Source organism: Ruminococcus flavefaciens 007c, from assembly GCF_000571935.1.
Lineage (GTDB): Bacteria > Bacillota > Clostridia > Oscillospirales > Ruminococcaceae > Ruminococcus > Ruminococcus flavefaciens_F.
In genome coordinates this window covers 57672-112566 of record NZ_ATAX01000007.1, presented here as the reverse complement: position 1 = coordinate 112566, position 54895 = coordinate 57672, and the positions used below count along the sequence as shown (strand labels likewise).

Sequence of the window (54895 nt, the reverse complement as noted above, 5' to 3'; positions counted from 1 at the left end):
AGCAAGGCGGTCAGGGCGGTTTTGATTTCAGTCAGTTTGGAGGCGGCCAGCAGGGCGGTCAGCAAGGCGGCCAGAGCGGTAATCCGGGTGTTACTGACATCAGCACAGCTTTAAAGATCATGCCCGTAGGCGACTCCATCACTTTTGGTATGGGAGATACAGGCGGATACAGAAAGTTCCTCTACTATTTCCTCAAGGAAAAGGGCTATAACAATATCGACTTTGTTGGTCCCGAAGGTCCTGATACTGCTTCATTCAATTATAACGGACAGAGTGTTACCTACGATAACAATCACGCAGGATACAGCGGTTATACGATCAAGCAGAACAATGGATGGGGCAGCTTGTACGAGGTGCTAAATGAGAAAGATTCCATCAAGCAGGCACAGCCTGATATAGTTCTCCTCATCATCGGAACAAATGATATGAACGCTAACCGTTCGACAAGCGAGTGCGAGAAGGATCTCCGTGCACTTGTTGATTATATACTCGGAAATATGCCCTCAGACAGTATGCTCTTCCTCTCCACTATCCCTGAGCTGGGAGGCGGAATGTTTGGCGGCGGCGGAGATAAATCCGCTCAGATCGCAAGCTACAACAGCGCCGTAAAGAAGGTCGCAGAGGAATACAAGAGCAGCGGCAAGCGAGTTACCTTTGCCGATGTTCACGGCTGCCTCAACGGCACAGCAGATCTTGGAGACGGTGTTCACCCCAACGCTAAGGGCTATGAGAAGATAGGCAAGCTCTTTGCAGGAATGATAGATGAATATGTATCCTCATCAAAGCCGGCTGTAACAACGACTACCACAACCTCCGCAACAACGACGACCACTACCACTACCACAACTACAACAACAACTTCTTCTGCCACAACTTCTGCAACCACAACAACAGTACAGAAACTTACAGTTCTCAAGGCAGGAGATGCCAACAATGACGGCGTTCTTGATCTTGCAGACGCTATACTCATCATGCAGGCACTTGCAAATCCGAATAAATACGGATTGAACGGTACTGCCGAGAAGCATCTTACCGAACAGGGCAAGGTCAATGCCGATATGGACGGCGATGGTCTTACAGTCGATGATGCACAGGCTATACAGCAGATCCTCCTCGGCCTTAATAAATAATGTATAAAAAAAGCAGTCTGTATCTGTTACAGACTGCTTTCCCTTTATTGATATGATGTATTGCTGTATCCGGCTGCTCAGAATGACTTTATCTCACCGAGAACGAATTTCCTTAGGAGAGAAAGATCATCGCCGTTTATTGCATCGTCACCGTTTATATCAGCAGCACCGAAGTACTCCGCACCGCCGTTGAGAACAGCTTTTTTCATCTGGCAGAGGTCGTAAATATCTATTACGCCATCGCCGTTGAGATCGCCGGTGACCAGCTCGGAAAGCGGGCTGTCGGCTCTCCACCAGTTGATATTGTAGAGGTATCCCTCTCCACCTGTGAATCTGAAGTAAACATCGTGCTTTCCGCTGACTTCTTCGATATTGCAGGTCTGGGTGTTCCAGGTCTGCCAGCCGCCTGAGCCCTTGATGTCCATTCTGCCTATTACTCTGCCGTCGGGAGCGTCAATGCATACCTCGAGGACAGCCTTGGCACCGTTGGAGCCGATACGGAAATCTATCTTCTTGGCGCCTGTAAGCTCCACGTTCTTAAAGCCTATGTATTCGTTGTTTTCGATGTAAGCAACGTCGATTCCGCCTTCGGAGCAATTCTCGTTGTCTGTACCCGAGTTGAAATCAAAGTCCTCTGCCTGGATTACCTTGGCGCATCTCTTGATGCCGGGCAAAGGTCTTGTTGTTACAGCAGGCTTTGTGGTAGTTGTTGCGGGCTTTGTAGTAGTAACAGTTGTAGTCGTAGTTACGATCGTTGTCGTCGCTGCGGGAGCAGGGGAGGAACCGTCGCTGTAAACTGCTTCTACCGTTGCATCTCCCTCAAGTCTTACCTTGATCGAAGCTGTGCTCGTATCACCGTTTGTAAGTCTTGCTCCGTTTATCTTCCAGTGTGAGAAGGTACGTCCCTCAACGGGAAGAGCCTTGATGTAGATATCGTAGTCCGAGTGATAATTGCCGCTCCATCTGTCGATCTGACCGAGGCTGAGAGTGTTGAGCTTTATACTGCCGTTGTCGGCGGAATTGACCACAGTGAGTCTGTGGGGCTCGGAAGAAAGCCTTGCAGCCGATCTTGTGGTGCGCTCAGCGTACTGGTAACGCTGAGAGTAGAATTCGGTAACTGTGTTCATATCACCGTCAAAGCGCCTTTCAGCGTTGGCGCCGGATAAGCTGCCCGAATGGAAACGTCTGAAAGTATCGATGACCTGCTGTCTGAAACTGTTTCTGTAATTGCCGATTATTCTGTTGGTTCTTTCTGTTGTGAAGTTCTTGTTTGCCAGATCCATCATGGTTCTTGCAAATTTCAGCCTGAACTGCTCGTTATTCATGAGGCTGTTGAATACTCTTGCGAGCTGGCTGTTGTTTTCACGTATACGTCTGTAACAGTCGGCAGAGAACGACTTATCTTCTGTACCGTAGAGTCCCTGACCTGATTCGGTATCGAAGAGTATCATTCTCCATTTGCCGTCGGCATAGGGGTTGCTCTCGTCAATGGCATTTGAACGCCATGCACTGAAGTTGTTCTGCGGCCAGTCTGCATTAGCCCAGTAGATCTGAGCTGCGAAGTACTCCATAAAGCTCTGTATATCCATCTTCTGACAGAATTCATCATAGGATATACCGTTATTTGCCATGGCATTGCAGAGGTCGTGCCAGTCTCTTATGTCCTTGTCGCTGCCTTCTTCAAGGGCGCCGTTCTCGATCATAGCGACGTCGTTCTTTTTAACGCCGTAATGGTCGCTTATAAAGGTAGTATTGATCTTCTCCATAATCTGGTAGATGCCCCAGAATTCGCCGTCCAGGAAGAGTATACATTCCGAAGTAGCCTGATGGGCGAAGGTCTTGTCGGAAACCAGTGACTGATTGATGCTGTCACGGAAGAAAGCGCCTGTATTATCGTTTCCGCCGTTTCTGAGGACAACGCCGTTGAATTTCTTGATAGCCTTGCCGTTCTTGGCCTTGACAGCTTTTCCGGAGAAGAAATCATAATCAAATTCCGAAGTGCCGTAATCCTTTCGGGTATAAACATTGAAGCTCTTCTGTGCCAGGCATCTTGAGAAGGCTCCCTTTATACGTATGCCTACATTCTGATCTATGACCTTTTCGCCGTTGTCGAACATGGTAAAGATTGCAGGACGTTCCCATTCCCTGCCGCTCTGGGTATAGTTTGCGGGGACGGACCATGCATTTCTGTCCTCGCCGTTCCTGTTCTGCTCATAGACTCTTCCCAGGCAGTAGATGCCCTTTTTTTCGTCAAAGAGATTGGCAGGATCTGTAACGAGAGAGACTACCTTCATGTTCTTGTAGTATCCTGAATTGGTCTTGCCCACGAAAAATGTCTTGGTGACGTATTCGCTGGCACGGCCCTGACCGTCTACGGCAACGGCACGGATTATAGCTGCCTTGTCGACATTGTCGCGGGGAGCCTCGGCTCCATCGGGAACAATATCTGTGCGGGCGCTGAGACGGTTTCTGGTATCAGACATATCCTGTATACTGAGAGGCTTGGTATACTTTTCCGATCCGTATACGGGATCGCTTCCGTCAGTTGTATAGTATATATCGCAGCCCTCGTCTGCTGTGAGGGTAAGGGTGAAATTGCTGTCGTAAAAGCCGCTTTCATGTGAGAAAACAGGCTTATGTACAGCTGCGCTTCCTTCTGGAGCTCTGTTATTCTCTGCGGGCGTACAGCTGAGTTCGTAGTACTGGCCGCTGCCGTCGGGGTACTGTCCGTAGGACTTGTCCGAGGCAAGTGCCTCAACGTTAAGAGTCTGTACTGTCTGTCCCGACAGGTCTGTAAGTATAAGAGTCTCGCCTGAAGCTGATAGTCCGAAAGGAGCAATGCTGTTATTGTTTGCTGCTGCGTCGCTGTCGCAGAATACAATGAGCTTTCCGTCTGATGGTATACGAGTTCCCGATGGAAAAACGTATTTGAAAGGCGAATCCTCTTTGTCCGAAAGTCCCCAGCCGGAAATATCCGCTTCATCTTTTCCGCTGTTGAAGAGTTCGATCCAGTCATAGCAGTTCCCGTCACCTGCATGATAAGTTGTATTCTTGGAGCAGACTTCATTAAGTGTCACTTTGATATTGTCATCAGCGTGTACCGGCAGGTACGAGGCAGACTGCAAAAGCAGACCGAAACTAAGTACCCCTGCGGCAACACGTTTCCTTGATGAGTTTTCCATAAATTCCCTCCGATTAATAGATAAGTATACTTGAACGCTGATGTCATCCGAACTTTATTTTTTTCTTTTGTTCAGTAAAATAAATACTATTGTGCACAACGAAAATATTATAGCACACATAGGCAATGTATTTCAATAGGTTTGTTGCAATTTTTTACATCGATTTTGAAAAGAATTATAAAAACAACGCATCTGCGTTGAAAAGTCTTTGTCGGCGCAAAAATTTTTTTTATATGCCGATGTTAAGCCTGTTAATAATGACGAAAGTTATGATAAATAAAAATATCATTTTAACACAATTGTAATATTGCCATAATCTTTATATAACATTTTGTGGTGAGGACAAAAAACTGTTCCAAACAAATGGCCGGATAAAAAATAGCAGCCCGGGGGCTGCTATTTTTTTATTCCATATTTTTAAGTGCGAGGACCTTGGGTATCCTGCGGATACGAATAAAGTCAAGGACGGTAATGAGAAGATATGCTGCGAATACCAGCAGGAATTCCTTTACGAATCCCGATACGGGCATAATGAATGCGAACCAGCCACTCATCTTCATCATTATAAGCTTCCAGAAGAAGTTCATCAGCTTGTAGCCGATATAAATTGCAAGGAACTCCGAGAAGAATACAACGACAGCCGTTGGTATGAGGTAAATTGAGGCTATCTCTCCGTTTTCATAGCCGAGTATCTTAGTCATGGCTATGGAGCGTTCATTCTTCTCAATGATGATCTTTGTGAGAAGGTAGAGTATGATAGCAGCAACAATAAAGCAGACATACTGGAAATAGGTCATATATGAGCCCATGGAGTGATCGAGCTGCTCAGAGACCTTCATCATATCCTTTATGGTTATCTCCTTTGCTATATACTTATCACTTATGTCGCTGATCTTGGTATCGGACATATAACCGCTGAAGTAGTCTTCGTCCTTTTCAAAGAAATCGTTGAATTGTCCGCTGTTCATAAAGACTGCGATCCCTGCGGTATAATCGTATATGCCGCACACGTTCCAATTGTATTCCTTATGCTCGTATTTCTCGGAAAGTGTAATGGTATCGCCCTCATGAACGTTGTACTTGTCGGCGTAAGCCTTTGATACATATACGGAGCTGTCATCGCTGTTGTCCAGCTTTACGTAACGGCTGCCGTTGAATATGCCGTATACCGAAACTTCCTCGTTGTAGCTCTCGGACTTTCTATCGAGTGAGATTACGGAGAAGCGTTCAGCGTCTTTGTTTGCGGTAGTTATGGTATTGCCCTCATCGTCTTCCGTGCTGCTGAGAATTACATTGTAATCCGCAAAGGTCATATCGCTGAGGCTATCCTGATAATAGGACAGTGTCTCGGGCATTCCCACGGCCATGGAGATAAGCAGCATAACAAAGGTTATACCTGTGAAAAGCATGATATAGTTGGGGATATTCTGTAAGAATACACGCATACGGAAACGACGGAAGAACTTCCATCCAGGCAGCCTTATGGCTTTTTTCCTCTTTTTCTGCTTCAGGTCGTGTCTTAAAAATCTCAGCGGTGAGAGCTTCAGCGTCTTGGTTATGATGAACACGTTTATGATGAGCATGAGTATTATGGGGATCATGGTAGTGCGTATAAAGGCTTCGGGAGTCCATATCGTCTCAAATCGGGGCAGACTGTAGCTGCCGTAGTACATATCCGCAACGATGTTCTTGAATACCGTATATCCCAGTATATTGCCGATAACGGCAGCGATAACCACTATGAGCATGGGAGCGCTCATGTAGTAGCGCAGAAGCTCTCCTCTTGTATAGCCCGACGCCCTGAGAGTGCCTATCACAGAGGCTTCCTGTTCGAGAGTAGTGCTGATGGTCACCGCAAAGATGAAGGCCAGAACAGCAGTGAGGATATACAGAAGTATCTCACCCATAGCCTTGTCCTTGCCGATATCGTTTTCCGCAAAGCTCATTGCCTGATTAGCATAGGCGGGGACATAGTCCTTTATTTCGAGGTCTTCGGTATCAGATACAGCAGTCTGCGTGATGAGAGCTTTAAGGACGCTCTCGGACATTTCCTTTTCCTCGAACTTATCGGCAGGCTTATTGTTATAAGTGAAGGCGTAATTGGCACAGGTGTTTGCCTGGATACGCTGAAAGCCTTCATCTGTGGTCATTCCTATGTCGAAGGTGAGAGCGTCGAACATTGTATCGGTATTATTTTCGAACAGAGAGCTGTAATCCGTAAAAGCCGCAAGTCCCACAACTTCAAAATCCGCATTTTCCACGGATATGGTATCGCCGACCTTGATTTTCGCATTGTCTGCGTGCATACGGTCGATAATTATCTCGTTTCCGTTTTCGGGGGAGCGTCCCTTGAGAAGGTCATACAGGTCAATATCACTGCGCTGACCGTAGACACGTATTGTACCCGAATAGTTGCTGCGTGCTGGCAGCTGTTCCTTTGCGTTCTTGTAATGGAGAGGATATACCCTGACAGGCACTGCTTCGGACTTTTTGTCAAGGCCGTAGCGTCTGGAAAGCTCGTCGTATTTTTCGTCTATCTCCTTGTCTATCTCTTTTTTTGCTTCGTCCATAGCCTCGGAGATGGCATTTTTGTAGTCCTCGGAGTCTCTGGCAGCTTTCAGGGCTTCATCGTAAGCCTTATCGTAATTCTCGGCCGCTGCAGTCTCAAAGGCAGAGTTTATCATGCTCTCGCGCTCTGACTCGGGGATATCTGCCCCCATAGCCTTTGCAGCTGCTGTTTTCTCGTCAACAGCGGCGGTTACCTGTGCTTTTATGGCTTCCTTTACCTGCTCTGAGACATTTTTTTCTACGGCTTCGTTTACTGATTTTTCCACCTCGGCGGCGGCTTCCTTGTAGGCCTTTTCGCGGTAAAAAGCGGGAACATCGGCAGTTTCACCTTTTTCGACTGCCTTTATTACAGCCTCGTCAGCTTCTTTTGACAGGCGGAAGTGACCGTCCTCGCGTCTGAGATCTTCAATTCCCTTATTGATGGAATTGAGCATACTGTTATTTGCAACATACATACCCGACACAAAAGCGATAGTCACGATAAGCATAAGGCTTATCATAAGATAGCGCTTCCAGTCGCGGAGCATATCCTTCAGCACCCGCCTGCGAAGAGGATTTTTCGGGCGATTTCCGAAAGAGATGTTTTTCTTCTTCATAGCTGCACCTCCTTACCATTCAATTTCGGCGGCGGTGAGCTTATCCTTGTTGATATTGTCGTGTCTGATATTTCCGTCGCGGAGCTTGATGATATGGTCGGCCATCTGCTTTATGGCTTCGTTATGAGTTACCATGATGATGGTATTGCCGTATTTTTGGTTGACGTCCTCTATAAGCTGCAATATTTCCTTTGAGGTCTTGTAATCAAGAGCACCTGTAGGCTCATCACATAGGAGTATATCGGGATTTTTAACAATAGCGCGTCCTATGGAGACTCTCTGCTGCTGACCGCCGGAGAGCTGATTGGGCAGCTTGTGACGATGCTCGTAAAGTCCCAGTATTTTTAGAAGCTCATCTATATCCAGAGGCTTATCTGACAGGTAAGCTCCGGTTTCGATATTTTCCTTTACGTTGAGGTTGGGGATAAGGTTATACATCTGGAAAACGTAGCCCAGGTGCTTGCGTCTGTATCGGGTCAGGCTCTTTTCGTCCATTTCTGCGAGCTTGTCGCCGTTTATTGAGATCTCTCCCTCGTCGGCGCTGTCGATACCGCCGAGAATATTCAGCAGTGTCGATTTGCCCGAGCCCGAAGGACCGAGAAGCACACAGAATTCACCCTTTCCTACTGTGAAGTCCAGTCCCTTCAGTACCTCCTGTCTGGTCTCTCCGCTGCCGAAGCTCTTTTTCAGTCCGTTTACTGAAAGAAATTTTTTCTCTTCATTACTCATTTCAATATCCTCCCTATTTCATTATGTCATTAGCTTGAAAGAAGGCATGTTCTTTACATGAACATATGAATATCCGTTCATATGTTATCACGAACTCAGCGAATTGTCAAGTGTTTTTCCTCATTTCGGCAGTTTCAATATTATAGTCTGTGAGGGCGACTTTTATTTTAGTTAGCTTATGCAAATAAAAGTGTAAACAACGATATATCCCTGTGAGGCAGGGGAAACATTACCGCCTTACAGTATACCCCCAGGTATACTGTACAGGTGATTTTGTCGGAAAAAGGCGAAAAACAGGTAAGATAACTGCCTCTTTCACTAAAAAACCATTGCCTGTGATCATTTGTATTATTAAAAACTTACATTGACATAAAAAGAAGTATACTGTAAAATATAATAAGTATTTGTTTTGAAAACAGTCGGTTCAGCAGACTCGGAAATTGATATGTAAGAGATCGTTTCCGTTCTCAGATCTAACTATAAAATACGGAACTCTGCATTTGTTCAGCGGAGGGCAGGCACTATTGAGAGGTAAAAAATATGTTATTATTGATCGCAGTTATTATCGCAGCAGGTATTTTTGCTGCATTTTGTTCAGGCAAGCAGGAGAAAAAGCATGGAGCAGGCTTCATACCGAAAATGCTCTGCGCATTTGCTATGGTCTTTCCACTCGCTCTTTCGGGGGCGGTTTCGTGCGGCAGGACCGAAAACCATAATCAGAAGCCGGTCCCCACATCAGAAAAAACCTCCGAACCTGCTTCAACAGCTGCAACTACCGCAGCAAATACAGGCACTGCTGCAACAACTGCCGCAGCTGCAGTCACAGGCACATCAAAAACCACAGCCGTCAGGGGCAGCACTTCGACTTCAACAACGGCGTCTTCTTCCGATGATGTCAAGATTTTTGAGGAGCCCGAGGATTATGATTTTGAAAAGAGAGTTGCACCTGAAGTCAAGGACGATTTTTTTGGCAATGATCAGGGAAACAACCAGAGGAACAATGACGTGCCCGAGTCGCCTTACACATACAGGAACGGCGAATATGAAGCCGACGCGGACGGATATTCGGGATTTGTCCACGTAAGGCTTACCATAGAGGACGATGTTATCACCAGCATAACCGCCTGGTCTGACGGTGATGATCCTGAGTTCTTTGAAAAAGCCATGAATGAGATATTGCCTAAGATAGAAGCCAGTGCAAGCGCAGACGATATAGATGCCTGCTCGGGAGCTACCTACAGCTCCGGCGGTATAATCGAAGCTGCAAGAAAGGCTCTCATGCAGGCAATGAACTGATAAAAGAGTAAGCCCCGCAGTTAACTGCGGGGCTTTTTGTATATATCGACCGTATGAGTTTTTGAAGCGGATCAGTCGTCAGTGAGCTCAAGAAGCTCTCTCCTCATGCAGATGAGATCGAAAATATCTATTACCTCATCTTCACAGAGGTCAGCGTTCTTCCAGCATGAAAGCTCTGTGTTCTTGTTGGCAGTCAGCCACTTCTGGAGCACGATAAGATCTCCTACATTGAAGTCTCCGTCGGCATTTACGTCGCCGCGGATACCTGTATCGAAAACAGCTTCTACCGTAGCGTCTGACTGAAGTCTGAGGCTTATCGAAGCAGAAGAAGCATCGCCCTCGGTGATCTCCGCACCGTTGATCTTCCAGTGCGAGAAGGTCTGTCCCTCGTCAGGAGTTATCGAGAGTGTAATATCGTAATCGGAGTGATAATTGCCGCTCCACTCCCTGGTCTTGTCAAGATCCAGAGTATTGAGCTTTATGCTGCCCAGTGCGCCTCTGTTGTTTACAGTGAGCTTGACGGGAGCAGAAGAAAGCTTTGCAGCCGATCTTGTAGTGCGCTCTGCATAGGAATATCGCTGGGCATAGAAGTTCAGGACAGTTGATATAGAGCTGTCAAATCGGTTTGAGCCGTTTCCGCCCGAAAGGCTATTTGACTGGAAGCGTGCAAAGGTATCGAGAACCTGCTGCCTGAAATTGTTCTTGTAGCTGTTTATGACTTCCTTTGTTCTTTCGGGTGTGAAGTTGAAGTTTGCCAGATCCATCATGGTTCTTGCAAATTCCGTTCTGAACTCCTCGTTTTCGAGAAGCTTGATGAACATTTTTCCGATATCGCTGTCAGTGCTGCTTATACGTCTGTAGCAGTCGGCAGAGAAGGACTTGTCGCTGCTGCCGTAGAGTCCCTGTCCCGATTCGGTATCGAAGAGTATCATTCTCCACTTACCGTCGGCGTAGGGATTATTCTCGTCGGGAGCGTCCGAGCGCCATGCAGAGTAATTTCTCTGCGGCCAGTCCGCATTAGCCCAGTAGATCTGAGCTGCAAAATAATCCATAAATCCCTGCTTGTCAACCTTTTCGCAGAATTCTTCATAGGAAATGCTGCCGTTTGTGACGCCCTTGCAGAGCTCGCTCCAGTCGTTGAGGTCAGACTCTGAGCCCTCTTCAAGTTCGCCGTTCTTTATCATGGCTATGTCGCTCTTTTTTACACTGTAATGTTCGCTGAGATAACCCTTGCCTATTTTTTCCATCATCTGGTATATGCCCCAGAATTCACCGTCAATGAATACGATGCACTCCGTGGTGGCCTGATGAGCGAAGGCTCTGTCCTCGATGAGCTTCTGGTTTATGCTGTCGCGGAAGAAAGCGAAGGTATTGTCATTTCCGCCGTTTCTGAGGACAAGGCCGTCGTATTTCTTGATTGCCTTTCCGTTCTTGGCCTTTACAGCAGAACCCGAGAAGAAATCATAGTCGAATTCCGAAGCGCCGTAGTCCGAGCGGGTATAGATATTGAAGCTCTTCTGGGGAAGTGATCTTGAGTAGTTGCCCTTGATGCGGATACCAACGTTCTGTTCGAGCACCTTTTCGCCGCTGTCAAACAGAGTGAAGTTTGCAGGACGCTCCCATTCTCTACCTCTCATGGCATAGTTTGCGGGGAGCTCCCATACATTCGGGGCTCTTTTGGGAGTTTCTCTGCCGCCCGGTTCTCTGTGTTCCTCAGGCCTGCCTTCCTCGGGCTTACCGCCCTCTTCGGGTTTCTCTTCCTCCTTGGGTTTTTCCTCTTCTTTGGGCTTTTCTTCTTCCTTGCCGCCGAAGTTCTGGCCGAGGCAGTAAATGCCTTTTTCATAATCGAAGAGATTATCGGGATCGGTAACGAGTGAAACGACCTTCATTTGAGTATAGTATCCCGAATTTGTTCTGCCTATGAAATATGTCTTTGTAACAGGCTCGCTGAAGCGGCCTTCACTGTCTACGGATACAGCACGTATGATAGCTGCCTTGTCAACAGTTTCGCGGGGCTGTTCAGATTTGTTGGGAGTGATGTCGGTGCGTGCGCTGAGACGGTTCTGAGTCTCGGACATATCCTCAATGGTAATGGGGCCGGTATACTCCTCTGAGGAGGTATCGGGATCGCTTCCGTCGAGGGTATAGTAGATCCTGCACCCCTCTTCGGACGTCAGTGAAAGAGAGAAGCTGCTGTCATAGAAGCCGCTGTCCTGTGAGAATACAGGCTGACGTACCGCAGCGCTGCCCTCGGGAGCGCAGTTAGCGGCGTCGGGAGTACAGCTGAGATTGTAGAATTCTCCGCTTCCGTCGGGGTACTGACCGTATGAGGTATCGGCAGCAAGAGTGCCGAAGGTGATAGTGTGAGCAGTATTGCCCTGTGTGTCTGTAAGTATGAGTGTCTCACCCGATGCGGAAAGTCCGAAGGGAGCTATCTTATCATTGGCAAGAGCAGCGTCGCTGTCACAGAAGACCAGAAGTCTTCCTTCTGCGGGGATATGGGTACCCTCGGGAAAAGTATACTTATAAGGTGTCTTTTCCTTGTCGGAAAGTCCCCAGCCCGAGATGTCGGCTTCTTTTCCGCTGCTGTTGTACAGCTCGATCCAGTCGAAGCAGTTTCCGTCCGATGTCTTGAATTCAGTATTTTTCGAGCAGACCTCGTTAATGGTTATACCGCCGTCTTTTTCGGCATTTGCAGGAAGATATGCGGCAGTCTGCATTATCAGACCGAGGCATACGATACCCGCAGCAGCTCTGCGATTGAAATGATTTTTCATGTTTTCCTCCTTATATTTTTCGTTATTCTGCGGCACGGTCTTCTCCGTGCATAAGGTCATTTGCTTTTGATCGCCCGTCCTTTCCTTGTCCGTCCGTGAGCGAGGGAATGCTCACACGGACAGGGAAAGTGCTTCAGTGTTGCCTCATCGAAAAATATAAAAATAAGCAGTCAGATCATCCTCAGAGTATTTGTGATTTTCTTTATTTATATACGGTAACTGAATTACCGCGGCGGTATCCGTGCGGAGCAATGCTCCGTACTTTATATTATAGCACATTAGTACAGATTTTTCAATCATAAAATAAGATTTGTTGCAGTTTTTCGGCTTGTAAAGCTTATGGGCATAAAAATATTGTCATATAGTTATACGCAGGTATCACCGGTAAAACCGGGGCATTTCACGCAGAATAAGGAAAAAGTATTGAAAAAGCAGCTTTCCTGTGGTATAATTAAGTTACGCGGATAGCATTTTTATGTCACAAGGGAGAAAAAGAAATGTCAGTATACAGCAATGAAAAGGAATATGACAGCGCCGTAAAGCGCATAAAGAAGATGGAAAAGCATTTTGTCAGAGCACTTTCGGCACAGGCTGAGCTGAAAAAAGCAGTGGTAGCTTACATAAAGGCAAAGGAAGATGTCAGTGCGCTGAAGGAATACTACGGCAGCGAACAGTGGAAGCTTGATTTCAGTGCTGACGAGGCAGGAGAGTTCCCGGCGGAGCTGAAAAGGGGAGTGCTGTCCGAGGACGGTATCTGGGATCTGCTGGAGGAGCATAGTGAGATAGCCGGGACAGTCGCGGAGCTTGCGGAAAACATAGAGTGAAATTGGGTCACTCCCGTGATGTAAGATCATTACGGTTTCGGCGTAAAAAGTCGGCGCCGGCTGTCCGAAAACGCCTGTACTCCTTGACATAAGGGGCTTTCTGTGCTATAATGGCATTGCTTTTGATACCTGTTTAACAGGGAAATGACATAAGGAGAGATGGTATGAAAAACAATGATGTGAAGAAAAGGAAAAAGTGGCCAGTTGTGCTGATGGTCATTTTCTTTATTATCGGCTTTCTGGCAGGCTTTACCACAGTGAATGCCTCAAAGAACATGAAGGTGATGAACCGCACTCTTGATTCGGGCATGAAAACTATGTCGGAATATGCGTCGTTTACTCCCGTTGATCCGGGAGAGTACAGGCAGATTAAAATGTACGGCGTCATGAAGTTCGATGTTTCCCAGTATGATATTGAAGATACAGGCAATCTTTCGGTGATGAAGGTGAATATGGGCTTCATGCAGATGGTGTCCTTTATCATCACTCCCTATAAGAAGAATATGCCCTTGCTTTCAATGGATTTCATGTACATTATGGGCAAAAGAAAGGCTTATGTCGAGTTCTATGATCTGGTCGGGGATACCTCATCACCCGAGTACAAGGGTGTCATAGAAAAGCTGAAGAAGTTCAGCGGCAGTTACAGCGACCTTGAAGAGCTGGAGACAAAGCCTGCATGGTATGACAAGCTTATGACAGTGGTGCTTCACAAGGCAGGCAAGCGTCAGGACGACGACAGGATAGAGCAGATGTTCTGCGACACTATACGCTGCTATATGGAAACTGCACGGGAGCTTGAGCCGCTTTCCGAGGAGGAAAAGGCTGCAAAGCTTGAGATAACCCAGAAATACTGCGACGATCTGGTGGAGCAGGGCGGAGTTTCAACAGATGTGTTCAAGAAGCAGCTGGGCGAGGAAAAGACCAAGGACTTCTTTGATAAGGTGCTCTTCGGTCCCGAGTGTTACAGATAAGACAGAAAATATGCCATAGCGCTGCATCACGGCGCTGTGGCTTTTTTCATATGCAGGGGGGCTTACTGGAAGATCAGCCTTTCCGCAGTATGCCTGCGAAAGAATCTTTCCGCAATATATTGACAAAAATGACTTTTGAGTATATAATATTTCTATCATATTGATATAGGGGGAATTGGTATGCCACATTCATCAGGAGGAGGCTCCCACGGCGGAGGTTCACACGGAGGCTCCCACGGCGGAGGTTCACACGGAAGCTCCGGACCGAGGATAAGCAGAAATTATTTTCACGGGGCAAGGAGATATGTCTATTACCGCCATAACGAGCCAAGATATTTCTATGCGGACAAGAACTTCAAGCCGGGATTCCATCCGCTAAGGCTGTTGGTCCTGCTGATTTATCTGCCCTTCGTTATCGGACTGCTTCCGTCACTGAAATCGGCTTTCCGCGTTTTGCCAAAGAATTACGATCATACTATTATAATTAAAGACGAGGGTAATGTTATCAACAATGAAAGCGAGCTGGATGCTACCCTTCACAGATTTATGGAAAAGACAGGCGTTGCTCCTTCAGTCATTACTGTAAAGAATTACCAGTGGCAGAAGGAGAGCAGTTCTCTTCAGAGCTATGCCTATGACAGGTACATTTCAGAGTTCAACGACGAGATGCACTGGCTCATAGTCTACTCTCAGCCCGACAAGCCCGATCCGGCCTTCAATGACTGGTACTGGGAGGGTATGCAGGGTGATGATACCGATCCTGTGCTGACTGAAGATGTGACAGCTGAATTCAACAGCAGGTTCCATAATGCGCTCCTTCAGGATGACACCGATATAGGTGCGGCTCTGAACAAGGCTTTCTCGGAGTTTACGGATAACTACAAAAAGCCTTCCATATTCAGGTCGATCCCTTTTCCTGTGGTGTTTGCAGTGCTGTTCTTGATACTCCATGCTTCGGTAATGGTAGGTCTGCCTGATCTGAAGTACCGCAATGCAGTGCCTGCACCTACGGACAGCGAAAAGGATATGCAGTACGGCGGCGGGTATATGCAGCCAAAGACGGATAATTACACGGTGCCTCCTGCAAGTCAGAAGCCCGCTTATCCCGGTATGGAGAGCTCTCGGCCTCAGGGAACCATGACAGACCTTTATGGCAGCGTTCCCCAGAGCTATGGCAGCAATACATCCTCAGCGCGTACAGTATGTCAGTACTGCGGTACTACCTTTGCTTCAAAGTATAAACGCTGTCCCAACTGCAATGCTGATAATCCCGATAAGCTCTGAACATGCATATCAGACGGTGAGTTCGGCCACAGCATTTCCGATGCATTTCGGAGATGCTGTGGCTTTTTTATATGGAGCAGCGTCTTGATGAAGTCCTTCTGTATACAGGCGGATTTCAGATGAAATTCAACGGAAAAACATTGAATTTCAGAGCGAAAATAATTATTTTCTCTGTGTTGCACAAAATGATGACAACGAATTTGTACAACGCTTACAATGGTGCCTTAGGTAACTATTGCTGTTTACTCTTGACAATTACAGTGCTTTATAGTATAATGTACCTATGTTTTTTGCGAAAGCCTTACGCGAAAATGCAATAACGAAATTATTACCAAAGGAGAAATAATATGAAGATCGGATGCGTAAAAGAGATCAAAAACAATGAATTCAGAGTCGGACTTACCCCTGATAACGTAAAGGCTTATATCGCCGCAGGACACCATGTGTATATTGAAAAGAGCGCGGGCATAGGCTCGGGTTTTGCAGATTCAGAGTACGTTGAGGCAGGTGCTTCCGTCCTCGATAATGCTGCCGATATATGGAATATGGTGGATATGATGGTCAAGGTCAAGGAGCCTCTTGAGTCTGAATATCCTCTTTTCCATGACGGACTTATACTTTATACCTACCTTCATCTTGCTGCCGACAAGGAGCAGATGGACGCCCTCCTCAAGGGCAAGGTAAAGGCTGTTGCCTATGAGACACTTCAGGAGACTGACCGCTCACTTCCTCTGCTTGCTCCCATGAGCCAGATCGCAGGACGTCTTTCCATACAGGAGGGCGCCAAGTACCTTGAAAAGAAGTTCGGCGGCGCAGGTATACTCCTGGCAGGTGTTCCCGGTACTCCCAAGGCTAACGTTGTTATCCTCGGCGGCGGTACTGTCGGTATGAATGCCTGCAAGATCGCTGTCGGTATGGGTGCAAACGTTACCATACTCGATGTGAACCTCAGAAGACTCGAGCAGCTCGATAATATGTTCGGTGCTCATGTACAGACTCTCTATTCCACAGACAGCAACGTGGAGAGAGCTGTAAAGGACGCAGATCTGGTTATCGGTTCTGTTCTTATCCCCGGCGGTTCTACTCCCAAGCTCTTCAAGGCTAAGTACCTCCCCGAAATGAAGGACGGCGCTGTATTCGTTGACGTTGCCATAGATCAGGGCGGATGCGGTGAGACTTCACACGTTACCACACATGACGATCCTGTATATATCAAGGACGGCGTTGTTCATTACTGTGTAGGCAATATGCCCGGCGCGGTTCCGCGTACAAGTACCATCGCCCTCACAAATGCTACTCTCAGATACGGCCTTCAGATCGCTGAGAAGGGACTCGAGGAGGCTTGCAGAAACAGCGAGGTTATTAGCAGCGGCGTCAATACCTACGGCGGAAAGCTCACCAACAAGAACGTAGCAGCTGCTCACGGATATGATTATACCGAGCTTTGTAGTCTCATCGGCTGATAGCTTATTACCTTTCAGATATGATAAAAAGCCCGAAAACGGTCGTAAAGACCGCTTTCGGGCTGCTTTTTTTGTGCTCTTAAAGAGAGCTTTTTATTTGTTAAGGTAAACGGGAAGTGAAGGTATCTTGCCTATGAGATATTCCTGTATAGCAAGTGCATCGTCACCTGTGATTCCCGAACCGGGATCGTATACGTCTCCGTTAAGGCCGCCTTTGGAGTCCAGACCCTTCTTTTCCGAGTTTCCGAAACGGCTGTCGTACTTGTTGGGGTTTGCAAGAGCCTGCATGATAAGTATTGCATCTGCAAGATCCACCATGCCGTCGCCATTGGAGTCACCGAACATAGTTACCTCAGGATCTTCGCCGTACCACCATGTGGTGCTCTCCTTTCCGTCGGGAGTTATTACGGTCTTGTATATCCTTGAATGGTTTACCTGCTCGATGAATATATAGGTCCAGTCTGTAAGTGCCTTGGGGATGAAGAAGAAGGATACAACGCCCTCTTCGTCTGACTTCTGCTGGTCGAAGAAGCCGACATTTTCAGCGGCAAGAAGCTTGTCTGCTTCTGCGTTGGCTGTCTCGGCATCCTCAACTGCAATGAATACGCACTCGTTGTTTCTTCTTATCTTAGCGGATACAACTGTTGTTGCGGCTGTTGTTGTGGTTGTTGTGGTTGTTGTGGTTGTAGTCTGAGTTGTTACTGTGGTTGTGGGCTTCTTGTCAAGGGAAACGAAGGTGTTGTTGTTTTCCTTTGCAAATGCCTCGGCTGTTGAGCCGTCGTGGCCGTAGACAGTGACCTCGGGGCCGCTCTTGACAATGCTTTTTTCTATAACACAATCGGGATTGTTTATTCTTATGCTTTTAAGGCAATTTGGCTTGCTGTCGCCATTAAATGCGTAATAGCCGATGAATGTTACGCTTTCAGGAATATTGACATTTGTAAGATTTGTTGCCGCAAAAGCGTTTACACTAATTGTTTCAAGGCCTTCTGGCAGTTTTATATCCGATATATTTGTGCCTTGAAAAGCCATTTCCTCAATAGTTTTCAGAGTGCTTGGCAGACTGACATAAGACAGTTTAGGACTACATACGAACGTTTGATAATTGATCCTTGTAACTCCTTCGTTGAAGATAGCTTTCTTGATGTTGGTGCAACTGGAGAAAATAGTTGCTCCTCTTGTTCCAGTTGAATTGAATGTGTCATAATCATTATTGATTATAACAGAATTCAGATCATAACAACTTCCAAAAGCGCTGCCGTCAATCCTAGTGACAGAAGCAGGTATATTAATGCTTTGTAAACCTGTTCCTGCAAAAGCGTCTGCTCCAATGTATTCCAGGTTAGGATTGAATTTGACTTCCTTTAAATTTCGACAGCTCATAAAAGCACCATACTGGATAGTTTTCAGGTTAGGCGGGCAAGTAAATTCTTCAAATCCACAGTTATCAAAAGCGTTAGCTCCTATATTTGTTAACGGAGCAGGTAGGTTGATGTGCTTGAGATTTGTGCACCCATTAAATGCTGCTTTCTCAATTGAACTTAGCATAGGCGGGAAGATAACTTCTGAAAGGTTTGGGCAATTATTTAAGTAATTAGCTGGTATATAATCATTGGGATATTTTAAATACATACCGCTTAAATCGATGATCTCAAATGTGTTGTGCCCAATAGCTCCACCTGAAAATTCTAAATCACGAGAAATAAAAACGACCTTTTTTATCCATTGAGGTATTGCTTTATAAGCAGTAAATGCACCTTTGCCTACAATATAACACACATCTTCATATGAGCCGGGATTGTTTTCGTCAGGATAAATTACATAGAAGACGGTTGGAGTTGTTATTCCGTTTTCAGTAGTCCATCCGCACGGGCCTGTTTTTATGCAGAGGTCTTTGGATTCATCATCATCTTCTCCTTCTTTGTCCTTGTCTTTATCCTTGTCTTTATCCTCGCTATCTTTTAATGCAGTCTCTTTACGTACAACATAAACAGTATATACAGGCATTGTTTTGGGTTCAGGATCCCATTGCCACTTGTAACCTATATTGACTATACCGATATCTCCCGAATCTGTACATACAGAAATATAAAATGTTTTTTTCGTCAGAAGTGTTTCAGGTACATAGAATGATGTTTGACCTGTTGAGTCGGTAGTATACTGTATGTTTTTTTCTGTAACGAGAGGTTCATATGTTAAACCTGTAAAATAATTAATACCAGCTCCTGATATAGGTTCTTTCGTTACAGAATCAACGGCTTTTATACCTATCATTCTGCTGTAATTATTACATTTTCCCGAAGCAAAACCATTTTCGTTGAAATGGAACGAGCCAAGCTTTTTATCAATTCTTAAAATATCCCATTTAACTTTTTTTAACTTGAATATATCAACTGTTATACTTATTCCAAAATAAATTGAAATATCACATGTGTAGCAATAATCACAGTTATGTTTTCTTGCATCTTCTGTTTTATATGGGACAAAAGTAATTCCTGATTTCAAATCATAATTAAGACTTTGCGCTGGATATTCATATGTAAAATCAAAAAGTGGATCAGTCCTATGAATGTCAAATTTAATCCCTATATATGGAGAAAACTTAACAATATTAAAACACAGAAGGCACGCAGTTACATTTGCAGTAATTTTAAAATCTACCAAAACTTTTCCGTCTATTTTAGTCATTACTGGATCTGTTTCGGAGTGTGTAATTCCAATACCAGGTATGAAGCTGAAGTTACGTGTTTTATAAAAAGTTGCATATAGCTTTCCTGTTGCCGAAATTGTAATTGAAGGTTGAAGACAAATCGATACTACTCCAATGGAAAAAACAGGAATACAACCGAATTTAAATGTATGTGAAACTGCAAGGCTGAAGTTACACTCAAATTGTTCTTTAGCTGTACAGTCTATGCTGAGAAACGGTGAAGGAAAAACTTCATAATATAATGTAAGATCAATAGATAAGCCCAGTATTACCGATCCAGTCAGTTTGACATTACCATCTGATTGAACATCAGGTTTATAAAGATTATATTTAAACTGGTCGATGAGTGTAGGCGATTTTAATTCCTTTGGCTTAGCCTTGGGAGCAGGTATATTTAATGCATCTTCAGTTTTACTATCTTGTGATAACTCGGCAGACGCATTTTTACGTCCTTCATATGTCACATTTTCGTTCTCAAATTCATATTCATCTAAAAGAGATTCGCCGCTGTAATCGTTGGAGTCGATTTTTATAAAAGCGATAAAATCTTCTATTCCAGATTCACCATGATAAATAACAACTCTGTTATTATCGTCAATTTCGATCTTGTCAACGATAAAAGCGACCATATCAGGCTTTGATCTTACAAATACTTTGTCGCCTTTTTTGAGCTTGGCGATCTCAACGGCGTTCTCAAAAATATAATTTCCGTTTTCATCTTCGCCTTTGTAGATATCAGATGTTTCTGTTGGTGTAATATCTATAACATCATCCTGAAGAACAACGAAGTTATTTTCATCATTGTTGTCAAGGTTTACAACATTTTCTTCTTCAAAGTCCTCTGTTGTCTTTGCAAGTATTTCCTGCATCTGTTTTGTATACTTGTCATATGTACATGGCTTTGAAAGGGGATTAAGTATTTCTTTGTTTACAATAAATGCTTTGATGAGGTAATGGTCGGGCAGAGCCTCTGTGGCATACATTTCGACGTAGCCTTTATCGGTTGCTGTCAGATCATTTGTTATGGATGTAATAAGCTCAGTGCCTTCGTCGTTATAGAAGCCGACAAAAAGCATACAATCGGTTTTAGCTTTATAATCCACACCGACACAAGCAGCTTCGGGATCATGATATATCTTATAGACTGTATAATCCATATTTGCTGCTTCTTGGTTGTTCTGCACAGAATCGTTTATTTCGTCCGAGATCATTGAGCCGAATAAACCACCATACTTGATATCAGAGTCCTGATTACCAATTGTTTGTTCTGTGCTGCTGTCTGTTTCTGCAAATGAGCTGAAATTTGCCAGGGAAAGTGCTGATATTGTCATTACTGCAGACATTAATAACGATATGGCTTTGGTGAGTGTTTTTTTCATGACAACCTCCTGTAAAATAATTGTACTATTTTAAAATAATAGGACGAGTATATTTTATTACAAAATGTGCTGTTTGTCAAGCAACTGCCTATTTCGTACGGATTATGACAGGTTCATATGAGCTGTTCGTGTTGAACTTTGTGGACATCGGGGGTTTGTTTTGTGAAAACTGACACAAAAGTGATAATATTTGAATAGTCAATTGGCATTTTACACATATTTGTGCAGAGCTGATTATACATTCCACCAAAGTTGTTTCATAACATATTGACACATGAACATAAAGTGAGTAAAATACTAATAACGGCATAAGTTATATATTAAAGTAAGGCAACAATTTTTTCACAAAATAAATTTAACATAAGGAGGAAATCTCATGAAAAAGTTTATTGCAATGATCTCTTCTCTGGTGATGTTAGGCGCAATCACCTCATGCTCAAAGAGCGAACCCACAAATGAGGGCAATGGGCAGGAAGAAACCAAAACAACCACACAGGCTGACAATTCAGGCGAAGAAGTTACTGATCCCGCTCCCGATTCAAATTCGGGCGGTTCAAAGACTGTAGGTATCGCTATGCCTACAAAGTCTCTTGAGCGTTGGAACCGTGACGGTGAGTACCTCAAGTCTCAGTTTGAGTCAGCAGGCTATTCTGTTGAGCTGAAGTATTCCGATAACGATACAAACCAGCAGAACAATGATATCCAGAGCATGATCGCTGATAAGGTAGATCTTCTTCTTATCGCTGCTATCGACGGCAATACTCTTTCTCAGACGCTTGCTGATGCTAAGGATGCAGGAATCGCTGTAATTGCTTACGATCGTCTTATCATGAATACAGACGCAGTTTCTTACTACGTTTCATTCGATAACTACACAGTTGGTAAGCTCCAGGGCGAGTACGTAGTTGATGCTCTTAAACTCAAGGATGGCGAAGGTCCCTTCAATATCGAGTTCACAGCCGGTGATCCTGCCGACAATAACGCCGGTTTCTTCTTCAAGGGCGCTTATGACGCTGTTAAGGAGTATATCGATGGCGGCAAGCTCGTTATCCCTTCAGGAAAGAAGACATTTGAGCAGGTAGCTACAGACCAGTGGTCAACAGACAAGGCTCTTGAGAATATGCAGAATACTCTCGCTTCCTACTATTCAGACGGTACACAGCTTGACGTTGCTCTCTGCTCCAACGACTCAACAGCACTCGGTGTAGCTCAGGCTATCGGCTCAGACTACAACGGCAAGAACGTTCCGATCGTAACAGGTCAGGATGGCGATATTGCCAACCTTAAGAATATCGTTGACGGCAAGCAGTCAATGACAGTTTACAAGAACGTAAACGACGAAGCAGGCGTTACTCTTGAAGTATCCAAGGCTATTCTTTCAGGCCAGACACCCGATGGCTCTCTTATTTCTTCACTCTCAGCTGAGGCAACATACGATACAGAGTCTTACGACAACGGTGTAAAGAATGTTCCTTCATATCTTCTCGTTCCTTACGTTATCACTAAGGATAACCTCCAGAAGCTTGTTGATACAGGTCTCTACAAGTGGGACAGCGATGAAAAGTATCTCGAGTCAACAGCCGCTACGACCTGATAGGCGTTACAACGTTTATGCAGCATGATGCTGCTGATGATGCAGTGCACTGCGTAATATCATAATTGTCCGTAAAGGGCGGGCTCAGCCCGCCCTTTTCCGAATATTAGGCAGATTCGGCGACAGCCTGCAAGCTGTGGGGCTTGGGGCTGCAGGACAAACAGGAGGGATATAATTGGCAGAATATATTCTTGAAATGAAACATATCACAAAAGAGTTTCCCGGCGTCAAGGCGCTGGATAATGTTAATCTTCAGGTAAAGCCCGGAGAGATACACGCTCTTGTAGGTGAAAACGGCGCAGGCAAATCCACTCTTATGAACGTGCTCAGCGGTACCTATCCTTTTGGTACATATACAGGCGATATCGTGTACAACGGCGAGGAATGTCAGTTCAAGACACTCCACGACAGCGAAGAAAAAGGCATAGTTATCATACATCAGGAGCTGGCACTCATACCTGAGCTGTCCATCGGTGAGAATATGTTCCTGGGCAATGAACGCAAGGGACATTTCGGCATCGACTGGGACAAGACCTACCATGAGGCAGGTGAGCATATGCGCCAGGTAGGCCTCAAGGAAGAGGCTACCACACTTATAAAGGACATCGGTACAGGCAAGCAGCAGCTGGTTGAGATCGCAAAGGCACTCAGCAAGAACGTTAAGCTGCTCATACTTGACGAACCTACCTCCTCCCTTAATGAGGAGGATTCAAAGATGCTCCTTGACCTTCTTCTCGATTTCAAGAAGAAGGGAATGACTTCGATCATTATTTCTCATAAGCTTAATGAGATCTCATATGTTGCCGATAAGATAACAGTGCTGCGTGACGGCGCTACCATCGAGACTATCGACAATGAACAGCACAACATCGACGAGGCCCGTATCATACGCGGAATGGTAGGTCGTGAATTAAGCGACCGTTATCCCGCGCGTGAACACAATATCAGCGACAAGATCGGCATGGAGGTAAGCGGCTGGACCGTATACCATCCCATATATTCCGAAAAGAAAGTCGTTGACAATGTATCCTTCAATGTCCGCCGCGGTGAGATCGTAGGATTCTCGGGACTCCAGGGCGCAGGCCGTACAGAGCTTGCAATGTCCATTTTCGGCAGATCCTACGGTGCTAACATAAGCGGTGAGCTCAAGATAGACGGCGAAAAGAAGGAACTGAAAAACGTTCGTACAGCTATCGAGTCAGGTCTTGCCTACGTTACTGAGGACAGAAAGGGCAACGGTCTTATCCTTGAGGAGAGCATTGCAAGGAATACCACCATGGCACGACTGGAAAAGGTTTGCAGCAAGGGTATTATCAATGTGGACAAGGAAAACGCCGTAGCGGAGGAGTACAAGGAAAAGCTCCGCACAAAAACACCTTCCGTACAGCAGGAGGTGGGCAATCTTTCGGGAGGAAATCAGCAGAAGGTCCTTCTTGCTAAATGGATGTTTGCCGATCCCGAGGTACTTATCCTTGATGAGCCCACAAGAGGTATCGATGTAGGTGCAAAATACGAGATTTACTGCATAATGAACGACCTTGTGGCACAGGGCAAGTCTGTTATAATGATCTCATCTGAAATGCCCGAGCTGCTTGGTATGTGCGATCGTATATACGTTATGAACGAGGGCAGAATGGTCGCGGAGATGCCTGCTTCGGAAGCAACGCAGGAAAAGATCATGTCCGCAATCCTTCAGTCCGATAAAAAATGATCGAAGGAGAATAATATGGACGCAAAAACAACAACAAATAATAAAGCGGCTAATTTGAATGTCGGTGCATTCATTAAGAAATACACCATGGTCATAGCCTTAGTCGTGGTATTTATATTTTTCGCCTGGTGGACGGAGAAGAGACTTCTTTATCCTCAGAACCTTTCAAATCTTCTGATACAGAACGCATATGTTCTGGTACTTGCCTGCGGTATGCTTTTATGTATACTCACAGGCGGTAACATTGATCTTTCGGTTGGCTCAACGGTGTGCTTTATAGGTGCTATAGCCGCTCAGATGCTGACCAAATATAATCTGAATCCGATAATCGTTATTTTACTCAGTCTTGTATTCTCATGCCTTATCGGTATGTGGCAGGGCTTCTGGATCGGATATGTACATATCCCGCCCTTTATCTGTACTCTCGCAGGAATGTTTCTGTTCAGAGGCTTCGGACGTGCTATCCTTGAGTCAAAGACCATCGCTATACCTCAGTCAGAGGGCAGCGTAGGAAAGAGATTCCTTGATATCTTCACTTCTTATATCGAAGTGCCGGGACTTGACAATGACGTAAAGTGGTCGGCGTTTGCGGCAGGTATAATCATTGCGTGCGTGCTCGTTGTGATCACAGTGTTTAACCGCATAAAGAAGGCAAAGAAGGGCTACAAACAGGCTTCTGCTGTATCGCAGTTCGCTAAGATAGCTATCATCGACCTGCTGATCATCGCTTATACATGGAAGCTTGCACACTACAAGGGTATCCCTGTAATGGCTCTGTGGGTACTTGCAATAGTATTCATCTATGCATTCATCACTTCAAAGACTGCTTTCGGACGCTACTTCTACGCAGTCGGCGGAAATGAGAAGGCTACAAAGCTTTCCGGTATAGATACAAAGAAGGTATACTTCCTCGCTTATACATCCATGTCGCTCCTTGCAGGTCTTTCGGGACTTCTCGTTGCAGCGCGTGTCGGCTCTGTAAACGGCGATACAGGTAACTCCTATGAAATGGACGCTATCGGCTCATGCTTCATCGGCGGAGCTTCTGCATACGGCGGAAGCGGTACTGTCGGAGGCGTTGTAGTCGGAGCTATCCTCCTCGGCGTTATCAATCAGGGTATGTCCATCAAGGGACTTGACAGCAACTGGCAGTACGTCGTAAAGGGTTCAGTACTTCTTGCTGCCGTTATCTTTGACGTTGTTTCCAACAAGAAGACAGGCAAGGCAGGTTAATAAGCTTATATACGGCTCGCAGCAGCGGCTCTGCCCTGCTTCGGGCCGTAAAAGATATTGAAAGGAAGTTCATTTATGAACGGTACAAAATATGACTCGGAAATGCGCTCAAAGGCGCTGAAGGCGGCTGCTCTCAGAGGTGTGGTCATTTTATATCTGGCATTTCTTTCATTCAAGATGTGGTCTGTTGACAGCAGCGAAAAGAATGTATGGATATTCCGCATATTCGGAACAGTATTCCTGGCTGGAGCCGTTGGCTTCGGGATATACGCATGGAAGAGCTTCCGCGCAGCCGATGAGGAGTCAAAGAAGATCACTGCGGAAGAAGAGGCTCCCGACGCTGATGATGAGCTCGCGGAAGCACAGGAGCAGTGACGATGTGGCTTGAAGAGTTAAAGGCTCTGTACACCGGATATATTGAAAAGGTCTCAAGGCTTGAAATGGCAAAGAAGCCTGCGGACGGACTTCTGGGCTTCGGTAAAAAGGTTTCCGATGATCCCTGCCATGAAGCCTTTGCGGAAGAGCTTGAAGCGCTTCTGGAAAGATTTGCTCAGGCCGGGCCTTCCTCTGAGGAAGTTCGCAGGGTGCTGAGTTTTGTCTATCATGCGCCTGCCGCGTACAGTGAGCCTGCAAGCGCATACTGGATGCTGAACGCAGTTCAGGGGCTTACGCAGGAGCTCGTGAAAGTACTGTCACGTGAGGACGCTTTGAAGCTGCTCAGGCAGTATGAAGAGGATATTCCCCGCAGTCAGAGGCTGCCTGTACAGAAAAAAGTCGGAAAAGCTCTGAAGGCTGCGGCAAAAAAATGAGAAAATATCGGCTTTGCTGTAAAGCGGCTCCTTCGCAGAAGGGGCCGCTTTTGTCTGCTATGGCAGGGAACAAAGACGGAAACTTGTACGTCCTTTCCGTTGAACTTTTCATTTATTAAGATAAATATTAAGAAAATCATAAGATTTATATCAGCATTAAAATAAGATTTGGCTTTTATAATATTGACATGGGAACGGTACAGCGGTAAAATAAATAGGAATAAACCCGCGTCAGCCGTTGAAAGGAATTTATCATGATAAATATTGAAAACTCTTCCATACTCGTGGTCGATGACGACCATGACATAGTTAACGCCATTGCCGCACTGCTCTCGCGCGAGGGTTATACCATCTACAAAGCCTATAACGGCCTTGAGGCCATGGACGTCCTCGTACAGAATGATGTCCAGCTCATACTCATCGACGTTATGATGCCTAAGCTGGACGGCCTTTCGGCAATGATGAAGATACGTGCCACAAAAAACATACCTATTATAGTTCTTTCCGCAAAGTCCGAGGACAGCGACAAGATACTGGGGCTTTCCATGGGTGCTGATGATTATATAACCAAGCCCTATAATCCTATGGAGCTTGTGGCACGTGTGCAGTCAAATCTGCGCCGTTACCTTACTCTCGGCGCCGCAGAAGGTCTGAGAAAGGAAAATACTATCCGCCTTGGAGGTCTTGTGCTGGATAAGGAAGGAAAACAGCTTTCTGTGGACGGTTCGCCTGTAAAGCTTACCGCTACCGAGTACAGGATCACGGAGCTTCTTATGGAGAACGCAGGACGTATCTTTTCGGCAGAGGAGATATATTCCCGTGTATGGAACGAGGATTCATTTTCCGTGGAGAACACCGTTATGGTGCATATCCGTCATATAAGAGAAAAAATAGAGATAAATCCCGGTGATCCGCGCTATCTGAAGGTGGTCTGGGGGATCGGATACAAAATGGAGAAACAATAGGAGGGATCGCAATGATCTTGAAAAAGCGGCTGTCGCGTATAATAACATTCATAATATCCTGTGTACTGGTGGGAGCGGCTGTTTTTCAGAGCTTATATATCGTAAACAGAGGGTATTCACGGGAAAAGAAGTATTACGCGTCTGTGGACGGCATGGAAAGCGCCGATTACAGCGGCGACCTGAGAAGTTTATATGACAGGCTATACGCATTGAGCAATATCTACCTGAGATATACAGATAAAAACGGAAAATTCACCTGCTCAAAGCCTATGGAAAAATCTGTCCGCAAGGCTCTTTCCGACCTGGAGCTCATGGACGAAAAAGGAAAGATAATCATTGATAATCCCAGAGATTTTGAGTACTACGCAAGTTTCGGAGAGAATGTGCTCACCAATACCGGGAAGTCAGAAAAGGAACTTGCAGGTGAATATTCCGCAGAATTAACGGACGGAAAGGGAAAGAGCGATCCCGTAAGTCCCGATGGCTGGCATAACGGCAATACCAACTGGTATACCACCAATTACGGTATGACTTACTTTTATCTGGGCTATTCGTTCCAGGAGGGATTGACTTACCCGCGGAGAGCTGTTGCAGTATTCGATTTTGACACCGACGGACTTGATTACTATACCGATGAGGACGGTGCCAGAATATATTATAAGCTGGACGGAACTACTCCTCTTCCCGAGAGAAAATACATGGAAAATGCCGAATACTCCGACAGGGAGGCCTTTGAACAGTTCGAGCATGACCGCAGTAAAAACTACTTCATCGCAGGTGACAGAAACGATGAGCAGAAAGGCTTCGACAATGATACCGAAACAGTCTTTGTAGACGACATTTCTCAGTATACCGACACTGATTTGTATATGATATACGATGAGAACAGCAGGACCTGGACCAAGATAAAGAAGAGCGCTTTCACAAAGACACAGGGCGATAGCAGGGAAATAAGCATATATATAAAGCCTTCCGATGCTCTTGTGACGGAGTATGAAGCCTTATGTGCAGAGCGGGAAAAGCAGGAGAAGGAGTCCGTCAACAGCATAACATACCTTATCCCGCTGGGAATAGCAGGTATCATTGTGGGGATCGTGCTCCTTTTCTGCTGCGGATACAGTGCAAAGCAGAAGAAGTTCGTTCTTTCGCTGCCTGACCGTTTATACGGCGAGCTGATCCTCGGCTTGCTGATCGGTGCGATAGTTTCGGTATGCGTATTTATAGGTGAAGGAATATTCAGAAACTACAATGATCTGTCAGAGTATTACACAACGGGTACGCTGAGCATCCTCGAGGGAAGTATTATCATAGGCCTTTATGCCCTCGGACTCGCCTGCCTTATAACTCTTGTAACTCGTCTCAAATGCCGCAGCTTCTGGAAGACTACGCTTACGGGCAGTATCGTGAGCTTCCTGTGGAAGAAGTTCAAAAAGACCGCAGCATATATACGTGAAAAGCACCGTCAGCGCAGCATCAGACATATCGAGAGAAATGCAATGAAAGAAGACATTTTCATGCGCAGGTTCATCAGACGTACCGTTATAGCTGTTGCTGCTGAGTTTATGATATGTATAATTACTATACCCGGGGATTTATGGGGCGGATTTGTATTCCTCTCGCTTGCTGCACTTGCTGCATATATATTCTTCAGTATGCGCGACCATGCAGAGATAGCAGGCGTGTCACAGCAGATAGCAGAGATGAGCGGAGGAGACTATGCTCCGCGTACTGTGTCTGAGATGTCTCCTGCCTACGGTATGACAAATAACCTCAATAATATCTCGGACGGCATACGCAGTGCAGTTGACCGACAGGTGCAGTCCGAACGCATGAAGGTGGAGCTGGTCACCAATGTATCACATGATCTGAAAACTCCGCTCACATCTATCATAAGCTATATCGACCTGCTATGGGCTGAGGATATGAGCCCTGCCGCCAAGGACTATGTAAAGGTGATAAGTGAGAAATCAGAGCGCCTGAAGCTCATGGTAGCCGATCTCTTCGATCTTGCAAAGGCTGCCAGCCGCACCGACCTTAACAACGAGAATTTAGACGCCGTTATCCTCACTAAGCAGGTGATCGGAGATATGGCCGACAGGATCGAGAGCTCGGGAAGAGAGCTGAGAACAGATATACAGGCTCAGACAGCTCCTGTTATGGCAGAGGGAAAGAAGCTTTACCGTGTTTTCCAGAACCTCATAGACAATGCGCTGAAGTACTCCATGGAGGGAACGAGAATATACGTCACACTCAGGAACAGCGGCGGATATACTGATATATCCGTAAAAAACATCTCGGCAGAGGAGATGAACTTTACTCCCGAGGAGATAACCGAGCGCTTCACAAGAGGTGACAAGGCACGTTCAACAGAAGGGAACGGTCTCGGACTGGCGATAGCAAAGAGCTTCACCGAGGCCTGCGGCGGAACATTCGATATAATAATAGACGGAGATATGTTCACCGCCAATGTGAGACTTCCCATTACAGTTCAGAAAACAGTGTGAATTAAAGAAGGATAATATAAAAAGGACGGCACCCGTACAGAAGTTTGCCCCGAAGCATTTCAAAGAGCTTCGGGGCATTGTATTTATTCGGTTACGAAGATAAATCAGATTTAAAGATTAGAAAGTACTGTATAAATAGCATGGTTAATTCTTTCTATTTTAGTTATACTATGTTTTTGCTGCAAAAATTCTAAAAAATCGTTTTTACTTATCAACACCCGGAATGTTTCTGATAAAGACATATCATAGTCTTTAAAAACAAATCTGACACTGCTATCCTTTACATCAAGTCTGAAATGTCTGATTGCTTCCATTGTAACAGGCGACTCTGAAAAATCGATCAGAAAGAAATTATGAAAGCATATTTCTTCGTATGGCAATATTCCTTCTGACAGTAAATAAATATATCCGGGTAATGATGTCTGAAAGCAGGGTGTGCTGATAAAATAAGACATAATATTGAATATTACTTCTTCAAAATATCTTAATTCGGGATACTTGCTGTTTTCAAAATCAAACCAGGAAATATCCATGAGATAGTCCCACACAAAAGCCCGCATTGTAGGATTGAAATGAGATCTGCTCAATTCAAATTGGATATTGTAGTTGTAAATATTGTCTAAAGGAAGCTTTTTATCAGGATCTATCTCCTTCACATATTGAGAAAGCTTATGAATATTATTTTCTTCTGAAATAAAAAGCACCTTTTTTGATAGTTTGGGAATATCTATGCCGAATACAGGCATACTCGCTTTTTGTGCATGATAAATCAGATTAGAAATTGTTATTTTGATTTTTAACACCACCTGTAAGTTGGATTCGGATTTATATCAAAAACAATTATAGCGTAACATTGCTGTACTGTCAACAGAAACGCCATAGTACTTTTATATGAGTACTGACCTTATGCTCCGTCCTTTTTGTGATAGATTTATGAGATATTTGATAAAAATATTGAAAAATTCTTCCGAATGTGCTATATTATATATAAAGGAATGAAGATGCGAAGCATTATGGTCGTGATAAGGAGAGATTCATATGATAAGAAGACTTATTGCTTTGATAGGGGCTGCACTTATGTCCGTGTGCCTTTTTTCATGTACGATGACGGAGATACCCGAGGAAGAAGTGGTGTGCAAGGTAAAAGTGCCGCCGAAGATGATGTTTTTAGGAGACTCGATAGCGGCAGGCTACGGCCTTGACGGGTATACCGACAGCGACAACAGCAAGTGCCGTTCCTACCCGAATATACTTAAGGAAAGATATGAGGAGGAGCTCGGCGGAGAGTGCGGGCATACCATGATAAATAATGCCGTTTCGGGATATACCTCGGACGATCTTATAGCTCAGCTGCGCAGCGGAGCACTGGACGATCAGCTCGGAGACTGCGACGCGGTAGTGGTGTCTATCGGCGGAAACGATCTCCTTGATATAATGCTTCAGCTGATGAAGAACATGGGCATAACCGAAAAGGGTGCCTTTGATAAGGGAGAGATCGACATTTTCAGTGCGGCTTCCGCATTTATGAGCATGAGCGGAGACATTGAGGATGCCCTTGAGCACTTCAACGACAATATAAAGGTGATCTCTGATGAGCTTTCTTCAAGGACCGACGGCGCGATCTTTATCCAGACACTTTATGATCCGCTGGAATATTTCAGCCAGTTCACCATGGTGACGGATTATTCAAAAGAGAAGATAGGCAAGCTCAATACAATTATTTACGAAAATGCTTCGGGAAGATACAATGTTATCGGTGTGGCTGAGGACTTCAGGGGCAAAGCAGGGGAACTCACACGCATCGGCGACTTTGATATCCACCCCAATGCGGCAGGCCATGAGGCAATAGCCGAAGATGTGGACAGAGCCCTGCGTGCCGAAGGATTTACATATACGACCACGGTCAGGGGAGAAAAACGGCTCACAGCCGATGGCAAAAAAGTCATAGCAGGCGGTATAACAGGCGGTGCCGTATTTATTGCAGCTGTTATATCGGCAGTAATAGTCTCGGCAAAGAAGAAAAAAAGTAAAAAGCAGTGAATAGACAAGCCCGAAAGCAGTTTTTGTACCGCTTTCGGGCTTACATCTTTATGAGCGCCTGCTGCTGCGGGCGTTTTCAGCTCAGATTCCCTTGAAGGTTATCTTCTTGTATTTTTCTGCTCTTTCTGCAACGATCCTCTGCTTTTCGGGATCCATGAAGAAGCCTCCCTGTACATCGGCGATCTCATCACAATGAACGCCTCTGCCTTCTTCAGTGGTTCGGTCACGCTCCAGACCGTTTTCGGCGATGACGAACTTCCACTTGCCGTCGTCGGTCTTTACCAGGTCTCCGCCTGCGCCGCATACGGCACATTCGATAGGATACTGAAGTCCGCCCCACTGCGGTTCACCCAGACACAGACAGTTGCTGTGGCAGTTCGGGCACCAGCCCGCATCGGGATCGCCCAGCCACTTGCGCTCTGCCGGCGGAGTATTGAGCGCCTTCATTACGTTCTGTCCTATCTCCCTTGCACGTGCCAGTTTTTCTTCGTAAAGAAGGACCTGTGCAGGTGCAGGTACCTGTGTGGCCATATACATGTCAACTACCTTGAAGCTGTTGGTTACGGTGGTTACCTGCATACATTCCATTGCCATGGACTGCCATGAACGTGTGGAACCGCCTACGGCTATGAGAGCGCCGACTCTGTCGCGGGGCTCGATAGCTCCGATCTTGGTGAGGAATGCCGACTCGTAAGCCAGATTGCGGTGCATGAACTTCAGAAACAGAGACGAAGGCATGAGAGCATAGGTAGGAGCGGAGAATATTACCGCATCCTGATTGAGCATAACATCCATTATCTTCTGTTTATCGTCCTGATTCTTCAGGGCACAGCCTGTGTTCTTGCCCATTGACATACCCATGGTACAAGAGGTGCAGCCTGTGCAGTCCAGCAGGTTGTAATCCTTGAGGTTTATCATAGTGATCTCTGCGCCAAGCTCCTGACAGGCAAGCAGAGCCTCCTTTGTAAGTATTTCGCAGTTGCTGTTTTTGCGTCCTGCGGTCACGCCCATTACTTTGAATCCCATAAACAAAACTCCTTTTCTTATATGTTTTAATGTTTAGATCTCAAGAGGTTTATTGTCGAGGTCCTTTGATTTGCTGTACTGATATGACGGGTGATAAGAGAGGGACGCCCGTACATTTATTTATAGTATAATTATACGTGATAATTTATAAAAAATCAATGTATATGTTATGAATAAATGTCACAATTATTTGTAATAAATATTGGTGGACTTTTTACTTGAAAAAAATATAATTATATGATAAAATAAAATTTAGGAGTTTGTGTGCATAAAAACTCAGTGCGTCGGTAAGCATCTGCTTGCAGGCGCTGTTTTTATTGTGCCGTGTTTCACCGGCGCCGCGAGAGACAGCCTGATGTGTGTATTTTATCCATTCTATACCATTTGTTTTATCGGCAGTAACTCAGAGCGCTTCTGAAGGCTTCGAAAATACATAATATAGTCAAAAAAACGTGAAAGCCCATGGCAAATTGCACCAATTCACCAAAACACCGAATGGTGTATTGACAACCCGGTGTTTAGGTGATATAATTATTAAGTGTGAAAATGCAGGCCTATACATAGTGATTATGTAGTTTTTCGCGTATTTATGCGGTTTATGTGGCGCTATGACGAGGCCTACGGCAAATATAACATTCTGTATATGAGCCGTTTGGTTTTTCATATGTCTACGCGGTACATTTAATATTTATCAGCAGTCAGACCGTGTATGGCTCTTTATAATAATTGTGTATCCGTCAGCGACGGAGCACAGGGCATCTGCCGCCGACGAAAACTCCGGAAGGCGGACGGATGAAGATCTTTTGATTTTTTGCTGAAGGTGGAATAATCATGAAACGTCGTAAAAAAGCTTATAACAGCTATTACAACCGCGTTATTAAAAGATTGATAGATGTTTTTATATCAGGTACTGCTGTGATAATATTATTACCTGTATATGTGATCATCGGTATTATGATAGCACTTGAAGATGGTTTTCCTGTATTGTACAGAGCCGACAGAGGCGGCTATATGGGAAGACCGTTTCGTATTGCTAAATTCCGTTCGATGGTAAAGAATGCGGACAAGATCGGCGGCGGTACTACCGCTCTCCATGACAGCCGCATAACCAGAACAGGAAATTTCCTGCGCAAGACCAAGCTTGACGAGCTCCCACAGCTGGTACAGGTGCTCAAGGGCGATATGAGCCTGATAGGCCCGCGTCCAGAGCTGCTGAAGTATGTGGATCAGTATGAAGGCGAAGAAAAGGACATCCTCAAGGTACGTCCCGGCATCACGGATTACAGTTCTGTCGAGTTCATCAACCTCGATGAGATCGTAGGCTCGGGAAATGCCGATGAAATGTATGAGAAGTACGTGCTCAAGAAAAAGAACAAGCTCAGAATAAAATATGCTCACACAGTCTCGTTCAGAACAGATGCGTATATATTGTTCAAGACTCTTTCCGCTGTTTTTAACAAGGCAACGGGATTTGTCTTTCGAAATGAACATAGATAAAATCAAGGGGGATATTAAATGGAATATCTAACACTAATGAACTCTGACCTGAAAGTATCCAGATTGTGCATGGGAGGCTGTCCCATGGGAGGCTATGGTTGGGGCGACGTTCAGGAGCAGGAATTGATAGATACAGTTCATGCGGCTCTTGACAACGGAGTCAATATGTTCGATACCGCTGATACCTACGGTCTCGGACAGAGCGAGATTACCCTCGCAAAGGCTCTTGGCAGCAAAAGAAAAGACGTTATCATCGCAGATAAATTCGGCGTGAGAGTCGGAGGCGGCAAGACTGTCTACGATAACAGCCCCGAATATATCGACATGGCGCTGGATGCAAGCCTGAAGCGTCTTGGTACGGATTATATAGATCTGTATCAGGTGCATTACAGGGACGGCGTTACTCCGCTTCCCGTTGTTATCGAGAAGCTGGAACAGCTCAAACAGGCAGGAAAGATCAGGTATTACGGCTTGTCCAATATCCATCAGGAGGACTATGAGGAGATCAGACCTTTTACTGGCAAGATCGTCAGTGTTCAGGACGAGTACAGCCTTGCCTGCAGAAAGAATGAGAATGATCTCAATACCCTGAGGGATGAATTCAGCATTTCTCCTTTCACATGGGGAAGTCTGGGACAGGGAATCCTGACAGGAAAGTACGACAAGTCCGTTGCTTTCGGCTCGGACGACAGAAGAAGCAGGGATATTTATGTGAACTTCCACGGGGAGAAGCTGCTGAAAAATCTGGAGATCGTCGATGTTATGCGCGGTATAGCCGAAGCCCACGATAAGCCCGTCAGTGCCGTTGCCATCAGGTTCATACTTGACTGGCTGAAGGGCTCTGTGGTGCTCGTCGGAGCAAAGAGACCTTCGCAGATACTCGGAAATATCCAGGGAGTAGACTGGAAGCTTACAGAGGATGAGATAAAGAAACTTGACGAAATATCAAAAGATTGAGGTGTAAAGGGATGAAGTATTCAAGCGAGCAGCTTGCGTGGCTGATACGCCGCCACGGTATAGAGATGACACATCTTTCCGGCGGAAGCCATATCGGCGCTATCCTTTCGGTAGCCGATATTGTAGCTGTTTTGTATGCTGATGTAATGAAGTACGACTGCAAGGTCCCCGAATGGAGCGAGAGGGACCGTTTCATACTCAGTAAAGGTCATGCAGGTGCATCTATATATGCCGCACTTGCAGAAAACGGCTTTTTTGAGGTCGAAGAGCTTAAGACTCACTACCAGAACGGAAGCAGACTTTCGGGACACGTTTCCCATCATCTTCCCGGCGTGGACTTTTCCACGGGTTCTCTGGGACATGGTCTCTCGGCAGGTACAGGCATGGCTTATGCCGCTAAAAAGGACGGCAAGTCCCATAAGGTGTATGTAGTTGTCGGCGACGGTGAGTGCGATGAGGGCTCAGTATGGGAGGCAGCTCTTTTTGCAAACCACTTCAGACTGAACAATCTCGTTGCAATAGTAGACCATAATCATATGCAGAGCCTCGATTTCCAGGAGAATACCCTCGAAATAGAGGATTTCGGCACAAAGTGGAAGGCATTCGGCTGGAATGTCATAGAGATCAACGGCAATGATCATGCTGAGCTCAAGGCTGCTTTTGCAAAGGCAGACGAGCTTTCACACAACTCGGATCATAAGCCCACAGTTATAATCGCAAATACCATCAAGGGCTGCGGAGTATCCTTCATGCAGAATGATATACTCTGGCATTACAGATTCCCCCATGACGGCTGGGAGTACGACAGTGCAGTCAGCGAGCTCTTCGCAAACAAGCCCGAGGGAGTTGCCGATCCTTACACACCTGACGGTATCAAGGATCCTGTTCTGCCCGGTGCAGACGATGATATCGGCAACGACCATACATTCTCTTATACGTGGAATACAGCCTACCCGGAAAAGATGCGCCGTGTTGAGGCAAAGTCGGGTTCCGCTGAACGTGAGCATAAGATATGAGGTGATTTGCTGTGAGAGATACTTTTGTAAAAACCCTGGTTGAACTTGCCAAAAAGGATAAAAAAATCGAGCTGATCACCGGAGATCTGGGATTCGGCGTATTGAAACCGTTCTGGGAGCAGGTGCCCGATCAGTTCACAAATGCGGGCATTGCTGAACAGAATATGACCTCTGTAGCCGCAGGTATGGCTCTGGAGGGAAAGACTGTATTCACTTACTCTATCGGTAATTTTCCCACCCTTCGCTGCCTTGAGCAGATCAGAAACGACTGCGCATATCATAATGCAAATGTCAAGATCGTCTGCATCGGCGGTGGATTCGTATACGGTTCTCTCGGCATGAGTCATCATGCTACGGAGGATCTGGCTGTAATGAGAGCTCTTCCCGGCGTTGTGGTAATGGCTCCCGCAGACCTTGTTGAAGCGGAGGAGTGTACAAAGGCTCTGGCTTCATATAAAGGTACAGCCTATCTCAGGCTCGGACGCGGCGGTGAAAAGCGTATCCATGAGAAGATCGACAATTTCAGGATCGGAAAGGCTATAAAGGTACATGACGGCAAGAGGATAGCTCTGTTCTCCACAGGTGCTATTTTTGAAGAGGTGACAGCTGCCTATGACGAGCTCAGAAGCAAGGGCTTCGAGCCTGCCGTATATACCTTCCCGACTGTAAAGCCCATCGACAGTGAGACCATTGAAGCTGTATCGGACAGCTTCGAGCTCATCGTGACCTGTGAGGAGCATAATATAGTCGGCGGCTTCGGTTCTGCCGTTGCAGAGGTAATGGCAGAGAACAGGAGCAACAAGGCTGCGCTGCTCAGGATCGGCATAAATGATGAATACAGCGTCAGAGTCGGCAATCAGAAGTATCTGCGTCAGCAGTACGGCATCGACAGCAGCAGCATAGTTAAGAAAGTCATGCAGCAGTTAGAGGGTTGAGAGAGGTAGCATATGGCCTATATGACTTCAGATTCTTTAAAGGAATTACAGGGCAGACTCAGCAGGGCTCTTTCAGAGTTCGACAGGATCTGTACCGAGGCGGGATGTGAATATTCACTTATGTGCGGAACTCTTCTGGGAGCTGTCCGCCATAAGGGCTTTATCCCCTGGGACGACGATGTTGACATCGTAATGTTCAGGGAGGAGTTTGACAGATTCCGCGAATACTGCGCTCATTCCGATAAAATGGGTGACGCTTATCTTGACGAGACGGACACATGGGTGCCCAGAATAAGGATAGACAGAAGCAAAGAGGTCTTTGTGGATATATTTATCCTCGATAAGGCTGCTCCCACGAAATCGGTGCAGAAGAAAACTCTGTTCAAGCTGAAAATACTCCAGGGCATGATGAAAAAGGATATAGTTTACAAGAGGTATTCTCTGCCCAATAAGATGCTCGTCCTTGCCACACATATCATGGGACTTCCTTTCTCCTTTGACTGGAAGTACAGAAAGTACCATGAGCTGGCACAGAAGTTCAATAATACGGATTCCAACAGATATTATATCGCAGACGGCGCCTTCAGCGTAATGTCTATGATATGGAAGAAAGCGGAGTTCTCTTCCTTCGCCAGATGCCCCTTCGGAGATGAGAAGTTCCTTATAACCAAGGCATATAAGCCTGTGCTCACAAAATTATACGGTCCCACATATATGCAGCTTCCGCCCGAAAAGGATCGGATACCAAAACATAACAGTTGAGGAGAAAAAGATATGTCTAATCTGCTTGAACCTATCTGGAAATCAGAATTGGAAACAATGGATGTGGTTTTTGACATCTGTAAGAAGCTTGATCTCAGATGCTATCTTGCCTATGGTACTCTTATAGGTGCTGTAAGACATCACGGCTTTATCCCGTGGGATGACGATGTGGATCTTGTAATGCCGAGACTCGATTACGAGCGCTTTCTGAAGGAGGCGGGAAAGTACCTCCCTTCTCATATGGTGCTCAATCATTATAAGCTTTCAAACTCAAAGTTTGCTTCCTCCACTCTCAAGGTGGAAAACACACAGTGCAAGATACTCCGTACATACGGATCTGTGGAGAAGTGGGCAAACGCATGGGTGGATATATGGCCGTCTGACGGTGTTCCTGACGGAAAGCTGCCGTACATGATGTTCAAGATCGGTACACTCTACCGTCTTTGTCTCTGCCGCCTCTGCGATATTGAGGTAAAGGGCGTTAACGCCGAGGAAAAGACTTTCATTGAGAACCTTATCATCAACGTGAACAAGGTGCTTCGTCTGGGCAAGCTCATGAGCAGAAAGAAGAGATATGAAAAGCTTGAGAAGTATTTCGCAAGACATCCCTATGATAAGTGCAGACGCACGGTAATGATAATGGGTGATGAGCGCTTTGAATCGACTATGCCCGTAAGCTATTACGGAAAGGCCGTATACCTTGACTTTGAAGGTAAGAAGTATCCCGCACCTGCCAAGTACGACAAGGTGCTTAGAAAGATATTCGGCGATTATATGCAGCTCCCGCCCGAAGACAAGCAGGTATGCAAGCACGTAGTAAACGTTAAGAGAGTAGGTGCGGAGAATGAGTGAGAAATACATCAGCCGTGAAAAGCTGAGAGAGGTTCAGCTCACGGAGCTGGAGATATTCAAGGCCATCAAGGACGTATGCGAGAGTAACGGCATACGCTATTTCCTTTCAAGCGGTACTCTTCTGGGGGCGGTGCGTCACAAGGGCTTTATCCCCTGGGACGACGATATGGACGTTTGTATGCCGAGACCTGACTACAATCGTTTCCGTGAGATAGTCAAGTCAAAGCTCCCCGAGGATTATTTCTGCATAGATTTCCGTGACAGGGATACAGATGATTTCACTGTGGGAACTATGATAAAGATAGCAAGCAAAAAGGTAAAGGTGCGCCGGCTCAGAGGCGACGGACGTACTCAGACGGTGGATAATGCCTGGGTAGACGTGTTCCCTCTTGACGGTATGCCCAACGGCGACCTGCACAGAAAGCTGTACGGATACAGACTGAAGCTCACAAAGCGTCTGCTTTCCCTTGCAAAGTGGAAGCAGGAGGGCGTGGCTCCTCAGAATTCCACTGCAAAGAAGATAATGAGGAAGTTCATCACAGTTCTTCATATACCTCAGCTTCTCAATCTTGACAGAAAGAAGCAGAGATACCGTATAGACAATCTGCTCCAGAAGTACGATTACTACAAGTCGGATTACTGTATAAATATGCTGGGCGATTACGAGCTCAGGGAGATCGTTCCCACAGCTATGTACGGAAAGCCGAAGGATATCCCTTTTGAGGGCGTTTCCGCGGCAGGTCCCAAGGATCCTGACGGCGTACTTAAGATAATCTACGGGAACTACATGAAGCTCCCGCCGAAGGATAAGCAGGTCTGCAAGCACTGTATAGATGTGATAAAAGGAGACTGATTGATGATCAGTGTTATCATAGCAGCATATAATGCTGAAAAATACCTGCCCGAGTGTCTGGATTCAGTCCTCGGACAGACTTACAAGGATCTTGAAGTGCTTGTGGTGGATGACGGCTCCTCCGATAATACCCTTGAGATAATCAATGAGTACAGCAGGAGGGATCCGAGAATTGTCCCTATACATCAGGAGAATATGGGCGTGGCAGGTGCAAGAAATACTGCCTTTGACCGCATGAAGGGTGAATACTTCACAATTATAGATGCAGATGATAAAATAGACACCAACGCCTATGCCGAGGCGCTGGAGGCTGCCGAAAGCACAGGAGCCGATATGGTCATATGGGGTCTGGACAGGTTCTCGGAAAAGGGGATCGTCCCTCAGCCTGATCCTATGCTGAAGCAGGGACTTTATGAAGGAAAAGAGTGCAAAAAGCTCTGGCTGGACTTCATTTACCGCGAAAAGCGCAGAGTAGTGCCCTTCCTTCACTGCCGTATGTTCAGGACGTCGATCCTGAGGGAGCATGGACTCAGACTCAACGACAAGCTGAAAAGATCAGAGGACTATATGCTCCTGAGCGAGTTCCATTTCTTCTGCGGCAGGGTCTATTCCATGACGGACAGAAAATTCCTGCATTACCGCCAGAACGAGGAGTCCATAACACATAAGTATGTGGAGGATTACTTCGGCATGGTAAAGCTCATATACGCTGAGATCAAGGCCTTTGCCAAGGAAAACAAGGCTTATTCCGAGGAATTTGCCAGAAGGGCAGACCGTATGTGTCTTTACAGGACATTCATGTCCATTGAGAACGAGAATCTCCATATGGTCTCACAGAAGGAGAAGCTGAAGAATGTCCGCAGTTTCCTTTGTGATCCTCTCGTAAAAGGAGCCGCAAAAAGGATAGGCTTCAGGGACGGAAAACGCCTTTACGGAAAAAAATACTACGCCATGAGGCTTGGACTTGCATCAATGCTTCTGAAGTTTTGCAAAGGATAGACCGGTATGAAACTGAGATTTAAAAACCTTGATGCTTTATTTGAGTATGTCCTGTTTTTTGGAACAATTCTTGTATTATGGACGCCAAACAGCTATTCGTATATACTTCCTCAGGGATTTTATGGCCTTTTCAGATGGTTTCAATATCTGGTGGCAATCTGTCCCGCAGCTCTCGTCATCGTAAAGAAAAAGGTCAATCTGATGTATGTACTGAACTGTGTGTTCTGTATTATACTGATGTTTTCAACGGTGATATATCATGGACACATACACAAATGCTTGAACTATGTTGCTCCACTGATCGGTACCGTTTCTCTTATCGTGCTGTGTATAGGTTCGGGCAGAGAAAAAGAGTTGCTTTTGGTGTTCAGGTACGTGCTGACGGCGTATATTCTTATAAATATAGCCACTTACTTCTTGTTTCCTAATGGACTGTATACGACTCCGAAGGTAATTAGACTTGATGATAAGCCCAACACCTTCCTCGGAAACAGAAACGCCTATAAGTTCTATGGACTTATGCTTATTCTTTTCTCATATTTGGAGGAGTCACTCAAGAAGAAACAAAAACGTGTAAACTATAATATGATTGCGGCTCTGGGGCTTTCGCTGCTTATGGAGGTACTGGGCGAATCTCTTACGGGTTCGATAATAATAACAGCTATCGCTCTTTATTACTTCTTTGGAGATAGGATAAAGACAATAAGAAAAATAGATCCGAGGATACTTTATTTTGCAGCATCGGGAATAGTTGCTTTTTCACTTATTTTCCTTGCAGTCGGACAGTATACTGGGCTTCTTGCAATGGCTTTCGGAGAGAATATCACTTTCTCGCACAGAACCTTTATTTGGGTCGCTGCTGAGGAAGTCATAATGAAACACCCTGTACTCGGAATAGGAAGTCAGGCGACGGATGTAACTTTTGTTTTTCTTCAGAACGTCAATTGTCATGATCAGTATCTTGAGGTAGCATTGCGTGGAGGTTTCGTAGCTCTCGGTATGTTCATGTTTATCGTATGGACGGGGATGAACAAACTCTCGGAATACAAGAAAAGTCCCATAGTTCCTTTCTTTGCAGTATGTATTTTTGCTGCAATGGTAATAGATATGGTAGAATGTGAGACTTATTCCTATGCATTCCTTTCATATTTTACGGCAATGGCTTACAGCTGGCGGTATTCGTCGTTATATGCCGAGAAGAGAGTCGGCAGAAAGAAAAAGCTGGTTTTAAGGCTTACATAAGCCTGTGATTTTTTGATAAATATAAAGAGGAGGATATGGTATAATGCTGAATTTTACAGTCGGTCCTGTAATGTCGAGTGATGAAGTGATCGAGGTCGCAAATCATTCAACACCTTATTTCAGGACACCTGAATTTTCACAGATCATGCTTGAGAACGAGAAAATGATCCTTGATATGCTCCATGCTCCCGAAAAGAGCAGATGTGTATTCCTGACTACATCGGGTACAGGTGCAATGGAATCCTGCGTCATGAATATTCTCAGCGACAAGGATAGGGTCATCGTTATCAACGGCGGAAGTTTCGGACATAGGTTTGTAGAATTATGCGAGGTCCATGGCAGGAATTTTACTGAGGTCAAGTGCGAATTCGGCAGACAGCTCAGAAAAGAGCAGCTGGAAGGTCTTGAGGATCATACGGCTCTGCTGATAAATATGCACGAGACTTCTTCAGGTGTTCTGTATGATATGGACCTTGTTTCTGATTTCTGCAAAAAGAATAATATCATGCTCATAGTTGACGCCATAAGCGCGTTTATCGCAGATGAGCTGGATATGGAGAAGATGGGGGCTGCCGCTGTACTGACAGGCTCACAGAAGGCTCTGGCTGTTCAGCCGGGCATCTCTCTTATCGCGCTGTCACCTGCCGCTCTGGAAAGAGTTGAGGAGAATAAAGAGGTATGTATGTACCTCAGTATGAAGCAGGCTCTCAAAAACGGAGAAAGAGGACAGACTCCCTTTACACCTGCTGTTACCACTCTTCTTCAGATACACAAGCGCCTTGAGCTTATAGTAAATAACGGCGGAATCGCTGCCGAAAGAAAAAGGATAGCATCCGTAGCAAAGACATTCAGGGACGGCATCAGCGATCTGCCTTTTGAATTTGTTTCGGAATCGCCTTCAAATACAGTTACCTCTCTTCATCCCACAGGCGTTTCCGCAAAGGAGATCATCCGTATACTCAAGGACGAGTACCACATCTGGGTATGCCCCAACGGCGGAGAACTGGCTGATACAGTATTCAGAGTGGGACATATAGGCAATATTACAGATGAAAACAATCAGGAGCTCCTTGACGCGCTCCATGATATGTCAAAACGCGGTCTTCTGTAAGCTTTGACATGAAGTACGGAATATGATACGGAGAATTATCCTATGGTCAAGGTTATAACTTACGGAACTTACGATCTGCTCCACTACGGACATATCCGACTGCTGGAACGTGCCAAGGCTCTCGGTGATTACCTTATAGTCGGCGTGACCAGTGACGACTTCGACAAGACCCGCGGAAAGATCAATAATCAGCAGTCCCTGACCGACCGTCTTGAGGCGGTTCGTGCAACAGGAATTGCCGACGAGGTCATAGTCGAAGAGTACGAAGGTCAGAAAATAGATGACATACGAAAGTATAACATAGATATTTTCACTGTCGGCTCGGACTGGCAGGGGCATTTCGATTACCTCAGCAATTACTGCAAGGTGGTATACCTCTCACGAACCGAAGGCGTGTCAAGTACAGAGCTCAGAGCGGACAAGAACCACGTCCGCATCGGTATCATAGGTGAGACCGATACGACTCTGACGAGCATAGACAAGTTCATGAGAGAGGTCAGATATGTCAACGGAGTCGAGCCCGCTGCGATCCTCGGAGACCACAGCTGGAACGGTCTGGAGAATATCGAGGACTATGACGAGTTCCTGGACAGGGTCGATGCAGTGTATGTGGCTTCACATCCCTCTGCACATTTCAGGCAGGTCTCTGCCGCTCTCGAACACGGCAAGCACGTGTTATGTGAGTCGCCCTTCGCTCTGACGGCAGCCGAATGTGAAAAGCTCTTTGAGCTTGCAAAAGCAAATAAATGTATCCTTATGGAAGGAATAAAGACTGCATATGCCACTGCCTATGAAAGACTGCTTCTCCTGATAAAATCAGGAAAGATAGGCGAAGTCGTTTCTGTGGACAGCGTATGCACCAGTATGAAGGACTTCGGAGCCTGCAGCCCCGAAATACTTTCAAAGAACTGGAATACCATAACGGAATGGGGCCCTCCGGGACTTCTGCCTGTATTCCAGATACTGGGAAGCGATTTCATAGGTATGAATATCGCTTCAAAAATGATCGAAGGCACAAAGGATTTCGATATATTCTCAAAGATAGACCTCACTTATCCCTCGGCAGTTGCCTCTGTACGCATAGGCAAGGGCATGAAGTCGGAAGGGGAGCTTGTGGTCTCAGGTACAAAGGGGTATATCATAGTTCCTGCGCCGTGGTGGAAAACAGACTATTTTGAGGTTCGTTTTGAAGATCCCTCAAATAACAAAAGGTATTTCTATCAGCTGGACGGCGAAGGCATACGCTACGAGATAGCGGCATTTGTCAGAGCCATAACAGCAGGCAGGCAGGACGCATACGTTGATCCTGCGGTATCAAAGGCAATCTGTACGGTAATGGAGAAATTCTACTCGGGAAATATCCATTGCCTGAAGTAATTATTAAAATCAAGGAGAAATGGAAAATGAAAGCACTTATTCTGAACTCCGGTCTCGGCACCCGCATGGGAGTATTGACCTCGGAACACCCCAAATGTATGACAGAGATAAGTACAAACGAGACTATCCTGTCACATCAGCTGAAGCAGATCGCAGACGCAGGTATAACTGAAGTCGTAATGACAACAGGCTTTTTTGACAGCGTTCTTGTCAATTACTGCCAGAGTCTCGGACTGCCGCTGCATTTTACATTTGTAAAAAACCCTGTTTACGACAAGACAAACTATATCTATTCTATCTACTGTGCAAGAGAGTCCCTCGATGATGACATCATTCTCATGCACGGCGACCTCGTATTTGAGAATGAGGTATTCGATAAGGTAGTTGACTCAGAGACCTCCTGCATGACAGTATCTTCTACACTTGAGCTCCCCGAGAAGGACTTCAAGGCTGTTATCAAGGACGGTTATGTACAGAAGGTGGGCATTGATTTCTTCAATGACGCTATGGCTGCTCAGCCCCTTTACAAGCTGAAGAAGGACGACTGGAAGAAGTGGCTGGATAAGATGGTTGAGTTCTGCGAGTCGGACAACACAAAGGTATATGCCGAGAATGCACTCAACGAGCTTGACGGTCAGTGCAATATCGCAGCTCTCGACGTACAGAATATGCTTTGCTCGGAGATAGACAATCCCGAGGATCTTGCAGTTGTAAGTGCAAGACTCAAGGAGGTCGAGAACAGAACAGTATATATGACCTTCTCTACTGATATAATCCACGGTGGACACATCGCCATTATCAAGAAGGCACAGCGCCTCGGCAAGCTCATCATCGGCGTTCTTTCCGATGAGGCAGTTGCAGGCTATAAGAGATACCCCCTCGTACCTGCTTCCGAGCGCAAGGTGATGTTCGAGAATATTGCAGGCGTATACAAGGTAGTTGACCAGAAGACTCTCAGCTACAAGGAAAACCTTGAGCAGTACAAGCCCGATATCGTTGTACACGGCGACGACTGGGTAAACGGCTTCCAGAAGCCCGTTCGTGACGAGGTAGTATCCATACTTGCTTCCTACGGCGGAAAGCTTGTTGAGTTCCCTTACTCCAACGACAGCAAGTACAAGGCAATGGAGGACAGAGCAAGAGCAGAGCTCTCACTGCCTGATGTAAGACGTTCAAGACTCAAGAAGACTCTTGAAATGAAGGGCCTTATCACTGCTATGGAAGCTCACAGCGGTATCACAGGCCTTATCGTTGAAAAGACAAAGGTATATCAGGACGGCGGCACAAAGCAGTTCGACGCTATGTGGGTAAGCTCACTCTGCGACTCTACCGCAAAGGGCAAGCCCGACATCGAGCTGGTCGATATGACAAGTCGTTTCCGTACAATAGATGATATTATGGAAGTTACCACGAAGCCTATCATCTTCGACGGCGATACAGGCGGACTTACAGAGCACTTCGTATATACAGTAAGATCACTGGAGCGTATGGGCGTTTCAATGGTCATCATCGAGGACAAGACAGGTCTGAAGAAGAACAGCCTCTTCGGTACAGAGGTACAGCAGACTCAGGATAGCATCGAGAACTTCTGCGAGAAGATCAAGGCCGGTAAGAGAGCTCAGAAGACAGCTGATTTCATGATCTGTGCACGTATCGAGAGCCTTATCCTCGAAAGAGGAATGGACGATGCGCTTGAGAGAGCATTTGCCTTTGCAGGTGCAGGAGCTGATGCAATCATGATCCACAGCCGTAAAAAGGATCCTTCAGAGATCTTCGAGTTCATCGAGAAGTTCCGTGAGAAGGACAAGACAACTCCCATCGTACTCGTTCCTACATCATTCAATGCTGTATACGAGGAAGAGTTCAAGGAGCGCGGAGCAAATATCATCATATATGCTAACCAGCTCACAAGAACTGGTTTCCCTGCAATGCAGGATGCTGCAAAGACTATCCTTGAGAACCACAGAGCTAAGGAATGTGACGATAAGTGCATGAGCATCAAGGAGATCATCACACTTATCCCGGAGGAATAAGCGATGAGCCAGAAGATCATTACAGCTGAAAACGGCTATGCAGAGCTTGACCGCTGGGTAAAGGAAAACAATATAAAGAAGCTGATGCTGGTATGCGACAGCTCTCTGCAGTTCCTTACCTCCATAAACGAGCATCTGCCAGAAATAGATACCGAAATGATCAGATTTGACGATTTTCAGCCAAACCCGCTGTATGAATCGGTAGTAAAAGGCGTTGATATATTCAGAAGTAGCGGCTGCGACGGCATTATGGCCATCGGCGGCGGCTCCGCTCTGGATGTTGCAAAGTGCATAAAGCTTTACAGCAATATGAAGGGCGACGGAGCTGAAGGCGGCTATCTCAGTCAGGAGATAGTTCCCAACAGCATCCCCTTCCTTGCAGTTCCCACAACTGCCGGCACAGGCAGCGAAGCGACACGCTATGCGGTAATATACTATCAGGGAAACAAGCAGTCCGTAGCGGATTACAGCTGTATCCCCGAGACTGTTATGTTTGATCCCAGTGTTCTCAGGACACTTCCCGTATACCAGAAGAAGTCCACTATGATGGATGCTTTCTGCCACGCCATCGAATCCTTCTGGTCAGTGAACAGCACTGACGAGAGCATGGGTTACAGCAGGGAAGCTATAAAGATCATACTTGAGAATATGGACGGCTATTTTGCCAATGACGATGCAGCCAATGCCAATATGCTCAGAGCTGCAAATCTGGCAGGCAAGGCTATAAATATAACGCAGACCACAGCAGGTCATGCAATGTGCTATAAGCTCACAAGCCTTTACGGCGTATCCCACGGTCATGCGGCAGCTCTTTGCATAAGGAAGCTTTTCCCTTATATGATAACTGCTGTTGATAAGTGCATCGATAAGAGAGGAGAGGAGCATCTCAGAAAGATATTCGGCGAGATCGCAGCTGCAATGGGCTGTGATACAGCTGAAAAGGCAGCTGAAAAGTTCAATGAGATCTTCGGAAAGATCGGTCTTGAAGTCCCCAAGATGAGATCAGAGGCCGATATAGATATTCTCAAGACCTCCGTAAATCCCGTAAGACTTAAAAATAATCCTGTCGGACTTGATGTTCCGACTGTGGAAAAACTTTATAGAGAGATTTTAGGTGAATAAAATGAAAGTTGAAAAACTCGTTGAAATTATAGGCGCTGATTTCTATACAGGCGTCCCCGACAGCCAGCTCAAGGCTCTTTGCAATTACCTGATGAACACATTCGGTATCGACAAGCACCATCATGTTATCGCAGCAAACGAGGGTAACTGTACTGCTCTTGCAGCAGGTTACCACCTTGCTACGGGAAATGTGCCCGTAGTTTATATGCAGAACAGCGGCGAAGGCAATATCATCAACCCTGTTGCAAGCCTTCTCAACGACAAGGTCTACGCTATCCCCATGGTATTTATCGTAGGCTGGAGAGGCGAGCCCGGTATACACGATGAGCCCCAGCATATCTATCAGGGCGAGGTTACAGTAAAGCTTCTCGAGGATATGGACATCGCTACATTCATAATCGGCAAGGATACTACCGATGACGAGGTAAAGGCTGCTATGGAGAAGTTCAGAGCAGTTCTTGCAAGCGGCAAGCAGGTAGCATTCGTTATCCGCAAGGGCGCGATCAGCTATGACGAGAAGGTCGTATACAAGAACGACAATACAATGGTGCGTGAGGAGATCATCCGCCATATCGTAAAGGTAAGCGGCGAGGATCCTATCGTAAGCACAACAGGTAAGGCAAGCCGTGAGCTCTTTGAGATCAGAGAGGCCAACGGACAGTCACATAAGTATGACTTCCTTACAGTAGGTTCAATGGGACACAGCTCATCTATCGCTCTCGGCGTTGCTTCCGAGAAGCCTCAGCAGAAGATCTGGTGTATCGACGGTGACGGCGCAATGCTCATGCACATGGGAAGCATGGCTCTTCTCGGAGCTAACAAGCCCAATAACATGGTTCACGTTATCATCAACAACTCTGCTCACGAGACTGTAGGCGGTATGCCCACAGTTGCAGGTCAGATAGACATAGTAGGCGTTGCAAAGGCCTGCGGTTATCCCAATGCTGTAAAGGTAGACAGCTTTGAGAAGCTTGACAGCGAGCTTGCTGCTGCAAAGGCAAGAAACGAGCTCTCACTCATCGAGGTAGAGTGCTCTATCGGTGCAAGAGACGATCTTGGCAGACCTACTACAACTGCTCTTGAGAACAAGCAGAACTTCATGGACTATATCGCAACACTGTAAAGGATAGTCTGGATATGGCCAAAAGAAAATCTATGGGACTAAATGCGGTACTGAGCGGTATCAAGACCATCTTTTCGGTAATCTTCCCGCTCATAACCATCCCATATGTTACAGATGTACTCTCTCAGGATAATTACGGAAAATACAATTTCTCCTATTCTGTGATGCAGTATGTTGCTATGTTCGCAGCTCTCGGAATAAACACCTATGCTATCAGAGAATGCGCAAAGGTCAGAAATGACCGTGCAAAGCTGGATCAGACGGCGTCCGAGATATTCACCATAAATGTCATAGCGACCATAGCTTCATATGCCGTACTGGCAATAGTACTGCTCATACCCTTTTTCCGCCCCTACAGAGCTGCCATCGTCATTCTCTGTATAAATGTACTTTTTACCACACTGGGCTGTGAGTGGATATATTCCGCATATGAAAAATACTTCTACATCACTGTAAGAAGCCTTATAACTCATGTGCTTTCACTTCTGCTGCTCTTTGTACTGGTAAGAAAAGAGGACGATATACTGCCCTACTGTGCAGTCACTGTCATGGCAACTTCCAGCGGAAACCTTCTGTATCTCATAGGACGAAGAAATTACGCAAGGATCAGATTTAAGATCACCGACGGTATAAAGCGGCATATCAAGCCTATTATGACAATGTTCGCCAATACCGTTACCACCAGTATCTACGTAAACTCCGACGTGCTTATCCTGGGATTTCTCACAACAGACAGCATCGTTGCGCTGTATTCGACCTCGGCAAAGATATACACTATCGTAAAGAATGTCCTTGCAGCGGTCATAACAGTATCTGTTCCCCGCCTTTCAAGCTACTGGGCAAATAAGGATACAGAGAAATTCAACAGCACCTGTCACCGCGTATTCACCGCTCTCATGGTACTTGGAGCACCTGCAATGATAGGTCTTGCGTCACTGAGCAAAAACGTGATACTCCTTATCACAAAGCCCAAGTACGTTGACGCTACATTCTCACTTCAGATACTCAGCGTAGGACTGCTTTTCAGCGTGTTTGCCTGGTTCTATAAGTCATGCATACTTATCCCCACAGGCAATGAGGACAAGATACTGAGAGCTACAGTTGTGGCTTCCATTCTTAATATCGGCCTCAACTTTGCCCTTATCCCCTTCCTCAAGCACAATGCTGCTGCTCTTACCACACTGATCGCAGAGGCGATATGTCTCGGCTTTGCTTATCACTATGGCAAGAAGTACTATAAGCTGAACATAAAGCTCAAGGACTGGCTGTCGGTGGTAATAGGCTGTGTGCTGATACTGATTACCTGCATATGCGTTCCAATGTTCATACACAGGAACATATTCATAGTAATGGTTGCCTGCAGCGCATCTGTCATACTTTATTTCGCAACACTGTTCCTCTTTAAGAACAGCGTGGCTGTTATGGGCTTAAAGCTCGTGAAAAAGAAATTAAAAATAGGGGCATGACAGACTGATAATCTCATGCGGTATAAAAAGAAGCCTGCGCAGCCTGAAAGCCTGTCTTTCGGGCTGCTTTTTGCATAAAGTAGCAGATATGTTCCGCAAAAAATGGTCATGCGCAAAAATTGACATTGCAGGCGCAAAAAATGACTTGTAAAAATCCCAATATATGGTACAATCAAATTGGACGCCCGATAGCCCATATTATCGGGAATACAATCCGAAAGTGAGGTCATGACCTTGATGAGAAAAGGCATATTCAAGAAATTATCTGTTGCAACAGCTGTTGTTTGTATTATGGGAATACTCACAGGCTGCAGCGGCAGTTCAAAGGAAAAGGCGGCAGAACCGCAGGTCTTTACCGAGAATATAACAGGTAATCAGGACGGCTATGATTATGAGTTATGGAAAGACAACGGCGACACTACCTTCAATGTGGACGGCAAGGGCGGTACATTTTCCTGCGAGTGGAGCAATATCAACAACGCACTTTTCCGCCGCGGAAAGAAGTATGACTGTACGCTTACATACCAGGAGCTGGGAAATATTTCCATAGACTACGGCGTTGATTACCAGCCCGACGGCAATTCCTATATGTGTGTATACGGCTGGACAAGAGAGCCTCTTATCGAGTATTATATAATCGAATCATGGGGCTCATGGAGACCGCCGGGAGCTCCTTTTGCACTGGGAACAGTCACTGTTGACGGTGCAACATATGATATTTACAAGACCACAAGATACGAACAGCCCTCCATCGACGGCACACAGACCTTCGATCAGTACTGGAGCGTAAGGCAGCTCAAACCCCAGGCAGAGGGCACAAAGCTGGAGGGTACCATATCAATATCCAAGCATTTTGACGCATGGAAGAAATGCGGCCTCGAGCTCGGAAAGATGTACGAGATCGCACTGACCATCGAGGGCTACCAGTCACAGGGCAAGGCTACTGTATATAAGAATGACCTCAAGGTGGGCGGTACCTACTCCGAGGCTGATGATATTGAAGTAACCGTTGATGAAAAGGCCATCGAAAAGCTCGGCAATACCGACACCTCTGCTCCCACAGCAGCAGGATTCTTCGAGATAGGCTTTGAGGAGGGCACACAGGGCTGGATACCCAGAGGCGGTTCAATGGTCTCAGTTGATGAGGAGAATGCTGCTGAAGGCAAGCAGTCGCTTTTCGTAAGCGGCCGAACCGATTACTGGAACGGTGCTACAATACTTCTCAGCGCCGATACCTACAAGCCGGGCGAGGCTTATAAGTTCAGCGCTAAGGTAATGCAGAACAGCGGCAAGGACGCTACCATGAAGCTTACCATGCAGTATGAGAACGACGGCGAGAAATATGACGAGATTGCATTGCTCCCCGCAAAGAGCGGAGAGTGGATCACTCTTGAAAATCCCGCATATGTTATCCCCGATGGAGCCGAAAATCTTCAGCTTTATGTTGAATCCACAGACAGTCTTACAGATTTCTACGTTGATGAGGTCGTAGCTGCCGAAAAGGAAGCAGGCTGATAAATAATCCATAACGCCACAGCATGATATGTGCTGTGGCGTTATTTATTGACAAACGGACAGCTATGACGTATAATTATCAGTAAGGAAAACAACGGAAATAAAGCCTGAAACAGCTTTCAGGCATCATATATACATTCTGCCGCTTCAAGCAGCAGGAAAGGAGCTACAGGATGAAAAAAACGACATTGCCTGCCGGTGATAAGATAAGCCTTCTTGCACCTGAGGGCGAATTCAAATACTTCAGTCTGGGTGAGAATACCGCAAACGATCTTGCTGTGGACTTTATAGCGGAGAATATCTCCGACAACGCTTCGGAAAAGGAGATAATAAGGAATATACTCCTGGAGATGCCCACAGATGAAAGAGTCATAAATTACCGCAGGGAGGTTTACTCCGAGCTGAAGGAGAACGAGGAGCTCTGCGAGATGCTCTATCGTATATTCGATTCTCTGCGTTTTTACTTCAATGACAAGCCTGCACATATAGGTGAGACCTCCACTATACTTGAATTTCTTAACCGTCTGAGAGCTCTTGAGGGCTATATAAGCTCCATACTTCAGATAAGGGACGTTATATCCGACCGTGAATTCAGGTCTGAGGGCATGAGGCGATTTGCGGCTCATGTAATGGATATTTACACAAACAGCGGCTTTGACGAGCTTGAAAAGGATATATCCGTTGTGGGCGACGATATACACAACATAAAAAGCATGACCATAGGTGTTAATTTCGATCATTCCTTCTATCCGAAGGAGACGGGGATAATATCCTTCAATAAGTTCTATTTCACCAGACAGGGTGTGCTGAAGCGCTTCATAAGATCCCGCAGGGAAAGCCTTAACGATAAGGATCTCCAGTTCTTTGAGATGGAGATGCACAACGACGGCTTTGACTGGATGGATCAGAAGTACCGCGGGATACCGTCTCCTACCAACCGTCCCACAGACAGTCTCCTTATGAACAATCTGAACACCATCATGGAGCGAATGCTGCCGTCAATGACGCAGAAGCTGAAAAAGGTACTGAATAAGTATGTTGACGTCAGCGGCAGGAATCTTGTGACTCTTGCAGATGAGTTCCTGTTTTATATGCGTTTTATCGGTCTGGAAAAGAAACTGGCGGAGCTGGGAATGCCCTGCTGTGTCGGTGAGATGTCGGAAAATGACAGCTTCCTGCGTGATTTCTACAACGTAAAGCTGGCTATATGCCGTCTTAACGGCATGGTGGACGAGGATATAGTCTGCAACGACATAGAGTTTACCAATGACAGAACAGTGCATATTCTCACAGGTCCGAACCGCGGCGGTAAGACCATACTTACACAGGGCGTGGGACTTGTTTTTCTCATGGAGCAGACAGGAGTTTTCGTGCCTGCTTCTTCTGCAAGAATACGTCCCTGTGACGGTATATATACCCATTTCCCCGTTGACGAGGAAAAAACGGTCTCTCTCGGAAGACTTGGCGAGGAGGCAGACAGGTTCAACAGTATCTGCCGCACGGCAGGCCGTGACAGCCTGCTGCTCTTCAACGAATCCTTTGCCACCACAAGTCATACTGAATCGCTGTATATCGCCGAGGACGTACTGAAGTACCTGTGCTGTATCGGTGCAAGGACGGTGTTCAATACCCATATGCACGAGCTGGCGGAAAATGCAGATCAGATCAGCAGTGTTGAGGGAGCGGTCTGCAAAGCGGACAGCGTGGTAATGGACAGCAGCAACGGTGAACGCTCATACAAGATAAGCTACAAAAAGCCGGACGGAAAGAGCTATGCACATGATATAGCATATAAATACGGCATAACCTTTGAACAGCTCAGTGAAAAACTGAAAAAATAAGCATTAGTATCATCGACTATGAGAAAAACGGAGTGTGTAACATGAAAAAGGCTGCAATTCTTGGTTGTATAATGGCAGCAGGGCTGCTTTGCGGCTGTACTGAAAAAGCCCCTGTGCCAAAGCTGGAGAACGTGAAGGATATCGGAAATAATACCTTTTCATGCAGCTTTGACGGCGTGAGCCATGATTATATACTTGATCTGCCCGAAAAGTCCGACGGAGCTCCTCTTATCGTTATGCTTCACGGCTACGGAAGCTCCGCAGAGGACTTCCGCAGCACGCTGCATTTTGAGGAAAAGGCTAATCCCAAAGGATATGCGGTCGTATACGTTACGGGAGCCTCTGATCCTACTGACAGGACCTCTTCAAGGGGCTGGAATTCATATGCCGATGGCAGTGGAAACAAGGACAGAGAGTTCCTTGTGGCGCTGGCAGAGTATCTTCAGAAGGAGTACGCCCTCGACAGAGAGCACATCTTTGCGGCGGGCTTCAGCAACGGTGCCTTTATGACGCACAGGCTGGCCATGGAGGCAGGGGACACCTATTCGGCTGTGGTAAGTGTTTCGGGAATGATGAACAGCAGTGTCTGGGAGGAGCGGAGCAGCTGCAAGAACGTTGGCTTTTTCCAGATAACGGGTGAAAAGGATGACGTTGTGCCTAAAAACAGTGACGGTACTGCGGAATACACCGAGTCTCCCGCTATAGAGGACGTTATGGACTACTGGGTGAGCTCAAATGGTCTTGAGCTGTCTTCGATGACGGAGATAGGCAAGGGCTCGGAGCTGAAAAAGTATACAGCAGAGGGGAAAAGAGCTCAGGTCTGGAATCTTTTCATTCGCAGCGGAGGACACTCATGGCCTTCCGAAAAGACAGAAGGCATTGACGCACAGGCCCTTATACTTGAATTTTTTGAAGCACAGCGCTAACTGCGCATACAAAGCGATCCGTGATGTCAAACGGGTCGCTTTTTCGTATAATAAGTTATATATACCGTGCGCAAAATGATTTGCTGAAATTTCAGTATCATAACTGCTGCTGATTTAAAGCCTTTTATCAGCAAAAGTCCTTTTGTGGCACCTGCACAAAAAGTTATGCGCAAAATGATATATAATTGGCTTGAAATGTTATTGATTTAATAAGACTGATTTGATAGAATATATATAGTAATGTGGCATAGCCATAGAAATGAGAGGGAAATATTATGAAAAAACAGGTTTTTAAGAAGTGCGTAGCAGCTATTTCAGCCTGCGCCATCATGGCATCGGCTATGCCGATGATCTCCATCCCTGCTTCGGCAGGCTCCAATCTTATTACGAATTCTACCTTTGATAAGGGCGTAAGCGACTGGGGCACCTACAAGGAGAGCGGCGGTGTCTGCTCACTGAAGGCAGAGGACGGAAAGC

General features: G+C 46.0%; 40 protein-coding genes and 1 pseudogene (1 of these 41 running past the window's edge). 34 read left to right on the top strand and 7 right to left on the bottom strand.

Going from position 1 to position 54895, the window contains the following annotated elements; all coding sequences use genetic code 11:
• Positions 1 to 1130, top strand: a 1130-nt coding sequence (locus RF007C_RS17665) for a GDSL-type esterase/lipase family protein (RefSeq protein WP_242836258.1), incomplete at its 5' end; no start/stop codon positions are given.
• Between the two features lie 77 nt (positions 1131 to 1207).
• Here RF007C_RS17665 and RF007C_RS01790 read toward each other — a convergent pair.
• From RF007C_RS01790 to RF007C_RS01780, 3 genes are all read right to left on the bottom strand, one after another.
• Positions 1208 to 4312 carry a CotH kinase family protein gene (locus RF007C_RS01790; protein WP_051456475.1) on the bottom strand — a complete coding sequence of 1035 codons (3105 nt, stop codon included), beginning with the start codon at positions 4310 to 4312 and terminating at the stop codon, positions 1208 to 1210.
• Positions 4313 to 4716: 404 nt separating this feature from the next.
• Complete coding sequence (locus RF007C_RS01785) at positions 4717 to 7476, bottom strand: ABC transporter permease (protein ID WP_037296655.1); 2760 nt, start codon at positions 7474 to 7476, stop codon at positions 4717 to 4719.
• A 12-nt stretch (positions 7477 to 7488) separates the two neighbouring features.
• Positions 7489 to 8205 carry an ABC transporter ATP-binding protein gene (locus RF007C_RS01780; protein WP_037296652.1) on the bottom strand — a complete coding sequence of 239 codons (717 nt, stop codon included), beginning with the start codon at positions 8203 to 8205 and terminating at the stop codon, positions 7489 to 7491.
• Between the two features lie 540 nt (positions 8206 to 8745).
• Here RF007C_RS01780 and RF007C_RS01775 point away from each other — a divergent pair.
• Positions 8746 to 9501 carry an FMN-binding protein gene (locus tag RF007C_RS01775; RefSeq protein ID WP_051456474.1) on the top strand — a complete coding sequence of 252 codons (756 nt, stop codon included), beginning with the start codon at positions 8746 to 8748 and terminating at the stop codon, positions 9499 to 9501.
• Positions 9502 to 9572: 71 nt separating this feature from the next.
• Here the strand turns inward: RF007C_RS01775 and RF007C_RS01770 are convergent, their stop codons facing one another.
• Entirely contained in the window at positions 9573 to 12278 is a 2706-nt protein-coding gene (locus RF007C_RS01770; protein WP_242836257.1) for a CotH kinase family protein, read from the bottom strand.
• A gap of 497 nt (positions 12279 to 12775) precedes the next feature.
• Here RF007C_RS01770 and RF007C_RS01765 point away from each other — a divergent pair, with 497 nt between their 5' ends.
• The 4 genes from RF007C_RS01765 to ald all read left to right on the top strand — a co-directional run bounded on the left by RF007C_RS01765 (position 12776) and on the right by ald (position 16820).
• Complete coding sequence (locus RF007C_RS01765; protein WP_051456473.1) at positions 12776 to 13102, top strand: DUF4298 domain-containing protein; 327 nt, start codon at positions 12776 to 12778, stop codon at positions 13100 to 13102.
• Positions 13103 to 13266: 164 nt separating this feature from the next.
• Complete coding sequence (locus RF007C_RS01760) at positions 13267 to 14073, top strand: hypothetical protein (RefSeq protein ID WP_037296646.1); 807 nt, start codon at positions 13267 to 13269, stop codon at positions 14071 to 14073.
• A gap of 180 nt (positions 14074 to 14253) precedes the next feature.
• Positions 14254 to 15357 (top strand): zinc ribbon domain-containing protein, encoded by a 1104-nt coding sequence (locus RF007C_RS01755; protein WP_051456472.1) that lies wholly within the window; start codon positions 14254 to 14256, stop codon positions 15355 to 15357.
• A 347-nt stretch (positions 15358 to 15704) separates the two neighbouring features.
• Positions 15705 to 16820, top strand: coding sequence for an alanine dehydrogenase (ald, locus tag RF007C_RS01745; protein WP_019679348.1), 1116 nt, complete (start codon positions 15705 to 15707; stop codon positions 16818 to 16820).
• Positions 16821 to 16913: 93 nt separating this feature from the next.
• Here the strand turns inward: ald and RF007C_RS01740 are convergent, their stop codons facing one another.
• A complete protein-coding gene (locus tag RF007C_RS01740) occupies positions 16914 to 20909 on the bottom strand; it encodes a leucine-rich repeat protein (RefSeq protein WP_037296641.1) in 3996 nt (1331 codons plus the stop codon).
• Between the two features lie 376 nt (positions 20910 to 21285).
• On the opposite strand from RF007C_RS01740, the gene RF007C_RS01735 reads away from it, so the two are divergent.
• The 7 genes from RF007C_RS01735 to RF007C_RS16200 all read left to right on the top strand — a co-directional run bounded on the left by RF007C_RS01735 (position 21286) and on the right by RF007C_RS16200 (position 29725).
• Positions 21286 to 22503: a substrate-binding domain-containing protein gene (locus tag RF007C_RS01735; protein WP_037296639.1), complete on the top strand. Its 1218-nt coding sequence runs from the start codon at positions 21286 to 21288 to the stop codon at positions 22501 to 22503.
• A 175-nt stretch (positions 22504 to 22678) separates the two neighbouring features.
• Positions 22679 to 24214, top strand: a complete 1536-nt coding sequence (mmsA, locus tag RF007C_RS01730) for a multiple monosaccharide ABC transporter ATP-binding protein (RefSeq protein ID WP_037296637.1) — start codon at positions 22679 to 22681, stop codon at positions 24212 to 24214.
• Between the two features lie 15 nt (positions 24215 to 24229).
• Complete coding sequence (locus tag RF007C_RS01725) at positions 24230 to 25447, top strand: ABC transporter permease subunit (RefSeq protein ID WP_173907678.1); 1218 nt, start codon at positions 24230 to 24232, stop codon at positions 25445 to 25447.
• 75 nt (positions 25448 to 25522) lie between these two features.
• The gene (locus RF007C_RS01720) at positions 25523 to 25822 is read left to right on the top strand and encodes a hypothetical protein (protein WP_019679353.1); all 300 of its coding nucleotides are present in this window, start codon (positions 25523 to 25525) and stop codon (positions 25820 to 25822) included.
• A 2-nt stretch (positions 25823 to 25824) separates the two neighbouring features.
• Positions 25825 to 26256: a hypothetical protein gene (locus tag RF007C_RS01715; RefSeq protein WP_037296635.1), complete on the top strand. Its 432-nt coding sequence runs from the start codon at positions 25825 to 25827 to the stop codon at positions 26254 to 26256.
• Between the two features lie 254 nt (positions 26257 to 26510).
• Entirely contained in the window at positions 26511 to 27221 is a 711-nt protein-coding gene (locus RF007C_RS01710) for a response regulator transcription factor (protein ID WP_037296632.1), read from the top strand.
• 11 nt (positions 27222 to 27232) lie between these two features.
• Positions 27233 to 29725, top strand: coding sequence for a sensor histidine kinase (locus RF007C_RS16200; protein ID WP_051456471.1), 2493 nt, complete (start codon positions 27233 to 27235; stop codon positions 29723 to 29725).
• A 110-nt stretch (positions 29726 to 29835) separates the two neighbouring features.
• Here the strand turns inward: RF007C_RS16200 and RF007C_RS01700 are convergent, their stop codons facing one another.
• Positions 29836 to 30471, bottom strand: coding sequence for a hypothetical protein (locus RF007C_RS01700; RefSeq protein WP_037296631.1), 636 nt, complete (start codon positions 30469 to 30471; stop codon positions 29836 to 29838).
• 292 nt (positions 30472 to 30763) lie between these two features.
• On the opposite strand from RF007C_RS01700, the gene RF007C_RS01695 reads away from it, so the two are divergent.
• Positions 30764 to 31765, top strand: a complete 1002-nt coding sequence (locus tag RF007C_RS01695) for an SGNH/GDSL hydrolase family protein (RefSeq protein ID WP_037296629.1) — start codon at positions 30764 to 30766, stop codon at positions 31763 to 31765.
• Positions 31766 to 31846: 81 nt separating this feature from the next.
• Here RF007C_RS01695 and RF007C_RS01690 read toward each other — a convergent pair whose 3' ends face one another.
• The gene (locus RF007C_RS01690; RefSeq protein ID WP_037296627.1) at positions 31847 to 32791 is read right to left on the bottom strand and encodes a flavodoxin family protein; all 945 of its coding nucleotides are present in this window, start codon (positions 32789 to 32791) and stop codon (positions 31847 to 31849) included.
• A gap of 831 nt (positions 32792 to 33622) precedes the next feature.
• Between RF007C_RS01690 and RF007C_RS01685 the strand changes: the two genes are divergently transcribed.
• From RF007C_RS01685 to RF007C_RS01595, 20 genes and pseudogenes are all read left to right on the top strand, one after another.
• Complete coding sequence (locus RF007C_RS01685; protein ID WP_037296625.1) at positions 33623 to 34288, top strand: sugar transferase; 666 nt, start codon at positions 33623 to 33625, stop codon at positions 34286 to 34288.
• Positions 34289 to 34306: 18 nt separating this feature from the next.
• Complete coding sequence (locus tag RF007C_RS01680) at positions 34307 to 35245, top strand: aldo/keto reductase (RefSeq protein ID WP_242836256.1); 939 nt, start codon at positions 34307 to 34309, stop codon at positions 35243 to 35245.
• A gap of 11 nt (positions 35246 to 35256) precedes the next feature.
• Entirely contained in the window at positions 35257 to 36261 is a 1005-nt protein-coding gene (locus tag RF007C_RS01675) for a transketolase (RefSeq protein WP_037296618.1), read from the top strand.
• Between the two features lie 11 nt (positions 36262 to 36272).
• Positions 36273 to 37196, top strand: coding sequence for a transketolase family protein (locus RF007C_RS01670; protein ID WP_037296616.1), 924 nt, complete (start codon positions 36273 to 36275; stop codon positions 37194 to 37196).
• A gap of 12 nt (positions 37197 to 37208) precedes the next feature.
• Complete coding sequence (locus tag RF007C_RS01665; RefSeq protein ID WP_037296614.1) at positions 37209 to 37958, top strand: LicD family protein; 750 nt, start codon at positions 37209 to 37211, stop codon at positions 37956 to 37958.
• A gap of 12 nt (positions 37959 to 37970) precedes the next feature.
• Positions 37971 to 38810 (top strand): LicD family protein, encoded by an 840-nt coding sequence (locus RF007C_RS01660; RefSeq protein WP_037296612.1) that lies wholly within the window; start codon positions 37971 to 37973, stop codon positions 38808 to 38810.
• The gene (locus RF007C_RS01655; protein WP_037296610.1) at positions 38803 to 39663 is read left to right on the top strand and encodes a LicD family protein; all 861 of its coding nucleotides are present in this window, start codon (positions 38803 to 38805) and stop codon (positions 39661 to 39663) included. Before RF007C_RS01660 ends, RF007C_RS01655 begins: the two co-directional genes overlap by 8 nt.
• A gap of 3 nt (positions 39664 to 39666) precedes the next feature.
• Positions 39667 to 40662 (top strand): glycosyltransferase family 2 protein, encoded by a 996-nt coding sequence (locus RF007C_RS01650; RefSeq protein WP_037296609.1) that lies wholly within the window; start codon positions 39667 to 39669, stop codon positions 40660 to 40662.
• A 6-nt stretch (positions 40663 to 40668) separates the two neighbouring features.
• Positions 40669 to 41904 (top strand): O-antigen ligase family protein, encoded by a 1236-nt coding sequence (locus tag RF007C_RS01645; protein WP_037296608.1) that lies wholly within the window; start codon positions 40669 to 40671, stop codon positions 41902 to 41904.
• Positions 41905 to 41947: 43 nt separating this feature from the next.
• Complete coding sequence (locus RF007C_RS01640; protein ID WP_037296607.1) at positions 41948 to 43015, top strand: pyridoxal-phosphate-dependent aminotransferase family protein; 1068 nt, start codon at positions 41948 to 41950, stop codon at positions 43013 to 43015.
• A gap of 42 nt (positions 43016 to 43057) precedes the next feature.
• Entirely contained in the window at positions 43058 to 44392 is a 1335-nt protein-coding gene (locus RF007C_RS01635) for a Gfo/Idh/MocA family oxidoreductase (protein ID WP_037296605.1), read from the top strand.
• A gap of 26 nt (positions 44393 to 44418) precedes the next feature.
• Positions 44419 to 44799, top strand: a pseudogene (locus RF007C_RS18275) (NTP transferase domain-containing protein); the annotation flags it as partial.
• A gap of 345 nt (positions 44800 to 45144) precedes the next feature.
• Complete coding sequence (gene aepX, locus RF007C_RS18270; protein WP_176662196.1) at positions 45145 to 46425, top strand: phosphoenolpyruvate mutase; 1281 nt, start codon at positions 45145 to 45147, stop codon at positions 46423 to 46425.
• Positions 46426 to 46428: 3 nt separating this feature from the next.
• Complete coding sequence (locus RF007C_RS01625; protein ID WP_037296603.1) at positions 46429 to 47547, top strand: phosphonoacetaldehyde reductase; 1119 nt, start codon at positions 46429 to 46431, stop codon at positions 47545 to 47547.
• Position 47548: 1 nt separating this feature from the next.
• Positions 47549 to 48670: a phosphonopyruvate decarboxylase gene (gene aepY / locus RF007C_RS01620; protein WP_037296602.1), complete on the top strand. Its 1122-nt coding sequence runs from the start codon at positions 47549 to 47551 to the stop codon at positions 48668 to 48670.
• Between the two features lie 14 nt (positions 48671 to 48684).
• Positions 48685 to 50136: an oligosaccharide flippase family protein gene (locus RF007C_RS01615; protein WP_037296600.1), complete on the top strand. Its 1452-nt coding sequence runs from the start codon at positions 48685 to 48687 to the stop codon at positions 50134 to 50136.
• Positions 50137 to 50373: 237 nt separating this feature from the next.
• Positions 50374 to 51651, top strand: coding sequence for a glycoside hydrolase family 11 protein (locus RF007C_RS16805; RefSeq protein WP_082316660.1), 1278 nt, complete (start codon positions 50374 to 50376; stop codon positions 51649 to 51651).
• A 173-nt stretch (positions 51652 to 51824) separates the two neighbouring features.
• Positions 51825 to 53492 carry a MutS-related protein gene (locus RF007C_RS16195; protein ID WP_051456470.1) on the top strand — a complete coding sequence of 556 codons (1668 nt, stop codon included), beginning with the start codon at positions 51825 to 51827 and terminating at the stop codon, positions 53490 to 53492.
• A gap of 41 nt (positions 53493 to 53533) precedes the next feature.
• Positions 53534 to 54418: an alpha/beta hydrolase family esterase gene (locus RF007C_RS01600; RefSeq protein WP_037296599.1), complete on the top strand. Its 885-nt coding sequence runs from the start codon at positions 53534 to 53536 to the stop codon at positions 54416 to 54418.
• Between the two features lie 275 nt (positions 54419 to 54693).
• A protein-coding gene (locus tag RF007C_RS01595) for a glycoside hydrolase family 9 protein (protein ID WP_037296598.1) crosses the window boundary here: on the top strand, positions 54694 to 54895 show its 5' end (the start). Its footprint extends 2303 nt past the window's final position; 202 of the gene's 2505 nt are visible here — the first part of the coding sequence; it begins with the start codon at positions 54694 to 54696; the stop codon falls past the right edge of the window.

Bases quoted from the DNA above. Each gene is read 5' to 3' on its own strand.
- RF007C_RS01790 (WP_051456475.1), bottom strand. From the start codon at position 4,312: ATGGAAAACTCATCAAGGAAACGTGTTGCCGCAGGGGTACTTAGTTTC.
- RF007C_RS01785 (WP_037296655.1), bottom strand. From the start codon at position 7,476: ATGAAGAAGAAAAACATCTCTTTCGGAAATCGCCCGAAAAATCCTCTT.
- RF007C_RS01780 (WP_037296652.1), bottom strand. From the start codon at position 8,205: ATGAGTAATGAAGAGAAAAAATTTCTTTCAGTAAACGGACTGAAAAAG.
- RF007C_RS01775 (WP_051456474.1), top strand. From the start codon at position 8,746: ATGTTATTATTGATCGCAGTTATTATCGCAGCAGGTATTTTTGCTGCA.
- RF007C_RS01770 (WP_242836257.1), bottom strand. From the start codon at position 12,278: ATGAAAAATCATTTCAATCGCAGAGCTGCTGCGGGTATCGTATGCCTC.
- RF007C_RS01765 (WP_051456473.1), top strand. From the start codon at position 12,776: ATGTCAGTATACAGCAATGAAAAGGAATATGACAGCGCCGTAAAGCGC.
- RF007C_RS01760 (WP_037296646.1), top strand. From the start codon at position 13,267: ATGAAAAACAATGATGTGAAGAAAAGGAAAAAGTGGCCAGTTGTGCTG.
- RF007C_RS01755 (WP_051456472.1), top strand. From the start codon at position 14,254: ATGCCACATTCATCAGGAGGAGGCTCCCACGGCGGAGGTTCACACGGA.
- ald (WP_019679348.1), top strand. From the start codon at position 15,705: ATGAAGATCGGATGCGTAAAAGAGATCAAAAACAATGAATTCAGAGTC.
- RF007C_RS01740 (WP_037296641.1), bottom strand. From the start codon at position 20,909: ATGAAAAAAACACTCACCAAAGCCATATCGTTATTAATGTCTGCAGTA.
- RF007C_RS01735 (WP_037296639.1), top strand. From the start codon at position 21,286: ATGAAAAAGTTTATTGCAATGATCTCTTCTCTGGTGATGTTAGGCGCA.
- RF007C_RS01725 (WP_173907678.1), top strand. From the start codon at position 24,230: ATGGACGCAAAAACAACAACAAATAATAAAGCGGCTAATTTGAATGTC.
- RF007C_RS01720 (WP_019679353.1), top strand. From the start codon at position 25,523: ATGAACGGTACAAAATATGACTCGGAAATGCGCTCAAAGGCGCTGAAG.
- RF007C_RS01715 (WP_037296635.1), top strand. From the start codon at position 25,825: ATGTGGCTTGAAGAGTTAAAGGCTCTGTACACCGGATATATTGAAAAG.
- RF007C_RS01710 (WP_037296632.1), top strand. From the start codon at position 26,511: ATGATAAATATTGAAAACTCTTCCATACTCGTGGTCGATGACGACCAT.
- RF007C_RS16200 (WP_051456471.1), top strand. From the start codon at position 27,233: ATGATCTTGAAAAAGCGGCTGTCGCGTATAATAACATTCATAATATCC.
- RF007C_RS01700 (WP_037296631.1), bottom strand. From the start codon at position 30,471: ATGCCTGTATTCGGCATAGATATTCCCAAACTATCAAAAAAGGTGCTT.
- RF007C_RS01695 (WP_037296629.1), top strand. From the start codon at position 30,764: ATGATAAGAAGACTTATTGCTTTGATAGGGGCTGCACTTATGTCCGTG.
- RF007C_RS01690 (WP_037296627.1), bottom strand. From the start codon at position 32,791: ATGGGATTCAAAGTAATGGGCGTGACCGCAGGACGCAAAAACAGCAAC.
- RF007C_RS01685 (WP_037296625.1), top strand. From the start codon at position 33,623: ATGAAACGTCGTAAAAAAGCTTATAACAGCTATTACAACCGCGTTATT.
- RF007C_RS01680 (WP_242836256.1), top strand. From the start codon at position 34,307: ATGGAATATCTAACACTAATGAACTCTGACCTGAAAGTATCCAGATTG.
- RF007C_RS01675 (WP_037296618.1), top strand. From the start codon at position 35,257: ATGAAGTATTCAAGCGAGCAGCTTGCGTGGCTGATACGCCGCCACGGT.
- RF007C_RS01665 (WP_037296614.1), top strand. From the start codon at position 37,209: ATGGCCTATATGACTTCAGATTCTTTAAAGGAATTACAGGGCAGACTC.
- RF007C_RS01660 (WP_037296612.1), top strand. From the start codon at position 37,971: ATGTCTAATCTGCTTGAACCTATCTGGAAATCAGAATTGGAAACAATG.
- RF007C_RS01655 (WP_037296610.1), top strand. From the start codon at position 38,803: ATGAGTGAGAAATACATCAGCCGTGAAAAGCTGAGAGAGGTTCAGCTC.
- RF007C_RS01650 (WP_037296609.1), top strand. From the start codon at position 39,667: ATGATCAGTGTTATCATAGCAGCATATAATGCTGAAAAATACCTGCCC.
- RF007C_RS01645 (WP_037296608.1), top strand. From the start codon at position 40,669: ATGAAACTGAGATTTAAAAACCTTGATGCTTTATTTGAGTATGTCCTG.
- RF007C_RS01640 (WP_037296607.1), top strand. From the start codon at position 41,948: ATGCTGAATTTTACAGTCGGTCCTGTAATGTCGAGTGATGAAGTGATC.
- RF007C_RS01635 (WP_037296605.1), top strand. From the start codon at position 43,058: ATGGTCAAGGTTATAACTTACGGAACTTACGATCTGCTCCACTACGGA.
- aepX (WP_176662196.1), top strand. From the start codon at position 45,145: ATGACCTTCTCTACTGATATAATCCACGGTGGACACATCGCCATTATC.
- RF007C_RS01625 (WP_037296603.1), top strand. From the start codon at position 46,429: ATGAGCCAGAAGATCATTACAGCTGAAAACGGCTATGCAGAGCTTGAC.
- aepY (WP_037296602.1), top strand. From the start codon at position 47,549: ATGAAAGTTGAAAAACTCGTTGAAATTATAGGCGCTGATTTCTATACA.
- RF007C_RS01615 (WP_037296600.1), top strand. From the start codon at position 48,685: ATGGCCAAAAGAAAATCTATGGGACTAAATGCGGTACTGAGCGGTATC.
- RF007C_RS16805 (WP_082316660.1), top strand. From the start codon at position 50,374: ATGAGAAAAGGCATATTCAAGAAATTATCTGTTGCAACAGCTGTTGTT.
- RF007C_RS16195 (WP_051456470.1), top strand. From the start codon at position 51,825: ATGAAAAAAACGACATTGCCTGCCGGTGATAAGATAAGCCTTCTTGCA.
- RF007C_RS01600 (WP_037296599.1), top strand. From the start codon at position 53,534: ATGAAAAAGGCTGCAATTCTTGGTTGTATAATGGCAGCAGGGCTGCTT.